This window comes from Ancylobacter sp. VNQ12, assembly GCF_049445835.1.
Classification (GTDB): domain Bacteria; phylum Pseudomonadota; class Alphaproteobacteria; order Rhizobiales; family Xanthobacteraceae; genus Ancylobacter.
The window spans coordinates 56,107-113,777 of record NZ_JBMSDU010000011.1; the positions used below are offsets into that span (position 1 = coordinate 56,107).

Consider the following 57,671-nt stretch of genomic DNA (forward strand, 5'->3'; position numbering starts at 1 on the left):
GGCCAGCGTATCGAGCGTGTCGGCGGAAATCGGCTCGAGATAGAGCAGTCGGCTGGCCGGGCTCGCCGCCAGCGCTTCGATGCCGACCGTGTTGAAGCCCCAGTAGTTACTCGGCGCCGTCCAACCATTTTCAAGGCCGCAGCGCTCCATCACGTCGCCGAACAGGCTGCCGGCGCCGTAGACGCGGACATGGCGGGTATCGAGGAAGTTCACCACGATCTGCGGCCGGCGGTTCAGCCCCGCCTCCGCGAACAGCTGGCGGCACTGCGCCATGGTGGCAGCCGTGCGGGCGATCAGCGCTTCGCCGGCCTCTGCCTCGCCGATGGCGGCGGCGAGAGCGCGGGTAGCGGCAATGCTGCGGTCATAGACGTGGCCGGGCGGCGGCGCGTAGACCGAGAAGGTCCGCGTGGGCGCGAAACCTTCGAGCAGCGCCCGGATGCCCGCGAGATAGGGCGTGGTGACGATGAGATCCGGCTTCAGCGCCGCGAGGAGTTCGAGATTCGGTTCGCGATCGGTGCCGAGATCGACGATGCCGGGCGGCAGCGCCGGCTCGACCACCCACTGCGTCCAGCTGGCGGGGTTGGGAAGCGCGATGGGCGGCAGCCCCATCTCGATCAGCGTCTCGGCGAGGCCGAAATCCATCGAGACGATGCGCGGCGCAGCATCCGCCGGCGCGGCGCCGCGCGCGCTGCGAACCGCGAGCGCGGAAACGCCCAGCCCGCCGAGCACGACGGCCCGGCGGGAAAGCGGCGTCACCGGTCTCACCAGCGGTACTTCAGCCCGGCGATGACGGTGCGCGGCGCGCCGAGATAGCAGTAGCCGGCGTCGCAGGTGGTGTATTCCTCGTCGAGCAGGTTCTGCGCGTTGACCTGGAAACTCCAGCCCTTGAGATTCGGAGCGAGATAGCTGAAGTCGTAGCTCAGCTTGGCGTCGAGCAGCGTGTAGGCGTCGTTCTGGAAGGTGTTGAGCGAGTCGCCCCAGGTGGCGCCGGTGTAGCGTACGCCGGCGCCGATCCCGAGACCGACCAGCTTCGAGCCGGGCTGGAACTGATAGTCCGCCCAGAACGCAAAACTGTTCTCCGGCTGGCCCGAGGGCACGAGGCCGACCGTATCGGCGCTGCCGGCGACATTGACCATGTCGAGATAGGTGTAGGAACCGCGAACCTTCAAGCCGGCACCGAGATTGGCGACCGCCTCCAGTTCGAAGCCGCGGGCGCGCACCTCGCCGGTCTGCACCTGAAACAGCGGGTTGTCGTCGTCGGTGACGAGACCGTTGTTCTGGTCGATCTGGAACACCGAGGCGGTGAAGAAGCCGTCGAAGCCCACGGGCTGGTACTTCACGCCGGCTTCGATCTGCTTGGCCGTCGTCGGGGAGAAGGCGTCGCCGTTGATGTCGACGCCGAGATTGGGCGCGAACGAGGTCGAATAGCTCACATAGGGCGCAATACCGTTGTCGAACACATAGGTGAGCCCGGCGCGGTAGGTGAACTCGCTGTCGTCGATGTTCTCGGCAGTATCGGCCAGCAGGTCGATGTCGTCGGTGTCGACCCAGTCCTGCCGACCGCTGAGCGTCAGGATGAACCGGTCGAACTCCGCCTGCTCCTGGATGTAGAGGCCGACCTGGTTCTGCCGCTGACGATATCTGGCGGCGTTCAGCTCGGGATCCTCGGTGGAGCCGAGCGGCTGCCCCGTGTTCAGGTCATAGTCGGCAGCGGTGCCATAGCCGATGCCGCCACTCAGCGCGAGATAGGAATAGTCGAGCCCGACCAGCAGCTTGTGCTGCACGGCACCGGTCGCGAAATTCGCCTCCACCTGATTGTCGACGACGAAGGAGTCCAGATAGTCGTGCACGAAGCCGGTATAGCGGCTGGCAATGTTGGTGGCCTCGTCGATCGAGGTGACGCCGGTATAGCGCACCGAGGTATTGGCGCTGCCATAACGCAGCTTCTGGCGGACGGTGAAGATGTCGTCGATGTCGTGCTCGGCGAGATAGCCGATCCGGTACTGTTCCTGGTTCAGCGCGTTATAGTCGCCGAAGTTCTTGCTGAATGCCTCACCGCCCGCGCCGGTCCAGCCGAAATAAGGCAGAGACGCGGGCGTCTCGGACTTCTGGTACTCGCCGAGGAAGGTGATGCGGGTATCTTCGTTCGGCTTCCAGGTCAGCGCTGGAGCGATGAACGTCATGTCGTTGGTGCCGCCATTATAGACGTTCGGCGAGTCGGCATCGCGCAGCACACCGGTCAGGCGATAGAGCCAGGTGCCGTCCTTGTCGAGCGGGCCGCCAATATCGAACTGGCCCTGCCACCAGTCGTAATTGCCGCCCTGCACCTCGACCTCGCCGAAGGCTTGCTCGGTCGGGCGCTTGGAAGTGATGTCGACGAGGCCGCCGGGCGAGCCAAGTCCGTACAGCGCCGAACTCGGCCCGCGAAGAACGGTGACGCTCTCGACGCCGTAGGGCTCGACCTTGAAGATCGACATATTGGCACCCGGCAGGCGCAGCCCGTCGCGGTAGATGCCGTTATAGGTGACGTCAAAGCCGCGGATGGAGAAGGCGTCATAACGCGGGTCGTAGCCGCTCTGCCCGGTGCGCACGCCGGGCGTATAGGCCACCGCGTCGGTCAGCGTCTGGACATTGCGGTCGTTCAGTTCCTCGCGGGTGACGACCGAGACGGACTGGGGAACCTCGATCAGCGGCGTATCGGTCTTGGTGCCCGCCGTGCTGCGGGTCGCGACATAGCCGACCGTGCCGTCGCCCTCGCCCTGAACGTCGATGGTTTCGAGCTCGATCCCGACGGTGGTCCCGCCGACCGTGCTGGAGGCGGCCGGGTCGACGATGGTGACGCGGTTCGGCGCGGTGAAGCGGTAGCTCAACCCGGTGCCCCGCAGCAGCGCGTCCAGCCCTTCCGGCGCGCTCATCGTGCCCACGACCATGGAGGAACGGCGCCCGCCGAACTTCGCGGTATCGAAGAACACCCTTATCCCAGCCTTCTGGGCGAAGGCGAGGATGGCGCTGTTGAGGTCCTGGGCCGGAATATCGAAAGCGATCCGCGCCGGCGCGACACTTGCCGCCTGCTGCGCCTGGGCGTCGGCGAGCATCATCAAGGTGCCGAGACCGGCGGCCAGCAGCCCGAGCGCAAGGACGCTACCCGCCGCGCCGCCAAGATAGTGCCGCCGCAGTCGCCGCGCGCCGATGTTCACCTCAGACGTCATGGACCCATCTTCCTTCCCGGCCGATCGCGCGAGATGCGCGCTGCCTGCAGAGAGGAAGACAACTCAGCGGCCGAAGACCGTAAAAATAATTCCGCGGCGCCGCAGAAAATCAGTAAAGCACTGTGATCAATGGATAAACCGAGCGAGCACGCACGCCCAGCTCGCTGGTAATGGTCTCGATGGCATCGCCGAGATCGCTGGTTGGAAAAACCCCGCTCACCCGGCGCTGGGCCAGCGCGCCGTCGAGAATGACGATGCGGCCACGCCGGTAGCGGTTCAGCGTCTCCACGACGTGTTCGAGGGAGGTATCGTCGAACACCAGCAGCCCGCGCCGCCACGCCGTCGCCGCCGTCAGGTCGCGCGTGCGGACCCGCCCGACGCCGAGCCCGGTGCGGTAGCGTACCTCCTGCCCCGGCGAGAGCACCACCGCCGGCCGCCGGCCATCGACGTCCAGCGCGACCTCGACCTGATGCTCGACAGCAAGCACATCCGCCCCTTCGCCGGCCATCTCGATCACGAACTGCGTGCCGAGCGCCGTGGTCGTGCCGCCGGCCGCCTCGGCGATGAAGGGGCGCGTCTCCGTTCCGGCACGCGGCGACACGGCAAAGAATACCTCGCCGGCCAACAGCCTCACGCGGCGCTCGCGATCGCTGAAATCGAGCGCGATGGCACTGGATGGGCCAAGCTCGACCGTGCTGCCATCCGGCAGCTGAACGCTGCGCAGTTCGCCTGGCGCGGTGCGATAGTCGGCAGCGGCGAAGAGCCAGGGGTCGCCGAGCCAGAAGCGCGCGCCGCTGGCGGCCAGCAATGCGAGACCGACCAGCGCACCGATACCCATGGCGCGCCGCGTCGCCGTCCGGCGCGGAGACGCAACCTTGCGCAAGGGGCCGGGATCGTGACGCAGCAGCGCCAGCTCGCGCCATGTGGCACTTGCCTCGTCGAAGGCAGCGCGGTGCTCCGGGTCCTGCGCCAGCCAGCTGCGCAAATTGGCTTTCTCGGCCTCGCCGAGTGGCGAGCCGTCGAGACGCGCCACCCATTCGGCGGCGCGCTGCTCGATGTCCTGCGCGCTCTGCTCGCCCTTGCCCACTGCTCGTTCCATGAATCGCCGCGCCCGCTCTATACGACAACCGAGCGCCGCAAAGCCGTAATCATACCGCTCAGCGGGCTCGCATGCGCCGCGTCATATGGGCGATGGCCATGGCCAGATGTTTCTGCACGGTGCTCTCCGACAGGCCCAGACGCTGTGCGACCTGCGCATGGGTCAGGCCGTCGATGCGGTTGAGGACGAAAATCTCCTGCGTACGGCGCGGAAGCTCCTGCACCATCGCGTAGACGCGCTCCAGTTGCTGGCGGGCATCCACCGCCTCCTCCGGCGAGGGCTGGTCCGCAGCTATGTCGCCGAACGCTTCCGGCGGCATTGGATCCGTGCGTCGGCGCGCTTCCTGCTTGAGGTGGTTGAGCAGCAGGTTGCGGGCGACGGTATAGACATAGGCGCGGATATCGTTGATGCGGCTATCCGGTCGCTCGAGAAGGTTCACGAATGTGTCCTGCACGAGATCGCTCGCTACATGGCGGTCCCGAACCCGGCGATGCAGATAACGCCGGAGCTCGGACCCGTGAGCGGTAAAGACAAGCGACAGGTCTGGCTGCATCAGCGAGACACCCGTGATCAGATCACAAAACCGTGTAGATCGCCTGTTAGCACAGAGGTCACGCCGCAAGTAAGACCGGCGGCGAAAGATTGTAGAGATTACAAGATTCGGCCGTACGCAGCGTTTATTGGAAAGATTCTTAAATAATGGCTCGGCGCAAGGGCCGCCTTTGCTGACGACCAGGGGACAACACTACGTTCGAGGTCCGGACGGGTGCGTCAGGTCGCCAGTTCGTGCAGGCGCACCCCGGGGACGACCTGACGGGCTATCTCGCAGAGGTGCCGGTGGTGGGTCAGATAGATGACCTGCCCGGCCCCGGCCATCCGGCCAAAGAGACGGAGCACCTCCTCCGAGCGCGGCTCGTCGAAGGTTTCCATGATGTCGTCGGCGATGAAGGGAACGGAGGGGCGCGCGGCGGCGAACTCCTCGTAGCCGGCCAGCCTCAGGGCAAGGTAGAGTTGGAACCGCGTTCCCTTGGACATGTCGGCGGCGAGCTTGGAGCCGCCGCTGCGGGAAATTCCGATCAGGCTCTCGCGCTCCTTGTCGGGACGGGTGGCAAGGCCCGAATAGTCATCGCGCGTAATGAGGCGAAACGCCTCCGACGCCCGCTCCATCATCGAACTGCGGTGCTTTTCGCGATAGGCGCGAAGCGCATGCGTCGCCACCACGCCGCCGGTCTTCAGGCGCAGGAAGCGCAGCGCCAGATCCTCGATCTCCAGCAGCACGGTGCGGCGCTCGGCCTCGAGCCGGGCGACGGCGTCGTCCCCGCCAATGGCATTGAGGCGGTCCGAGGCGCGCGAGCGGTCCGCGAAGAGCTGCTTCACCCGCTCGTCGAGGTCATCGAGCCGTCCGGCCAGTTCGGCGCTCTCGCGGGCGAATTCGCCGAGATCGATGTCGTCGAAGCGGACCAGCGCCTCCTCGATCGAGGAGGCCTGAATCTCGCTGGTGATCCGCGAGGCCAGCCGCTTGCATTCGGTCGCGAGCCGGTCGCGCGCCGCGCACCGCTCAAGGGCATGACCGACCTCGACAAGGTCCGGCGCATCGAAGAACGTCAGAAGCGTTGCCTTGCCGGCCTCGTGCACCGTCATCGCGGCGGCGAGCTCTTCGCGTTCAACTGCAAGCGACGCGAGTTCGGCCTGTTTCTCGTGACGGCGCTGCCGGTCCTGCTTCGCCCGCTCGTGCCGCCCCGCAAGCGTCTTGGCTGACGCCAGTACCGCGTCAGGATCGAGCCTCTCGCCCAACACGGCGAGGATGTCGGCGAGCTCGGCGACGAAGGCCTGCTGGTCATTCTCCATCGCATCGGCGCGGTGCCGCAGCTCCGTGCGCTGGCGAAGCTCGGTCGAAAGATCGCCGAGCCTGTCGAGGATCGCGCGGATGGCGCCGGTGCTCGCCGCACGGTCGGCGAACCAGCAGCCGGCGAGCGCGGCTTGCCAGCGCTGCTGCCACGCCTCCATCGCGGCGGAAGCCGCCTCCACGGCGCGCGTCCGCGTCACCATTTCGCGCTCCCGCTCCCGCAGCACCTGGTCAGCGGCCTCGCGCACCCGCTTGCGGTCGGCGGCCTCCGTGAGGGTCGTCTCCGCGAGCTCGATCAATACCGCGAGCGAGAGGCCCTCTGTCGCCATGCCGACCGCCGCCAGCATCTGCGCGAGACCTTCGCTTTCACGCACGGCCTCGGCTCGAACCGCATCGAGCGCGTCACCCAGTGCCTGCAGTTGCTCGTGATCGGCAAGGGCAGCGTCGCGCCTCTTCGTCCATCGCTCGATCTCAGCCAGCCTGCGGGCGAGAGGGGCGCCCTCCTCCGCCATCAAGCCGGCGGGCAGATCGCCGCTTATCTCATCGCGCAGCATGGCGATGTCACCCTCGACCTCCGACAGCAATTCCCGCTGCCGCTCGGCCTGCGCCTGCGACAGGGCCTGTGCCGTGGCGAGGCTGCGCATTTCCGCCAGATCGTTCGCCTTGGCGAGGCGCGCATCGGCGAGCGCATCCGCCGTCCGCATCCTGCTCTCGAAGGCACGCGCGCTGTCGCGATCCATTGCCGCGAGGTGCCTGCCCCATGCCGCGTCGCGCTCGGCCCGAAGGTCGGCGGCGCTTTGGTCATCTATCGCGCCGGTTGCCGCCTGAAGCGCCTCGATCCGCGCCGCATGCTCGCGCTGCTGCGTAAGGAATTCGCGAAGGCGGTCGGCATGGGCCGCGCGTCGCGTGTCGAGAGCCGACAGGAGCGCGCGCCACTCCTCGATCTGCCGGCCGTCCGGCATGGCAAGTGCCCGCAATGCGTTGCCATCGCCCGTCCACGGCGCGAGATCGGCAAGCGCCTGTTCGACCTGCCTCTGCCGCTGCGGCAGCTCGCGTTCGGCCACGCGCTGGCGAGCGGAAAGATCGCTCAGGCGCAGCCGTGCCACCATCTCCCGCAGCGCGGCGAGACGAACCGCGTCGTCGGACGCACGCTCAGCGTCATGCAGCTTACGGTCCTCCTGGGCGCGCTCCAGCGCAAGCCCGGCGGCGGCAAGTTCCTCGCGCGCCGCCTCCAGTGCGGCCGCCACGCCTGATCGCTGCTCGATCAGGTCGCGCAGCGTGCCGACAATGGGCGCCGGAACCAGCAGCGTCTGCGGATCGACCTCGTCCTCGCGGCCGAGCGTGCGCAGGATCACACCGATGCGCCCCTGAAGCGCCGCAAGGCTCGATCGACGTTTGGGCAGGTCGTCCTCGGCGCCGCTGTAGCGCGCCGATGCCGGGATCAACCGATCGATCCGCTCGCCGAGCGCCAGCAGACGCTCGTCGATCGCGATGGCCGCGATCTCGCCGCGCAGCCGCTCCGTGCGCTCGTCGAGGCTGGAAAGACGCGTGTGCAGCCGCGTATCCTCGGCCATCAAGGCCGGCAGTTCGGTAGCCCAGTGCGCCGGCGGATGGGGAAGCGCGGCAAGCACTTCGTACTCGGCGCTCGCCCGCCGATAGTCATTGACGAGAGGAGCCGTGCGCAGCACCCGGCCGAGTTCCTCATGCCGCGCCCTGGCGGAAGCGCGTTCGCGCACCGCCTCGTCATAGGCCTGCCCGGCCTGCGTCAGCGTTGCGACGAGCGTGGCGTGGGCCGAGGCCTGCACGTCGATCCGTGCACGCTCCTCCTTCAGCTCGGCCAGCGTGTGCTTGAGCTCGGCGATCTTCGTCTTGCTCGCGCGCTTGCGGAAAAGACTGTCCGCCTCGTCCTCGACGGCCTCAAGGGTTCGGCTCAGGCCGGCGAGACCGGCACTGGCCGAGAACAGCAATTCGCCGAGATCGCCCTTGCTTTCAAGGATGGCGTCGCCGCCCGCCTCCAGCGTCTGGTCGTCCAGCGAGAACATCATGCGATAGGCGTCGCGGCTCAGCCCCGCGAGCGGCGCGCCGAGAAGCGCCTCGTTGGCGGGTTGCCCGCGACCGTCGCGCAGCGAATTGCTGCGCTGCTTGATGCGCTTCAGCTCATGCAGATCGCCGCCGAATTCCAGCGCGGCGCCGACCTCCATCGCCGTATTGCTGTGCAGGAAACCGTAACGCGTGCGCTCCTCGATCCCGAACAGCAGGTCGAGATAGCCGGACAGCGCCGTCGACTTTCCTGCCTCGTTTAGCCCATAGATGATGTGCAGGTCCGGCGTGCCCGGCCGATGCTCGCCGAAGTCGATGGAATAGTCGGTGAACTTGCCGTAGCGGGTGAGGTCGAGCCGGCGCAGGCGCATCAGTCGGCTCCGCTCACGCCCGGCTTCAGGCGCGCAAGGACGTCTTCGCAGCCTTCATCGAGCAGGCGGTCGAGAAACGCCTCGAACGCCGCCTCGCTGTCACCGCCGAAGCCGCGAGCCTCCGGCGGCAGGTCGCCGCGCACGGTCTCGACCAGCTCGCGCACCGCCTGCCGTATGCCGTGCTGGTCCAGAACCTCGTCCCGCATCAGTTCGCCGAGTTCCAGCACCGGGTCGGCCGAAGCCCGCGGTCCGGCCTCCGAAGGCGAGGTGATGCCGAGTTCGATCTTGTCGATCCAAGTCCGCCCGAGCCCTTCCGCGCGCTGCTCCACCTCGGCAAGCAGGAGATCGCGGTCGCGGCGCAGCCGCCACGACAGTGGCGTGCCGCCGTGCAGCATAAGCCGCCCCACCAGATGCTCCGACACCACGCGGTCGCGCTCCACTCCCATGGCGCGCTCGATCGCCTCGACCGCCGCGTGCCAGGACTCCACGCCGGAAAGATCGACCGGGATCCGCTCGAACTGCGCGAGGCTGGTCGCCCTCTCCTCCACGACGATGCTGCGGTCATCGCGGACCGTGACCAGCGACGCGCTCTTGGAGCCGGCCTCGTTGATGTCGCGCCCCTGCGGTATGCCCGGCATGATCACGGTGCGCGCGCCGGGGTGCTGCGCCCGCGTGTGGATATGGCCCAGCGCCCAATAGTCGAAACCCCAGCCATGCAGGTCCGCTATGTTGCAGGGTGCGTAGGTGTCATGGCCCGGCGCGCCGGCAAGGCTGGTGTGCATGATGCCGATATTGACGGCGTCCGGGGTCGGTTGCCTGAATTTCGGCAGCAGGCTTTCCGGCGCGTGCGGCTTGGCGAAGCTGAGGCCGTGCAGGACGATGTCCAGCGTGCCGCAGCGCATCTCCACCGCCTCGGCCCGTCCGCCGAACACCTTGACCGACGGCGGCAGGATCAGCTCCTGCGTGATCCGTGACATCGCGTCATGATTGCCGCGCACCTTGAAGACATGGATGCCGGCCTGATGCAGGCGCTCCATCTGGCTCGCCAGGAAGCGCGCCGTCTTCATCGAGGTCTGGTCGCCGTCATAGAGATCGCCGGCAATGACCAGCGCGTCGACCTGTTCCTCAAGGCAGAGATCGACAATGGCGACCAGCGCCCGCCGCGTCGCGTCGCCGATCAGTTCGGCGAGCTCGCGATTGCGCAGGGCGAGGGAGCGCAGCGGCGAATCGAGGTGAATGTCGGCGGTATGGACGAAGCGGAAGGGCATGGCGGCACCATAGCGAGCCATGCGCATGCACGGCTAGCCATTCGGTGATCGGCGTAGTTATCCCGCGCGTGCGCCGGCTCACTCCGCCCCGAGATAGCGCCGGGCGAGATGCGCCTTGAAGATTCCCGCATCGAGCGGCCGGCCGGTGGCGTGCGTCAGCAACTCGTCGGTCTCCAAGCGCGAGCCCTGCGCATGGATGTGTGTCCGCAGCCAGCCGACCAGCGGCGCGAAGTCGCCGCGTGCAATGCCCGGCAGCGTGTCGGGCTCGGCCCGACAGGCAGCGTCGAACAGCTGCGCTGCGGTCATCGCCCCCAGCGTATAGGTCGGGAAATAGCCCCAGCCCCCGCTCGGCCAGTGGATGTCCTGCAGGCAGCCGAGCCGGTCGTTGGGCGGGGTGATGCCGAGCAGTTCCTGCATGCCCGCGTTCCAGGCGGCGGGAAGCTCGGCCAGAGGCATCTCATTGGCAATCAGCGCCTTCTCCAGCCGGTAGCGCAGGATGACATGGGCGGGATAGGTGACCTCGTCGGCATCGACCCGGATGAAGCCGCGCTCGACGCGGGTGTAGCGCCGCCACAGCGCGTCAGCCTCCCAGCCGGGACCGTCCGCGCCGAACGCCTCGCGCATCAGCGGCGCGGCATAGGCGAGGAATTCGGGTGAGCGGCAAGCCTGCATCTCCATGATGAGCGACTGGCTCTCATGCACGCTCATGCCGCGCGCCTGCCCGACCGGCTGACCCATATAGGCGGCCGGACGTCCCTGTTCGTAGAGCGCATGGCCGGTCTCGTGGATCACCCCCATCAGCGCCTTGCTGAAATCGGCGTCGTCATAGCGCGTGGTGATGCGCACATCATTGTCGGCGCCGCCGCAGAACGGATGCGCCGAGATATCGAGCCGGCCGCGGGTGAAATCATAGCCGAGCGCGGCCATGACCTTCACCCCGAGCTGGCGCTGCGCCTCGACCGCGAACGGGCCGTCGAGCGGCGCCAAGGCGGGCCGGCGCGCCTGTGCGGCAAGCGCCTGCTCGGTGAAGCCGGGCAGGAAGGCGGCGAGATCGTCGAACAGCGCGTCGATCTTCACGGAGCGCCCGCCCGGCTCGTAATCGTTGAGCAGCGCGTCATAGACGGAAAGGCCGAGCTTCTCACCCTTGGCCGCGCCCGCCTCGCGCTGGAGCTTGAGGACCTCGGTCAGATAGGGCAGCAGCGCCTTGAAATCGGAATCGGCACGGGCCTGCCGCCACGCCATCTCGCTCGCCGAGATTGCCCGGCTCATTGCCTCGACGAGATCGGCCGGCAGCGCGGTCTCCACCGTCCAGACGCGGCGGATCTCACGCAGATTGGCCCGCTCCCACTCGGTAAGCCCCGCCTGCTGATCGGCCTCGGCCAGCCAGTCGCCGATACGTGGATCGACCGCCATCTCATGCGCCAGCACGCGCAGCAGCGCCATGCTCTCCGCACGGCTGCCGGCGGCGCCGGTCGGCATCATCGCGTCGCTGTCCCATTGCAGGATGCCGATGGCGTTCGACATGGCGGCGAGGCGGCCGAAATGGCCGGACAGCGAGGCATAGGCGGTCATGGCGGTCCTTTTGCGAAGCAGTTGCCCGCGGCAACCTACGGGATGGATGCGGACATCGACATCAAATATGTCTACGTCACACATCGACGCCACCTCATCTCCACCGAAAGAGAGCCCGCTCCATGAAGTCACGCGCCGCCGTCGCCTGGGAAGCCAAGAAGCCCCTGACCATCGAAACCATCGAGATCGGCGGACCCAAGCCCGGCGAGGTGCTGGTCGAGATCATGGCCACCGGCGTCTGCCATACCGACGCCTATACGCTGGACGGCCTCGATTCGGAGGGCAAGTTCCCGGCGATCCTCGGCCATGAGGGCGCGGGCATCGTGCGCGAGATCGGCGCGGGCGTGACCTCGCTCAAGGTCGGCGATCATGTGATCCCGCTCTACACGCCGGAATGCCGGAACTGCAAAACCTGCCTGTCGCAACGCTCGAACCTGTGCACCTCGATCCGCGCCACCCAGGGCCAGGGCCTGATGCCGGACCGCACCACGCGCTTCTCCTGCGAGCGGGTGGGCGGCCAGGGCGGCGAGATCTTCCACTATATGGGCTGCTCAACCTTCTCGAACTTCACCGTGCTGCCGGAGATCGCGCTGGCGAAGGTGCGCGAGGACGCCCCCTTCGACAAGATCTGCTACATCGGCTGCGGCGTCACCACCGGCATCGGCGCGGTGGTCTATACCGGCAAGGTCTGGCCGGGCGCCAATGTCGTGGTGTTCGGTCTCGGCGGCATCGGCCTCAACGTGATCCAGGGCGCCCGCATGGTCGGCGCCGACAAGATCATCGGCGTCGACATCAACCCGGCCAAGGTTGAGATGGCGAGGAAGTTCGGCATGACCGACTTCATCAACCCGCTGGAGGTCGGCAACGACAAGGTGGTGCAGGCGATCCAGGACCTCACCGATGGCGGCGCCGACTTCACCTTCGACTGCACCGGCAATGTCAATGTGATGCGCCAGGCGCTGGAAGCCTGCCACCGCGGCTGGGGCACCTCCATCGTCATCGGCGTGGCGCCGGCCGGGGCGGAGATTTCCACCCGGCCCTTCCAGCTGGTCACGGGCCGCAACTGGCGCGGCTCGGCGTTCGGCGGCGCGCGCGGGCGCACCGACGTGCCGAAGATCGTCGACTGGTACATGGAGGGCAAGATCAACATTGACGACCTGATCACCCACACCATGCCGCTCGACGAGATCAACACCGCCTTCGACCTGATGCACGAGGGCAAGTCCATCCGCTCCGTGGTGATCTACTGATGTCGGCGCTCGAAATAATCTCAAAGGCCAAGTCGCATGGCGGCATTCAAGGCGTGTACCGGCATGATTCGAACGTCACCGGCACGCCGATGACCTTCGCCGTCTTCGTGCCGCCGCAGGCTTTGAGCGGCCCGGTGCCGGTGCTGTGGTATCTCTCCGGCCTCACCTGCACCCATGCCAATGTCATGGAGAAGGGCGAGTACCGCGCCGCTGCCGCGAAGCACGGCGTCATCATCGTCGCGCCCGACACCAGCCCGCGCGGCGCGGACGTGGCGGACGAGCCGGACAACTGGCAGTTCGGTTCGGGCGCCGGCTTCTATCTCGATGCGACGCAGGAGCCCTATGCCCGGCATTACCGGATGTACTCCTACCTCATTGAGGAGCTGACCTCGCTGATCGCGGCGGAATTCCCCGCCGATATGAGCCGGCAAGGCATCTTCGGTCATTCCATGGGCGGGCACGGCGCGCTGACCATCGCGCTGAAGCATCCGAACCGTTTTGCCAGCTGCTCGGCCTTCGCGCCGATCGTGCAGCCCTCGACGGCGGACTGGTCGCGGCCGGCGCTGGAGAAATATCTCGGCGCCGACATGCAGGCCTGGCGCGCCTATGACGCGGTGGCGCTGATCGAGGACGGCAAGCGTTTCCCGGAATTCCTGGTCGACCAGGGTTCGGCCGATCCCTTCCTCACCACGGGCCTGCGTCCGCAATTGCTGGCGGATGCCTGCGCAGTGGCCGGCATTCCCCTCACGCTTAACCTGCGCGAGGGCTACGACCACTCCTACTATTTCATCTCGACCTTCATGGCCGACCACATCGCCTGGCACGCGCGCCGCCTCGGTCTCTAGAATCGAGCGACGCCTTCCTTCAGCCGAACCTGACCGAGGTCAGAACCGGCGGCGCCCCACCGGAAACGGTTTGGGGCTGCCGCCGCGAGGCGCATTGTCACGCAACTGTCATCCGGCTCCCGTAATTGCCCGCTCGGCGATCTCGGTCCGGAAAAGCAATGTCCGCAAACGCTTCCCCTGCGGTATCGGTGCGCGGTCTCGCCCTGAACTATGGCGCGGCGCGCATCCTCGATGACGTCGGCTTCGACGTGGCGGCGGGCGAGGTCCTGGCCCTGCTCGGACCGTCCGGATGCGGCAAGACGACCCTGCTCCAGCTGCTGGCTGGCCTGCTCGCGCCCAGCGCCGGACGCATCGAGATTCTCGGCCGCGTCGTCGCGGATGCCGCGACCGGCACGCGGGTGCCGCCGGAGGCGCGCGGACTCGGCATGGTGTTCCAGGACTACGCCCTCTGGCCCCATATGAGCGTGGCGGCGAATGTCGCCTTCCCGCTGGAAATGCTCGGCGTGCCGGCCGCCGAACGGCGCAGTCGCGTCGCCGCGGCGCTGAAGCGCGTCGGGCTCGGCGCCATGGCGGACCGCCGCCCTTCCGACATGTCCGGCGGCCAGCAGCAGCGGGTCGCGCTCGCCCGCGCCGTCGTGGCCGAGCCGCCCCTCGTGCTGTTCGACGAGCCGCTGTCCAATCTCGATCCGGAATTGCGCGAGGCAATGGTCGGCGAGATAGGCTCGCTGGTTGCCGATCTCGGCCTCACCGCGATCTACGTCACCCATGACCGGGGCGAGGCCTTTGCGCTCGCGGACAAGGTGGCGGTGATGCGTGCCGGCCGCATCGCCCAGTTCGCCCCACCCGAGACGCTGGTCGCGGCCCCCGCCAGCGCCGAGGTTGCGGAATTCCTCAATCTCGGCTGCGTGCTGCCGATGCGCCGCAACGGCACCGAATGGCATATCGCCGGCACCACGATGCGCTTCGGCACCATGGGACCCGCCACGCCTGAGGCGCGGCTGCTGCTGCCCGGTCGCAGCCTTCGGCTCGTCGGTTCCGAAGAGAGCGGACCACGCGCCGAAGTGTTGCGCACGCGCTTTCGTGGCGACAGCTACGCACTGACCCTGCGCATCTGTGGCACCGCGCACGAGGTCCAGGTCGCCAGCCCGCGCCGCGCCGAGATCGGCGACATCGTCGGGCTGTTCTGCCCACCGGAAGACATCCGCTGGTTCGCCAGCACTGCCAGCTGACATCCACTGCGATCAACCCTCAGGAGAAGACCCATGCGCGCATTTACCTTTGCCCTTGCCCTGGGCGCGTCGCTGATGACGAGCGCGGCGATGGCCGACATCACCGTCTATTCGGCCGGCCCCGGCGGGCTGATCGACAAGCTGGCCGCCGGCTATACCGCCAAGACCGGCGTCAAGGTCAACGTGTTCCAGGCCACCACCGGCAAGATCATGGCCCGCATCGAATCGGAAGCCGCCAATCCGGTGGTGGACGTGCTGATCTCGGCTTCCTGGGACACCGCGACCGACTTCGCCAAGCGCGGCTGGCTCACCGCTTACACCAGCCCGAACGCGGCGACGGTGCCGGACTTCCTGAAGAACGATACGGCGGTCGCGCAGGGAATCTCCGCGCTCGGCATCGCCTGGAACCCGGCCTCCGGCACGCCGAAGCCGACCGAGTGGGCCGACCTCGCCAAGCCGGCCTACAAGGACCTGGTCACCCTTCCCGATCCGGCGCAGTCCGGTGCCTCCTTCGAGCTGGTCGCCGCATTGCAGGCCAAGGATGGCTGGGGCCTGTTCAAGGACATCGCCGCCAATGGCGCCGTCGTCGCCGGCGCCAATGCCGAAGCGCTGAACCCGGTCATGCAGGGCGCCAAGGCCGCCGTGTTCGGCGCGGTCGACTACATCTCGCTCGCCGCCAAGGCCAAGGGCGAATCGATCGACGTGATCTTCCCCGCCTCCGGCACGGTGATCGCGCCGCGCCCGATGATGATCCTCAACTGGTCGAAGCAGCAGGACGACGCCAAGAAGTTCGTCGACTACGTCCTGTCCGACGAGGGGCAGAAGGCGGTCGCGGCGACCTATCTCATGCCCGCGCGCAGCGACATCAAGGCCAACCGCCCGCTGATCGCCGACCTCAAGATCATGACCGTCGACGCCGCCGCGGTCTATGGCAAGCGCGACGCGACGCTGGCCGAGTTCGCCAAGGTGTTCGGCAAGTGATTGCCGGATTTTCCAGGCTGGACGCCTGACGCATGCAGCGATCGATGAAGACGGGCGATCATGGCCTTCTCGGCTGGGTCGCCGGGATCAGCCTGACCGTCATCGTCGCGGTCCCGTTCGTCTTCATCGTGCTGCAGGCGATCTTTCCCGAGCTGGGGCGCGGCTCGCTGGCCGCGCCCCTCACCCATCTCGGCCGCACGCTGGCCGATCCGAGCCTCCTGCGCCTCACCGGCAACACGCTCACCCTCGGGCTCGGCGTCGTCCTCGGCTGTACGCTGGTCGGGGTGCCGCTCGCGGTGGCGCGGGCCCTGTTCCGCGTGCCCTTCGCGCTGGTGTGGGACGTGCTGTTCCTCGTTCCCTTCATGATCCCGCCCTATATCGCCACGCTCGGCTGGATCATGACCATGCAGCCACGCGGCTATCTCCAGCAGCTCACCGGGGTCAATTTCGCCCCGCTGCTGTTCTCGGTGCCGGGCATGGTGCTGATCATGTCGCTGAACCTGTTCCCCCTCGTCTATTTCGCGCTGTCGCGCACCATCGAGGCGGTGGGCACACGCTATGCCGACGTCGGGCGCGTGTTCGGCGCCAAGCCGGCGCGCGCCTTCTTCCGCATCACCCTGCCGCTGGCGACGCCGGGCCTCGCCGCGAGCCTCCTCCTGGTGTTCGCCCTCGCCATCGAGGAATACGGCACACCCGCGGCGCTCGGCACCCGCTTCGGCTTCCAGGTGCTGGTGACGGGGATCGAGAACCGCATCTCCGACTGGCCGATCGACCTGCCCGGCGCGGCGATCCTGTCGCTGCTGCTGGTCGCTCTGTCGCTCATCGCCTTCCTGGTCCAGCGGCGCCTGCTGTCGACGCGCAATTACGACACGGTCGGCGGCAAGCCGCAGCGCAAGGAGAAGCGCCGCTTGGGCGTGTGGGCGCTGCCGGTCACGCTGGCCTTCGCGCTGGTCGGCTTTCTCGCCACCGGCCTGCCCATCCTGGCGATCCTCGCCACCGCGCTGTCGAAGACCATTTCCGGCGGGCTGAAGCCGGGCAATCTGGGTTTCCAGCATTTCGAGGAAGTGTTCGACAATACCGGGGGCGCCTTGCAGGCGCTGTTCAACTCGCTGTCCCTCGGCGTCGCCACGGCGCTGCTGGCCGGCGCGCTCGGGGCGATCACCGCCTATGCCGTGGTCAAGGGACGCGGACGGGGGCGCTGGGCACTCGACATGCTGGCCATGCTGCCGAGCGCCCTGCCCGGCGTGGTGGTGGCGGTGGGCATGATCCTCGCCTGGAACCAGCCCTGGCTGCCGATCACCCCCTACAACACCGCGCTGATCCTCTTGCTGGCCTATTGCTGCATCCTGCTGCCGCAGCCGGTGCGCTATGCCTCGGCCGCGTTCCAGCAGATCGGCGACAATCTGGAGGCCGCCGCCCGCGTCGCCGGGGCAAGGCCCTTCACGGTATTCAGTCGCATCATGCTGCCGCTGATCCTGCCGAGCCTGATCACCTCGATGCTGCTGGTCTTCGCCGTTGCCTCGCGCGAGCTGGTCGCCTCGCTGCTGGTGGCGCCGGTGGGAATGCTGACCATCGCCGGCTTCATCTGGCGCCAGTTCGAGCAGGGTTCGGTCGGGCTCGGCATGACCATGTCGTTCATCGCCATCGTGCTGACGACCCTGATCCCCATGCTGCTCATCGGCGCGCTGCGCTATGTCGCCGGTGAGCGCTTCACGGGGTTGCATTGAGATGAACCGGGTTCAGGCAATTTCCGGCTGGGGCGACAAGGGTCCCGCCTGCTTCCTCGCCGAGATTGGGGGCCGGCGGCTGATGCTCGATCTCGGCGAGGGCCCGGATGCCGGACGCCGGCCGGACCTGACGGGTATCGGCGCGGTCGACGCCATCCTCATCTCGCACGGACATCCCGACCATGTCGGCGCACTCGATCTGGCGCCGCAGATCGGCGACCCGCCGGTCTTCGCCACAGCGCCGGTGCGTGCGCTGTCAAACGACGAGCGGCTGCGCGGCGCGAGCGACCTGCCCTTCGGTGGGGGCGCTTCTATCCTCGGCCTCGATGTCGAGACCGGATCCGCCGGCCATGCGCCGGGCGCGGTGTGGATGCGCATCGGCGGTGCCGGCGGGCTGCTCTATACCGGCGACTATTCCGCCGAGAGCGCGCTGTTCCCCTCCAGCCGTCCGCTGCCCGCCGCGGCGATGATCGGCGATGCCAGCTATGGCGATGCCGAGGAGCCGCTGAGCGAACAGATCACCGAACTGGTGGAGCGGGCGCGCTGGCGCCCGCTGCTGCTGCCGGCGCCGCCCACCGGCCGCGCGCTGGAAATCGCGCTGGCCCTCCATGGCGCCGGTATCGAGGTCGCCCTGTGCCCGGCGACGCGGGCGGTCGGTGAAACGCTCGCCCAACACCCCGACGCGATGACCGCCGGCTTCCGCGACGCGTTCACCCCATGGCTCGCCGCGATGCCCGCACTGGCCGTCGACAGCCCGGCCCGGGGCGCGATGATCGTTGCGGGAGCACAAGCCGATCGCGGGCTCTCCGCTGCCCTATGCGAACGCTTCGCTGCCTCCGGCGAGGCCGACATCGTGTTTACCGGCCATGTCGCGGAGGGCTCGCAGGCGCAGCAGCTCATGCTGGCGGAGATCGCCACGCTGCGCCGCTGGAATGTGCATCCGACCCGCTCCGGCCTCAAAGCGCTGCTGGAGGCGGTGCAGCCGGAGATTTTCCTGCCGGCCTTCCTGCGCAAGGCGCGCATCCCTGCGCTCATGGAAGCGTTCCCCGGCGTCCGGATGGTGTCGGAGACGGCCGCCTTCCGCTGGTGAGGCGGCTCTACGGACTGGCCGGGCGCCGGCTCACCACGACGTAGAGCACCGCGATGGCCGCGAATACCACGAGGTTGATGATCGAGGACAGCGCGTAGAGTTCCGGCTTCACGCCGTAACGCAGCGCGCCCCCGCATCGCGGGATGCTCTCCCGGCCCGGCGAATACCGGCCTCGGACACCCGCAAAAACCCGATCTCGCAAGCACATCCGGCCGCCGGTCACGACCGGGGGCCTTGCTGCGCCGCACCTAAACGAAGGTTCGTATCTTTCACTTTATGACTGTTGCCGGCCTTTCATGTTTCATATAGCGTCAAGATGAAGATAAAAGCGAAAGCGCGCCCTGCGTAACGAGGCGCGTACTCCGGGAGAGACGTCAGGTGGCAGCTCGCGCGCTGGACGAGACCTATGACCTCGCCATCATCGGCGGCGGCGTGAATGGCTGCGGCATCGCCCGCGACGCGGCCGGGCGCGGGATTTCCGTTGTTCTCTTCGAACAGGGCGACTTCGCCGGGGCGACCTCGTCGGCCTCGACCAAGCTGATCCATGGCGGGCTGCGCTATCTCGAACATTACGAGTTCCGGCTGGTGCGCGAGGCGCTGATGGAGCGCGAGGTGCTGTGGGCCATTGCTCCGCACATCATTCGCCCGCTGCGCTTCGTGCTGCCGCACCATAAGGGCCTGCGCCCGGCCTGGCTGCTGCGGCTCGGCCTGTTCCTCTACGACCATCTCGGCGGGCGCAAGCTGCTCCCCGCCACCCGCACGCTGGATCTCGCCCGCGATGCCGCCGGCGCACCGCTGCGCGCCGGCTACCATCGGGCTTTTGAGTATTCCGACTGCTGGGTCGAGGACAGCCGCCTCGTCGTGCTGAACGCGCTCGATGCCGCCGAGCGCGGCGCCGATATCCGCCCGCGCAGCCGCGTCATCGGCGCGACGCGCGCCGCCGATCACTGGCAGGTCGACATCGAGCAGGACGGCGAACGCACCAGCGTTCGCGCCAAGGTGCTGGTGAATGCCGCCGGCCCCTGGGTGCATGAGGTTCTCGCGCATGTCGTGCGGGTCAATTCGCCGGCTAATGTCCGCCTCGTGCAAGGCAGCCACATCGTCGTGCGCAAGCTCTACGATCACGACCGCGCCTACATTTTCCAGAATGCCGACGGGCGCATCATCTTCGCCATTCCCTATGAGCGCGACTTCACCCTGATCGGCACCACCGACCGCGACTACAAGGGCGCGCCGCACGAGGTGAAGGCGAGCCCGGAGGAAATCTCCTATCTCTGCGCGGCGGCGAGCGAATATTTCAAGGCCCCGGTGACGCCGGAACAAGTGGTGTGGACCTATTCCGGCGTGCGCCCGCTCTATGACGACGGCGCCTCCAAGGCGCAGGAAGCCACCCGCGACTACGTGCTGGAGATGGAAGAGGCGGAAGGCCAGCCGCCGATGCTCTCGGTCTTCGGCGGCAAGATCACCACCTATCGCCGCCTCGCCGAGCACGCGCTGCAAAAACTCGCGCCCTTCCTGCCGGCAGCGGCGAAGCCCTCCTGGACCGGCACCGAGCCGCTGCCCGGCGGCGACTTCGCCGTGCACGACCAGCCGCGCATCGTCGCGCAGGTGAAGCGCGCGCATCCCTGGCTCAACGAGACGCTGGCGCATCGCCTCGTCATCGCCTACGGCACTCGCGCCCTGCGGCTGCTCGACAGCGCGCGCAGCGCCGCCGATCTCGGCCGCGTCTTCGGGGCCGACCTGACAGAGGCCGAGGTTCGTTATCTAATACGCGAGGAGTGGGCGCGCACGGCCGAGGACGTGCTCTGGCGTCGCTCAAAGCTCGGCCTTCGTTTCACGCGCGAGGAAATCGACGCGCTGGATGCCTTCATGCTGATGCACGTACCCTATCGCTTGAACCCCGCGGCCGACAGAAGCGGAGCCGCGCGATGACGCTGGAACTGCGCAGTCTCGGTCGGACCGTCAACGGCATACCCCACATAAGCGACGTTTCGCTGCGGCTGGAGAATGGCAGCCTGAATGTGCTGCTCGGCGCGACGCTCGCCGGCAAGACCAGCCTGATGCGCCTGATGGCAGGGCTCGACGCGCCGACCTCCGGCCAGGTGCTGGTCGATGGACAGGATGTCACCGGCATGCCGGTGAAGAAGCGCTCCGTCGCCATGGTCTACCAGCAGTTCATCAACTACCCCTCACTCAGCGTCTACGAGAACATCGCCTCGCCGCTGCGCATCCAGCGCCTGCCGCGGGCCGAGATCGAGGCGCGGGTGACCGAGGCGGCGCGGCTCATGAAGCTGGAGCCTTATCTGGAGCGCCAGCCGCTGGCGCTGTCCGGCGGCCAGCAGCAGCGCACGGCCATCGCCCGCGCCCTGGTCAAGCGCGCCAGTCTCGTGCTGCTCGACGAGCCGCTGGCCAATCTCGACTACAAGCTGCGTGAGGAACTGCGCGAGGAACTGCCGCGCATCTTCGCCTCGACCGGGGCGGTGTTCGTCTATGCGACGACCGAGCCGACCGAGGCGCTGCTGCTCGGTGGCAACACGGCGACGCTGATGCAAGGCAGGCTCACCCAGTTCGGCCCGACCGCCGGCGTCTACCGGCACCCGGCGGATCTCGACACCGCGCGGGTGTTTTCGGATCCGCCGCTCAACACGCTGCGCGTCACCAAATCGGGCAATGTGGCGCTGCTGGAGAGCGGAGCGGTGGTGCCGGCGACCGGCCTTCTGGCGAACGTGCCGGACGGCGCCTACACGATCGGCGTGCGGGCGCACCACCTCCAGGTCGAGACGGTGGCTTATGCCGAGAAGACCGCGCAGGGATCGGGGCTGATCCGGCTCGGCGCCGTCGTCGCCGTCACCGAAGTCACGGGGTCGGAGAGCTTCCTGCACATGGACATGGGATCCGAGCGGCTGACCGCGCTGGTGCCGGGCGTGCGCCGCCTGGAGCCGGAGGCGCCGGTCGAGGTGCTGATCGATCCGCGCCACATCCTGCTGTTCGACGCCGATGGGCGCAGCATCGGCGAAGGCGCGGCCGTGTCCCGCGCAGCGGTCGGTTGAGGAGGGCGCGATGGCCAGCATCACACTCGACGGTCTCGCTCACGCCTACCGCCCCGATCCGCGTGGGCCGCAGGATTATGCGCTGAAGGAGATCAACCATGTCTGGCGGCAGGGCGGCGCCTATGCGCTGCTGGGGCCGTCCGGCTGCGGCAAGACCACGCTGCTCAACATCATCTCCGGGCTGGTGGTGCCGACGCGTGGGCGCATCCTGTTCGACGGACGCGACGTGACCAACCTGCCGACCGAGGACCGCAACATCGCGCAGGTCTTCCAGTTCCCGGTGGTCTACGACACCATGACGGTGCGCGAGAACCTCGCCTTCCCCTTGAAGAACCGGCGTATGCCGCGCGACGAGATCACCCGGCGCGTCGAGGAGATCGCCAGCCGACTCAATATGACGTCCGTGCTGGACCGCAAGGCCTCGAACCTCACCGCCGACGCCAAGCAGAAAATCTCGCTCGGGCGCGGCCTCGTGCGCTCCGACGTCGCCGCCATCCTGTTCGACGAGCCGCTCACCGTCATCGACCCGCATCTGAAGTGGCAGTTGCGCTCGACGCTGAAGGAACTGCACCGCTCGCTCGATCTCACCATGATCTACGTCACCCACGACCAGACCGAGGCGCTGACCTTCGCCGACACGGTGGTGGTGATGCATGACGGCGCCGTGGTGCAGACCGGCACCCCGGAAGAACTGTTCGAGCGGCCGGCGCACACTTTCGTCGGCCATTTCATCGGCTCGCCCGGCATGAACGTGCTGCCGGCCCGTGTCGAAGGGCGCACCGCCCATATCGGCAACGTGGCCGTCGCGCTCGCCCGCGCCTATCCCGACCTGCCCACCACGGAGCGGATCGAACTCGGCGTGCGGCCGGAATTCGCCACGCTTGCACGCGCGGGCACCGGCCTGCCGGTGACAGTGAAGCGGATCGACGACATCGGCCGCGCCCGCATCGCCCGCATCGAGATCGCCGGACAGCCGGCGGCGGCGATGATCCCGGAAGGGCTCGCCCTCGACGGCGACACGGCCGGCCTGCGGCTCGATCCCCGGCAGATCCACATCTATGCCGGCGGCGTGCTGGTGCCGGGCGAACCTGTGCTTCCCACGGGAGAGGCGTGATGGGCGAATTTCTCTTGCGCGCCATCTGTTCTTCCACCTCTCCCCGAGGGGGAGAGGTCGGATGGCGTAGCCATCCGGGTGAGGGGGGCGGCCGCTTCGTCCTCATTCGCGTGCTTCCCCCTCACCCCACCCTTCTCCCCCTGGGGGAGAGGGAGCAGAAAGAGGGGCCCTTCTGATGGAAAAGCCCATCAACAACCGCGCCTGGTGGCTGGTCGCGCCGGTTTTCGCCATCGTCGCCTTCTCGGCCATCGTGCCGATCATGACGGTGGTGAACTATTCCGTTCAGGACACCTTCGGCAACAACCAGTTCTTCTGGAACGGCCTCGGCTGGTTCCAGGAGCTGCTCGACCCCTCGACGGAGCTCGGCGGCCGGTTCTTCGATGCGCTGTGGCGCAACCTGTTCTTCTCCGCCGTCATCCTCGCCATCGAGGTGCCGCTCGGCATCCTCGTCGCGCTGTCCATGCCGCGCGAGGGCTGGAAGGTGGCGGCGACGCTGGTCGTCATGGCGCTGCCGCTGCTGATCCCATGGAATGTCGTCGGCACCATCTGGCAGGTCTTCGCCCGCGCCGATATCGGCCTTGCCGGCTACGGGCTGAACTGGCTCGGCATCGACTATAATTACACCGGCGATCCCATCGCCGCCTGGATCACCATCGTGGTGATGGATGTCTGGCACTGGACCAGCCTCGTCGCGCTGCTCTGCTATGCCGGCCTGAAGTCGATCCCCGACGCCTATTACCAGGCCGCGCGGATCGACGGGGCCTCGCGCTGGGCGATCTTCACCACCATCCAGCTGCCGAAGATGAAGCGCGTGCTGCTGATCGCGGTGCTGCTGCGCTTCATGGACAGCTTCATGATCTACACCGAGCCTTTCGTGCTGACCGGCGGCGGGCCCGGCAACGCCACCACCTTCCTGTCCATCGACCTCGTGAAACTCGCGCTGGGCCAGTTCGACCTCGGCAAGGCAGCGGCGATGAGCCTGGTTTACAACCTCGTCGTGCTCGCCGTGTGCTGGGTCTTCTACACCGTGATGACCCATGCCGGCAGCGAGCGCGCGGACCGGGGAGAGCCGGCATGAACCAGTCCTCGCGCACCGGCACCTTCGTGATGGTGCTGTACCTGATCTTTCTACTGCTGCCGATCTACTGGCTCGTCAATATGAGCCTGAAGACGAATTTCGAGATCAACACCACGGTCTCGCTGTGGCCGCGTGAGGTCACGTTCGAGCACTACATAAAGATCTTCACCGATGCCAGCTGGTACACCGGCTACATCAACTCGCTGACCTATGTGGTGCTCAACACCATCATCTCGATCAGCCTCGCCTTGCCCGCGGCCTACGCCTTCTCGCGCTACACCTTCGTGGGTGACAAGCACCTGTTCTTCTGGCTGCTGTCGAACCGCATGGCGCCGCCCGCGGTGTTCGCCCTGCCCTTCTTCAATCTTTATTCGGCCATCGGCCTGTTTGACACGCCCTGGGCCGTGGCGCTGGCGCATTGCCTGTTCAACGTGCCGCTCGCCGTGTGGATCCTGGAAGGCTTCATGTCCGGCGTGCCGCGCGAGATCGACGAGACGGCGGCGATCGACGGCTATTCCTTCCCGCGCTTCTTCGTGAAGATCTTCATGCCGCTGATCGCCTCGGGCATCGGCGTGGCGGCGTTCTTCTGCTTCATGTTCTCCTGGGTGGAGCTGCTGCTGGCGCGCACGCTGACCGCCACCAACGCCAAGCCCATCGCCGTCACCATGACCCGCACCGTCTCCGCCGCCGGCATGGACTGGGGACTGCTCGCCGCCGCCGGGGTGCTCACCATCATTCCCGGCGCGCTCGTCATCTGGTTCGTGCGCAACTACATCGCCAAGGGCTTCGCCCTCGGGCGGGTGTGAGGAGGTTCCGATGGAGGATTTCACCACCCGCCTCGCCGAGAACACCGCCTGGATGGCCTGGACCTGGCAGACCGCGCTGTTCTTCGCCGTCATCGCCAGCCTGCTGACCGTGTTCACCGTGCTGGCCCTGTGGCGGCCGGAGCGCGCCCGCGTCGGCGTGCTCGGCATCCCCACCACGCGCGGCGACCGGCTGTTCATCACGCTGCTCGGCAGCGCCTTCATCAATCTCGCCTGGCTTGGCCTGGTGGGACCCGAACTCGGCTGGGCGCTCGCGCTCTGCCTTGTCTACGCACTGGCGGTGTTCCGCCTCGTGTGAATTCGCACGCGGCGGCAGGCCGCGGCTACTGGGAAGAAACGGGAGGAATGACCAATGTTGCCGTCACGACGCCGTACACGCTACTTGCTCGCCGCGAGTGCCGCGGCCCTGTTCGCCTTCTCCGCGCCGGTACGCGCGGACGAGGCCGCCGCCAAGAAATGGATCGACAGCGAATTCCAGCCTTCCACGCTCTCCAAGGACGAGCAGATGAAGGAGCTGGAGTGGTTCATCAAGGCGGCCGAGCCCTTCAAGGGCATGGAGATCAACGTCGTCTCCGAAACCATCACCACGCATGAATATGAGGCGAAGACCCTCGCCAAGGCGTTCTCCGAGATCACCGGGATCAAGCTCACGCACGACCTCATCCAGGAGGGCGATGTCGTCGAGAAGATCCAGACGCAGATGCAGTCGGGCAAGAACATCTACGATGCGTGGGTGAACGATTCCGACCTCATCGGCACCCATTTCCGCTACAAGCAGGCCGTGCCTCTGACCGACTGGATGGCGGGCGAGGGCAAGGACGTCACCTCGCCGACGCTCGACCTCAAGGACTTCATCGGCCTGTCCTTCACCACCGCGCCGGACGGCAAGCTCTACCAGCTGCCCGACCAGCAGTTCGCCAACCTCTACTGGTTCCGCTACGACTGGTTCACCAACCCGGACTACAAGGCCAGGTTCAAGGCCAAGTATGGCTACGATCTCGGCGTGCCGCTGAACTGGTCGGCCTATGAGGACATCGCCGATTTCTTCACCAACGACGTGAAGGAGATCAACGGCACCAAGGTCTATGGCAACATGGACTACGGCAAGAAGGACCCCTCGCTCGGCTGGCGCTTCACCGATGCGTGGCTCTCCATGGCCGGCAACGGCGATCGCGGCCTACCGAACGGCAAGCCGGTCGACGAATGGGGCATCCGCATGGAAGGCTGCCGCCCGGTCGGCTCCTCCGTCGAGCGCGGCGGCGACACCAACGGCCCGGCGGCCGTCTATTCCATCGTCAAGTATATCGAGTGGCTGAAGAAGTACACGCCGCCGCAGGCGCTCGGCATGACCTTCTCCGAGGCCGGCCCGGTCCCGGCGCAGGGCAACATCGCCCAGCAGATGTTCTGGTACACCGCCTTCACCGCCGACATGGTGAAGCCCGGCCTGCCGGTGATGAACGCCGACGGCACGCCCAAGTGGCGCATGGCTCCCTCGCCGAAGGGCGCCTACTGGAAGGACGGCATGAAGCTCGGCTACCAGGACGTGGGTTCCTGGACGCTGCTGAAGTCGACCCCGGTGGATCGCCGCAAGGCGGCCTGGCTCTACGCCCAGTTCGTGACGTCCAAGACCGTCTCGCTGAAGAAGAGCATGGTCGGCCTCACCTTCATCCGCGAGAGCGACATCTGGTCGCCCGCCATGACCGAGCGCGCGCCCAAGCTCGGCGGCCTCGTCGAGTTCTACCGCTCGCCGGCCCGCGTGCAGTGGTCGCCGACCGGCTCGAACGTGCCGGACTACCCCAAGCTCGCCCAGCTGTGGTGGCAGAACATCGGCGACGCCTCCTCCGGCGCCAAGACCCCGCAAGCGGCGATGGACAGCCTCGCGGCGGCGCAGGAATCGGTGATGGAGCGTCTCGAGCGTTCCGGCGTGCAGGGTGACTGCGGGCCGAAGCTGAACGCCAAGCACCCGATGGAGTACTGGGTGGAGCTTGCCAAGAAGGAGGGCAACCTCGCGCCGCAGCCCAAGCTCGCCAATGAGAAGCCGCAGGGCGAGACCATCGACTACGACACGCTGATCAAGTCCTGGCCGGCGACCCCGCCGCAGAAGTAGACCAAACGAGCACCCGCTCCGTAAAACGGCATCCCGGACGCGCGCGAGCGCGATCCGGGATCGCCTGATACATATGGCTGGCGATCCCGGCTATGGTCCTGCCGCCGTTCCGGGATCGCGCTTTGTCCGTGAGGGTTCTGCTTGACCACCTATCTCCTCGCCATCGACCAGGGCACGACCTCGTCCCGCGCCATCCTGTTCCGGCCCGACACGACCATCGCGGCGCAGGCGCAGCAGGAATTTCCCCAGCATTTTCCGGCCTCCGGCTGGGTCGAGCACGAGGCAGAGGATCTGTGGCGCACCACGCTCGCCACCTGCCGCGAGGCGATAGAGAAGGCCGGCGCCAAGGCCGCCGACATCGCCGCCATCGGCATCACCAACCAGCGCGAGACCACCGTCGTCTGGGACCGCTCGACGGGAGCGGCCATCTACCGCGCCATCGTCTGGCAGGACCGGCGCACCGCCGAACGCTGCGCCCAGCTGCGGGCCGAAGGCCATGAGCCACTGGTCACCGAGCGAACCGGCCTCATTCTCGACCCCTATTTCTCCGGCACCAAGATCGCCTGGATCCTCGACCATGTGCCCGGCGCCCGCGCCCGCGCCGAGCGCGGCGAACTCGCCTTCGGCACCGTCGATTCCTGGCTGCTGTGGAAGCTCACCGGCGGAAAGGTCCACGCGACCGACGCCACCAACGCCGCACGCACGCTGCTGTTCAACATCCACACCGGGATGTGGGACGAGGACCTGCTCGCGCTCCTGCGCGTGCCGCGCTCGCTGTTGCCCGAGGTCAAGGATTCCTCCGCCGATTTCGGTACGGCCGAAGCCGGCCTCTTCGGCGGGCCGGTCGCCATCGGCGGCATCGCCGGCGATCAGCAGGCGGCCACCGTCGGCCAGGCCTGCTTCGAGCCGGGCATGATCAAGTCGACCTACGGCACCGGCTGCTTCGCGCTGATCAATACCGGCCCGCAGGCCGTCGCCTCCGGCAATCGCCTGCTCACCACCATCGCCTACCAGCTCGCCGGCAAGCGGACCTATGCGCTGGAAGGGTCGATCTTCGTGGCCGGCGCCGCCGTGCAATGGCTGCGCGACGGCCTGAAGATCATCGAGACCTCCGCCGAGAGCGAAGCGCTCGCCGAGAGTGCCGACCCGGCGCAGCAGGTCTATCTCGTGCCGGCCTTCGTCGGGCTCGGCGCGCCCTATTGGAATCCGGACGTGCGCGGCGCCATGTTCGGCCTGACGCGGGCGACCTCGCGTGCCGAAATCGCCCTCGCGACGCTGGAGAGCGTCTGCTACCAGACGGTCGATCTCATCGACGCGATGCACGCGGACTGGAAACGCGCCGGCGCCGGCAACGCGGCCACGGTACTGCGGGTCGATGGCGGCATGACCGCGTCGAACTTCGCCATGCAGCGGCTCGCCGACCTGCTCGCCGCGCCGGTCGACCGGCCCGTTGTGCGCGAGACCACGGCGCTCGGCGCCGCCTATCTCGCCGGCCTACAGGCCGGCGTCATGCCGGCACCCGAGCACTTCGCGGATCGCTGGCGGCTCGACCACCGCTTCACCCCGTCCATGTCCAGGCCGACCCGCGAGCGCAAGCTGTCCGGCTGGCGCGATGCCATGCGCCGGCTCACCATGCCCTGAACAGTCTCACCGGCCTCCGGACGGCCCGGGCACGTGAGCGACGTCGCAGCGGGCCCGCAGCCGCGCCAAGGTGCGGCGGAACACCTCGGCATCGTCGCGCGCATGCGCGAGCACGATACCGCCCTGGATGCCCGCCAGGATTTCCTCGGCGAGGGCCTCTGCCTCTCGCCCCGACCGGCCGGCGCGCATCAGCGCCGCCGCCAGCGCCGTTTGCCAGCGCTGGAAATAGCCGTCGATGACGACCGCGAAACGCTCGCGCACCTGGCCCAGCGCGAAGGCGCCGACGAGGCAGGCGCGCCGGCCGGAACGGAAATAGGCGTCGACCGCATCGAACATGCCGGCGATGCTGGCGTCCCTGTCTCCCTGCGCTGCACCTTGGCGCAGCGGGGCGAAGATCTGCTGCTCGAACCAGCCGTCGATCTCGGCCAGCACGGCCTGCGCCATTTCCTCCTTACCGCCGGGAAAGAAATGGTAGAGGCTGCCCTTGCCCAGCCCGGTCCGCTCGCTGATGAGGGAAAGGCTGGTGCCCTGATATCCATGCGCACGGAACAGTTCGCCAAGCACCGGAACGATATCGGAACGCTCGGCGACAAGACGTGCCATCAGGGTGCCCGCAGCGGATAGGTCGTGCCGGTGGCGCGGTGGAACGACGCCGCAATGATCACCATGGCGAGAGCTCCGGCCGCGACCGGCATGCCGAGGAAGCTCCATCCGGGATCGGAGGCGAAGACCAGCAGCGGGTCCGCGCCCGCCGGCGGATGGGTCACGCGCAGCAGCGCCATCAGCGAGATGGCGGCCCCGACCCCGATCGCCGCCGCCCACCAGGTCCCCGGCAGCACGAGGTGCAACGCCAGCGCCACTGCAGTGGCCACGACGTGGCCGCCGACGACATTCATCGGCTGCGACAGCGGACTGGTCGGTACGGAGAACAGCAACACCGCACTCGCACCGAAGGGGGCGATGAGCAGCGGCGCTCCTGCATGGAAACTCAGTGCCCCGGTGACGCCGATGGCGACGATGGCGCCGATGCCGGCAAGCACGGCGTGGTGAAGCTTGTGGGGCGGCTGGTGACGGTGGAGATAGTGGCGCATGATTGTACCGATTGGTTTTATCTGTACCTACTGGTACAGTGATTTCGACATGGTTGTCAAAGCCCCGTCCTGCGGCGAACCATGGAATCGGGTGGCCCTCGCGGCGAAAACGGGCGAGAACATCGCCCCTCTCGTCTCCGGCATGGAACGATTTCATGAATCAGCCTCCGCACACTCCCAGCCGCCCGCCCTTTTCCCTCGAAGGGCGCTCGGCGCTGGTTACCGGTGCCGGCCGCGGGCTCGGCTTCGAAATGGCGCAGTCGCTCGCCGCGGCCGGCGCCGACGTGGTGATCAACGGTCGCGACGCGGGACGCCTCGCCGCCGCCGCGGAGGCGATCCGGGCGGCGACGGGGCGCGAGGTGGGTATCAGCGCCTTCGACGTGGCGGATTTTGGGGCCGGACGCGAGGCGATAGCCGGCATCGCCGATCGCTTCGGTCGGCTCGACATTCTCGTCAACAATGTCGGCGCACGCGACCGCCGCCCGCTGAAGGATTTCACCCCGGAGGAAGCCGGCGCCCTCATCGCCACCGACCTGGTCGCCCCCACATTGCTGGCGCGCGAGGCGGCCGAGATAATGGCCCGCCACCGGCACGGGCGCCTCATCATGGTGACATCGATCGCCGGGCATGTCGCCAATCGCCATGACCCGGTCTACACCGCCGCCAAGGCTGGCCTGACCGGGCTGATGCGCGCTCTGGCGGTCGACTATGCCCGCCTGGGCATCACCAGCAACGCCATCGCGCCGGGCATGTTTGCCACGCAGACCAACGAAACACTCGTGCGTGACGCCGAATTCTCCGCCTTTGTCGACATACGCGTGCCGCTCGGCCGGTGGGGTCGACCGCAGGAGATCGGGCCGGCGGCAGTGTTCCTGGCGTCGGACGAAGCCTCCTTCGTCAATGGACACGTTCTGGTTGTCGACGGCGGCCAGACGATCCGAATGTAGACGCTGCGCCGTCAATTGACTGGCCGGCAGCCTCGACGCCGCCCTCTCCTCCCGTTAGAGCCCTTGTCCGTCGGGCAAAATCGCCTGAAACGGAAAGGGCGAGGGAAGGAAGACATGGCAAATCCTGCGGACATGGCCTTCAGCGAAAGACTGCGCGCCGAGAATGCCGAAGACTGGAACGCGGCAAGGAACCATCGCTTCATCGACGAGATCTTTCGCGGCGCGGTTCCCGCCGACGTCATGCGCCGCTACCTGACGCAGGACTACCAGTTCGTCGACGGCTTCGTCGCCCTGATCGGCATGGCCATCGCCACGGCCGACCGCTTCGAGTCGCGCATCCGTTTTGCGCAGTTCGCGGCGATGATCACCAGTGACGAGAACACCTATTTCCTGCGCGCCTTCGACGCCCTCGGCGTGCCCGAAGCCGAGCGCGCCCATCCCGCCATCACCGCGCCGACCGCCGGCTTCCAGACGCTGATGCGCGACGCCGCCGCAACAGGCGACTATGCCAGCTGCCTCGCGGTGCTCGCCGTGGCCGAGTGGCTCTATCTTGACTGGGCGGACCGCCCCTCCGCGCCGCTCCCGGCGAACTTCGTTCACGCCGAATGGATCACGCTGCACAATAATGACGGCTTCCGCGGTTTCGTGACATGGCTGCGCGGAGAACTCGACCGTGTCGGCGCCATCGCCGACGAGTCCTGCCGGATATCGGCAGCGACATTTTTCCGCCGCGCCGTGGCGCTGGAACGCGCCTTCTTCGATCACATTTACAGCTGATTGTCGGCAAGTCGGCGAAAGCGCCGAGGCGGTGGTATTTCAGGAAGGAGATGTCTGCATGCGAACGATTCAACAATCGGCGCGTCAACTACGATTACCTCTTCCTATGCGTAGCATAGGAAGAGCCTGCATCGTTACAAAAAGCAACCCGCGAGAAATATTCTGACACAGCATTGGAACACCGCATACAACCGCTCAACTCCCGCGAGCAGCGCGGCAAACCCAGAACGATGCTCTGCCTGTCAGCTTTAGCTTGCCATCTGCGTCATATTTTCTTGATTACTTATTGACCTCAGCTTGAATGATGTTAAACCGATTCGCACTCGTGATGGAGAAAATAAATGTCTGAACAGGATAGCTCGCCTGTCGACTATCTCGGCCTTACCGCCGACGTCGTTGCCGCGTTCGTCGGCAATAATTCAGTTCCCGCTACAGAGCTTCCCGACCTCATCGCGAAGGTGCATGCGGCTCTGCTTCAGCTCTCCGCCCCGGCTCCGGTGGTGGTAGAAGAGGTTCTGAAGCCTGCCGTCCCGGTCAAGAAATCGGTGACGCCCGAATATATCATCTGCCTTGAGGATGGCTTGAAATTCAAGTCGCTCAAGCGCCACCTTCGCACCAAGTACAACATGACGCCCGAGGAATATCGGGCGAAGTGGGGTCTGCCCAACGACTATCCGATGGTTGCCCCCAGCTATGCTGAGGCGCGCTCGAACCTCGCGAAGAAGATGGGCCTCGGCCAGCAGCGCAAGAAGCCGGTCGTCCCGGCCCCCAAGCCGCGCGGTCGCAAGAAGGTCGCGTGATCTTTCGCCGTTCGGCTTTCTCTCGGCCGAACGGACGCAGCATCTCTGGCTGTCCGCCATTGTTGTTTGCCTGCATGTATTGCCAGCGCCACGGCACGGTTTTCCGGAAAGCGGGGAACCGTGCCGTTGGTATTTATGCTCACGCGAGCCCTGATGATGCTCCAGCGATAGGGCGGGTGGCCCGCATACCGGGCGTGACCGCGTTCGGCCTCCCACGACGGCGCCCCACGCAGGCGGCGACGACCGCGTTCCGCCTCAAGCCGTGGCCGTGCGATCGGTTGCCAGCCAGCGGTCGAGGAATACGTCCAGCCACTGGCGAATCCGCCCGTCATGCTGCAAGCGGTCGAGAAAATGCGCCCGACGCGGGCGCGCGCCCGGCTGGTCCATCCGTTCCTCCCCGATCACCGTCCAGCGACACATCATGTGATGCGTGACCTCCGGATGGAACTGGATGCCGAAGGCATTCGGCCCATAGCGGAACGCCTGATTGGGAAAAGAATCGCCGCGCGCCAGCAACTCGGCACCCGCTGCCAACGAGAAGCCCTCCCGGTGCCAGTGATAGACGTGATCGGGCCAGGGCGGCGGCTCATGGCCGCCATCGGCAAGGAGTTCCACCCCCGCCTGCGTCGCCTGGATCGGGTAGTATCCGATCTCCACCAGCCCTTCGGGATGCGGCGCCACGCCGGCGCCGAGATGGCGCGCCAGCATCTGCGCGCCGAGGCAAATTCCCAGATAGGGTTTGCCTTCGCTCAGGGGCACGCGGATCCAGTCGATCTCCGCGCGCACATATTCGTGACAGTCATTCGCGCTCTGCGGTCCGCCGAAGATGATCGCGCCGGCATGGCCTGCCAGCGTCGCCGGCAGCCGCTCGCCCAGACAGGGACGGCGTATGTCGAGGCGGTGGCCACGCTCGGCCAGCAACCGCCCGATCCTGCCGGGGGATGAATGCTCCTGGTGAAGCACGATCAGCACGGGATGCGGCATAGTCTCCGGCACGCGGTTGGGTGACAGGCGGGCGATTCGCCCGCCACGACCAAGCAAGGATGACGCCAGCCCGCCCCTTCCTTCAAGAGGCGCGGCTCAATCCAGCGGCGAACCGTCAAAGGAATCGCGCACGCGCTTGCGAAGCTGGACGCGATCGCGCGTGCTGACGTTCAGCAGTTCGGCCGCCCGCCACACGAGATTGTCCTCGAACTCGGTCAGGCCGCCATCGGCATAGGCGACCTCGAACATCATCTCGACAATGCGCTGACGGCCCTCATCATCGAGGGCGCGATTGAGGACGCTGGTGAAGGCGTAGAGGTCGACCGCCTCGGCATCGCGGGCGATGGCCGCCTCCAGAAGCCTCTCGGCCTCGCTCTCGCCCAGGCTGAAGCGCGCCGCGAGCAGCCGCCGGAGCTTGCCCATCTCGTCCGCGCCGATCACGCCGTCGATCGTCACCACATGCACGAGAAGCGCGGCGGCCGCGAGACGGTAGTCGTTCTCGGCAAAAGCGCTTTCGCGCGCGCCCCCGGCGATCTCGGCGATGAAGTCGGTCAAGGTACGCAGCATGCCGGTCGGCTCTCCTGCGGGCCTGGCGGATGAGATCGATTGTGACGGCGAGTGAACGGCACTCGGTATTTTTGCGTAGCGTATCTGCCCCATGGGACGCAACGCCCGGCGTGGCATCGGGCGCGTTGCGGGGCTGTCCAGTGCAGCCGTGCAACACTTTACGCACCCAACAAGAAAAACGGCGGGTCGAGAAACCCGCCGGGAAAGGAGATCTGGGATCGGCTCGGCCTTCCCGGCCGCTTATTCGAGATAGTCGGCGAAGCGCGCCACATGATCGGCAAGGCCCAGCGCGTGGTTGCGCACCAGCGCCTCGGCAAGGCTCGTGTCGCGCGCCTCGAGCGCCTGGATGATGGCGAGATGGTCCTGGATCGAGCGGTCGGCCCGATCTTCCTCGCCGATCGTCTTGCGGCGGATCATCCGCATATGGGTGAACAGATTCTCGGCGAGGCCGACGAGAATGCCATTGCCACCCATGGCGATGATGGTCTGGTGGAACTGGATGTTCACCTCGGAATATTCATCCAGCCTGGCGTGCGGTGCGTCGTCGCCCTCGTCGAAGGAGGCGAACATGCTGCGCAGCCGGGAAATCTCGTCGTCACTTGCCTGCTGCGTGATCAGCCGGGCGGCAAGGCTCTCCAGCGCCGCCCAGACCTGGATCATCTCGATCACTTCGCGCTTGGTCTTGCGCACGACATAGATGCCGCGCCGCGGCACCGAATGGACGAAGCCCTCGCGCTCCAGCTGCGCCATGGCCTCGCGGACCGGTGTGCGGCTGACCCCGAGGCTCTGCGCCAGCTGGCGCTCGTCCAGCCGCACTTCCTGCGGATGATCATAGATATTGAGCGAGACGATGACCTCCTTCAGCGCGCTATAGGCGCGATTCTTGAAGGTCGAGGTGTCCTCGAGCGGCGCCACCGACAATTTGGCGGCCCCCCCGTTCACCCTACGGATGGTGGTGCTGTCGACGCTCATCATAGTGCTTCCCTTGAGAAGCACGACCGCGGCGACAGTCCCGCGCATCGGACGAAAAGCCTGTTATGGGCATAGAACATTGGCGTTGCCTCCCGAACCCCCCGATCAATCGGCAGGTGCCTCCTCGCCGGCCACCTTCTCTTGGCGTGGCTCTGGCGACGAGGCTGCCAGCCGCTGGTTGCCCGATCTCCCTCTCCGGGGGCGAGGGATTCGGCGGAAGGGCGCTTGGCCCCGCCCTTCGCCTGGGCGCCGATGGAGGGTGACATCGCGTCATTCCCCCTCGGCCAAAAGCCCGCCGCACGGGTCGCGCGCGGCGGGCGGTATCGGAAGTCCTCCTCACGCAGGCTGGTGGGTCGCCCCGCGCAGCTTGCCGATGAGGTGAGAGATGAGCGGCCACAGGCCGGCGATGAAGCCGAGCGCCATGATGGTGGAGACCAGCCCGTTCGAGAAGAACACCCCCAGCGAGCCGCCCGAACCGAGCAGCGACTGGCGGAAGGCTTCCTCGGCGCTGTCGCCAAGCACGATGGCGAGGACCAGCGGAGCCAGCGGGTAGTTCGTCTTTTTCAGCAGGTAGCCGAGGACGCCGAACACCATCATCATCAGCACGTCGAACACGTTGTTGTTCACGGTGTAGGCACCGATGGCGCAGATCACCAGGATCACCGGGGCGATGATCGAGAAGGGGATGCGCAGGATCGAGGCGAACAGCGGCACCGTGGTCAGCACGAGGATGAGGCCGACGATGTTGCCCAGATACATGGAGGCGATGAGGCCCCACACGAACTCGGCCTGTTCGACGAACAGCATCGGACCGGGTTGCAGACCCCAGATCAGCAGGCCGCCGAGCAGAACCGCGGCGGTCGGCGAACCGGGAACACCCAGCGCCAGCATGGGCAGCATGGCGGCCGTGCCGGCGGCGTGGGCGGCGGTCTCGGGGGCGATGACGCCCTCGATCTCGCCATTGCCGAAGTTCTTGCCGTTCTTCGACACCCGCTTGGCGATACCATAGGCCATGAAGGAGGCGGGCGTCGCGCCGGCCGGCGTGATGCCCATCCAGCAGCCGATGACGCAGGAGCGCAGCGACGTCATCCAGTAGCGCGGCAGCGTCTTCCAGGTCTTCCACACCACCTTGGGGTCGATCTTCGCCGCCTTGCCGCGGAACTCCAGACCTTCCTCCATGGTCAGCAGGATCTCGCCGATGCCGAACAGGCCGATGACCGCGATGAGGAAGTCGAAGCCGTTGAGCAACTCGGTGACGCCGAAGGTCAGGCGCAGCTGGCCGGTGACCATGTCGAGGCCGACCGCCGCGAGGGCGAAGCCGATCATCATGGACACGACGGTCTTGGCCGGCGGCTCCTTGCTCATGCCGACGAAGGAGGCAAAGGCGAGGAAATACACCGCAAACTTCTCGGCCGGACCGAACTGCAGCGCGAACTGGGCGACCAGCGGCGCGATCATGGTGATCATCACGATCGCGAAGAAGGCGCCGACGAAGGAGGAGGTGAAGGCGGCGGTCAGTGCCTCGCCGGCGCGTCCCGTGCGTGCCATGGGATGGCCGTCGAAGGTCGTGGCCACCGACCACGGCTCACCCGGAATATTGAACAGCACCGAAGTGATGGCGCCGCCGAACAGCGCGCCCCAGTAGATGCAGGTCAGGAGGATGATCGCCGAGGTCGGCGACATCGAGAAGGTGAGCGGCAGCAGGATGGCGACGCCGTTGGCGCCACCTAGGCCCGGCAGCACGCCGATGATCACGCCGAGCAGGATGCCGACCACCATCAGGAGGATGTTGAACGGATCGCCGGCGATGTAGAAGCCGTGATAGAGATTGATGAAATTGTCGACCATGGGCGCTTTCCCCTGGGGAGCGGCTGACCGCCGGCTCCGCCTTATCTGGCTGTCATGAGAGTCCGAGCATCGCCTCGACCGGCCCCTTGGGGAGGGGGATCAGGAACCAGCGCTCAAGCGTGATGTAGAAGAAGGCCGGCACGCCGAAGCCCACCGCGAGCGAAAGCGGCAGCCCGTATTTGCCCAGCCAGGTCATGAACACCACGATGAGCACCACGGACGGCAGGTAGATGCCGAGGAAAGGCACCAGAGCGACATAGATGGTCGCGGGGATCAGCACCCGAAGCACCTGCCCGAGCTGGCCCCATTCCGCGAACAGCCCGCTGGCGTCCTCACGCAGGGCCTGCACCAGATTGATCAGGCTGCAGCCGATGATGATCAGTCCGACATAGAAGGGGAAGAAGCCGGCCTGCGGGCCGTCGGAACCCCAACCAACCCCAACCAGATAGCTTCCGTAAATAACGATAAGGCCGAACAGCAGGGTCAGCAGTGCCGTGCCGATCTCGACGCTGCGTTGCTTCGGCCCCGTGCCGCCCCCATGGTGAGCCTGTTCCATCACGATCTCTCCGAAAATTCCGCGCAAAGGCAAACCCGCGCAAGTAACCGTCCAGCGGGCGATGCCCGCCGGCGGTACGCTTCGCGCCAGCTCGCTCTAAAGTTGTTTTGGTCTTGTCTCGTCCGGGCCGCGTGGCGGGAAGCTACATGGCCATCCCCGCCTTCCCGCGCCGGGCGAAATCCGGCTGGCGGATCGCACGGCCGACAATCCGCCGGCCGTGCCAAATCCTGCTGACGCACTGGTCCCGCCGGTTCCCCGGGGCCCGCCCGTTTGCCGGGCCTGCCCGTCGAGGAGCAGTGGATCAGTTGCCGGCGATGAAGCCAGCTTCCTGCATCAGGCCCTTATGGGTCTTCTCGGACTGGTCAAGCCAGGCCTTGAACTCGTCGCCGGACATGAAGGTCTGGTTGAACGCGCCATCCTTCATGAGCTGCTTCCACTCGGGGGTCTCGCGAACCCGCTTGAACAGATCGATGAAGTAGTCGACCTGCTCCTGGCTCACGCCCGGGGGCATGAAGACGCCGCGCAGCATCAGATATTCGACGTCGACACCCGCCGACTTGCAGGTCGGGATCGAGGACCAGGACTGGTCGCCGAGAATCTTGTCGGTATAGGTCAGCTGCTTGGAATCGAACACGCAGAGCGGGCGAACCTTGTCGCCGCGCCACTGCGAGACGGCCTCGATCGGGTTGTTCACGCTCGAATTGATGTGCCCGCCGACGAGCTGCACCGCCACTTCGCCGCCGCCCTTGTAGGGGATGTAGGTGATCTTCTTGCCGACGGCCTTCTCGAAGGCGACGGTGATGATCTGGTCTTCCTGCTTGGAGCCGGTGCCACCCATCTTGAAGGTGTTGTCCGGCGCCGCCTTGATCGCGGCGACATAATCACCCGCGGTCTTGTAGGGCTCCTGCGCGTTCACCCAGAGCACGAATTCGTCGAGCGCCAGCATGGCGACCGGGGTCAGATCCTTCCAGTTGAAGGGAATGCCGGTGGCAAGCGGAGTGGTGAACAGGTTGGACAGCGAGATGACGATCTTGTGCGGATTGCCCTTGCTGCTCTTCACGTCGAGGAAGCCCTCGCCGCCGGCGCCGCCCGACTTGTTGATGACGACGAGCTGGGTCGGCATCAGGTCGTGCTTGGCGATGATGCCCTGGAGCGTGCGGGCCATCTGGTCGGCGCCGCCGCCGGTGCCGGCCGGCACGATGAACTCGACCGGCTTGTTCGGCTGCCAGGCTGCCGAAGCGGGCAGCATGGCCAGGGCCGTCATGCCAAGGGCGGTTGCCGCGCCAAGACCGAACGCGTGGATATGTTTCATTTGGCGTTTCCTTCCCAAAGGGTTTGGCGAATTGCCGATCTTTGTGGTCGGCTTTTTTGGTTGGGCACCGTCTCTGGCCTGACGACCGGACGGGGCCTCGATAACCGGCAGTTTTTGTTGCGTCTCTCCGCCGGATATTCTGTGGAATAAGTTGTACCAAGATTTGAACGATGCCAAGCGCTAATTCTAAAGTTCAATGTTGCAATGCAACGTCAACTTGTATTACGTATTCACAATATTATGTATTTGGCATACCATTCTTGGTATACGTAATAATTAATAATGCGTTCTCATATACCTTATTAATCAAGCCGTTGCCAGATAACGCTTTTTTTCCAATGCCCAAGCCGCCATGCACGTCCGACAGCGGCGTCGCGAGCGCCGCGCAAGCCATGGGTCTATTCCGACTCTACTGACGAAGACGGCGACTGTAATACTTTACACCCCAGCCCAGTGCCCGATTTTCGAGCCGCCGCCTCCACATTTCCGCCATATCGCTGCAACGCAACACGCGAGCGGAGCCGGTTTGCGGCCGGCGCGGGTCATCGGCGCGTCGCCTCCCCTGTCGAGGTTGGGCATCGTTGAGGGCAGGCCATCGCACTGCGGAATCGTTTTTGCTAGGTATGGACGCAGGTGGCGAGCGGGCGCGACCGCAACACGGCCGTGATGGCGGAGCAGTCTGCCGGACCGACCGTCCGTTTCATGGCGACATGAGGAGAATGCGTTCCATGACCAGCCGCTTGATTCCGGTGGCCCCCTTCGTGCTGACCGTATTCGGCGCAACCGGCGACCTTTCCCGGCGCAAGCTGATTCCCGCGCTGTTCCATCGCGATCTCGACGGACAGATCCCCGATGACGCGACGATCATCGGCGTCTCGCGCCGCTCGCTCAGCGACGAGGAGTTCAGGGCCTTCGCCCGCCAGGCACTGATCGACCACATCCCGACCGGCGAACTGGAGGGGTCGCCGGTCGAGCGGTTCCTGTCGCGGCTGTCCTATGTCGCGGCCGATGCCGACACGGATCCCGGCTGGTCCGAGCTGGCGAGCCGCGTCTCCGCCCAGGACGACAAGATTCCGGTCTATTACCTCGCCACCGCGCCGCATCTGTTTGGCCCGATCTGCGACAAGCTCGGCAAATACGGCCTTGCCGAGAAGGGGCGGGTCGTCATCGAGAAGCCGATCGGCAAGGATCTCAAATCGGCGCTCGCGCTCAACGAGCAGGTCGGACGCATCTTCCCGGAGGAGCGCGTCTACCGCATCGACCATTATCTGGGCAAGGAAACCGTCCAGAACCTGATGGCCCTGCGTTTCGCCAACGCGCTGTTCGAGCCGCTGTGGAACAACGCCCATATCGACCATGTGCAGATCACCGTCGCCGAGGCGCTCGGCGTCGAGGAACGCGCCGGCTATTACGACACCGCCGGCGCCATGCGCGACATGGTGCAGAACCACATCCTGCAACTGCTCTGCCTCGTCGCCATGGAGCCGCCCTCCTCGCTCGACGCCGACGCGGTGCGCGACGAAAAGCTCAAGGTTCTGCGGGCGCTGAAGCCGGTCGACGAGCACAATGTCGCCGCCATCACCGTGCGCGGGCAGTATCGCGCCGGCGCCTCGGCAGGCGGCGCGGTGCCGGGCTATCTCGAGGAGCTCGGCTCGACCCGCAGCCAGACCGAGACCTTCGTCGCCGTGAAGGCCGAAGTCGAGAACTGGCGCTGGGCCGGCGTGCCGTTCTATCTGCGCACCGGCAAGCGCCTCGCCTCGCGCGTCTCGGAAATCGTGGTGGCGTTCCGCCCGGTGCCGCATTCGGTGTTCGGCGAGGCCGTCGGACCGCTGGAGCCGAACCGGCTGGTCATCCGCCTGCAGCCGGATGAGGGCGTGAAGCTGTGGCTGATGATCAAGGATCCCGGCCCGGGCGGCATCCGCCTCACCCATGTGCCGCTGGACATGAGCTTCGCCAAGGCCTTCAAGGTCCGCAATCCCGATGCCTACGAGCGCCTGCTGCTCGACGTGGTGCGCGGCAACCAGACACTGTTCATGCGCCGCGACGAGGTCGAGGCCGCCTGGCGCTGGGTCGATCCGATCCTTGAGGCGTGGCGCAACGCCAAGGAACCGCCACGCCCGTATACGGCCGGCACCTGGGGCCCGTCCGCCGCCATCGCCCTGATCGAACGCGACGGCCGCACCTGGCTGGAAGACGGCGCGTAGTCCGCGCCGATCCTTCGCACGGCGGCACATGAACGCGCCTGTGTCTGGCGTTGGACGCAGGCGCGCCTATCCTTCGGGGGCACGTGCCTGTGCGCGTCTCGATAATGAATGGAAGGCACGGCGTGGCAGGCGCCGGCGTTTGGAACGGCGCCCTGCCCTGCGCCGAGGTTTGGAGACAATCGTGGCCCATACGCTGCATGAACTCGCCGACAGCGCCGCTGTCGCGAAGGCTTTGGCGGACTTCGTCGCCGAGGCGCTGATCGCGCGCGTCTCGCGCGACGGTCTGGCGAGCCTTGCCGTGTCCGGCGGACGGACACCCACCCGCTTCTTCGACGAACTCTCCACCCGCGACCTGCCATGGGCGAAGATCGGGGTGACGCTGGTCGACGAGCGCTGGGTGCGCGAGACATCGGACCGCTCCAATGCCCGCCTCGTGCGCCAGCATTTGCTGAAGGGCAAGGCCGCGGCGGCCAGATTCGTCCCGCTCGCCAATGACGCGCCCACGCCCGAGGCCGGGCTTTTCGCCGTGAACGAGGCGCTGGAAGACCTTGCCTGGCCGCTCGCCTGCGCGGTGCTCGGCATGGGCGACGACGGTCACACGGCCTCCTTCTTCCCCGGCGGCGATCATCTCGACGAGGCGCTCGATCCGGACGGTACGCTCGGCCTCATCCCGATGCAGGCGCCGAATGCCGGCGAGCCGCGCATCACCCTGACCCTGCCGGTGCTGCTGGCCGCCGACGCGCTGGCGCTCCATATCGAGGGGGCGGCCAAGCGCCCCGTGCTGGCGAAGGCATTGGGCGAGGGCCCCGCCACCGAGATGCCCATCCGCGCCGTCCTGCGGGCCGAGCGCCCGCTCGACATCTATTGGTGCCCGTAACCGACGCCCGACGACGGTGCCGCCGGGGCGCCGCACGACACGACCCATTTGCACGACACGACCGGCCTCTGCCGGCCGACCACCTGATCGAGGGAGAGCAGCATGGCCGACGCCATCCCATCCAGCGTGAACGCCCGCATCGGTGAGGTCACGGACCGCATCGCCAAGCGCTCCTACGATACGCGCCAGCGCTATCTCGAACGCATCGCCGCTGCCGCGCAGAACCGCCCGGTGCGCCAGTCGCTCGGCTGCGCCAACCAGGCGCACGGCTTCGCCGCCTGCGGCCCCTCCGACAAGTCGATGCTGCGTGAAGGCGGCGGCGCCAACCTCGCCATCGTCACCGCCTATAACGACATGCTCTCGGCCCACCAGCCCTATGAGAACTACCCGGAGCTGATCCGCGCGGCGGCGCGCCGTGCCGGCGGCGTGGCGCAGGTCGCCGGCGGCGTGCCCGCCATGTGCGACGGCATCACCCAGGGCGAGGCGGGGATGGAGCTGTCGCTGTTCTCGCGCGACGTCATCGCGCTCGCCACCGCCGTGGCGCTGTCGCACCAGACCTTCGACGCCGCCGTCTTTCTCGGCATCTGCGACAAGATCGTGCCCGGCCTCGTCATCGGCGCGCTGTCCTTCGGCCATCTGCCCGCAGTGTTCGTGCCGGCCGGGCCGATGACCTCCGGCCTGCCCAATGACGAGAAGGCGAAGATCCGCCAGCTTTTCGCGGAAGGAAAGGTCGGCCGCGACGCGCTGCTGGAAGCCGAGAGCCAGTCCTATCACGGGCCGGGCACCTGTACCTTCTACGGCACCGCCAACACCAACCAGATGATGATGGAGATCATGGGCCTGCACCTGCCCGGCGCCTCCTTCGTCAACCCGAACACACCGCTGCGCGACGCGCTGACCACCGCCGCCGCCGAACGCGCCATGTCGATCACGGCGCTGGGCAACGACTATGTGCCGGTCGGGCGCATGCTGGACGAGCGGGTGTTCGTCAACGGCGTGGTCGGCCTGCACGCCACCGGCGGCTCGACCAATCACACCATGCATGTCGTCGCCATGGCCGCGGCGGCCGGCATCAAGCTGACCTGGGACGACTTCTCCGAGCTGGCCGACGTCACGCCGCTGCTGTGCCGCGTCTATCCAAATGGCAAGGCGGACGTGAACCATTTCCATGCCGCCGGCGGCATGGGCTTCATCATCCGCGAACTGATCGGCACGGGCCTGCTTCATCGCGATGTCGAGACGGTGTGGGGCAGCGGGCTGGATGCCTATACCCAGGAGCCCGCTCTGGCGGAGGACGGCTCGCTCAGCTGGCGCAACGGCACCGACGCCTCCGGCGACGAGGCGGTGCTGCGTGGCGCCAGGGCGCCGTTCCAGGCGACCGGCGGCTTGAAGCTGCTCTCCGGCGATCTCGGCAAGGCGGTCATCAAGACCTCGGCCATCGCAGTCGAGCGTCACATCATCGAGGCGCCCGCCCGCGTGTTCCACAGCCAGGAGGAGCTTCAGGCCGCCTTCAAGGCCGGCAATCTCAAGGGCGACTTCGTTGCCGTGGTGCGCTTCCAGGGTCCGAAGGCCAACGGCATGCCGGAGCTGCACAAGCTTATGCCGCCGCTCGGCGTATTGCAGGATCGCGGCAACAAGGTCGCCCTCGTCACCGATGGTCGGCTGTCGGGCGCCTCAGGCAAGGTGCCCGCCGCCATCCATGTCACCCCGGAAGCCGCCGATGGCGGCGCCATCGCATTGATCCGCGACGGCGACCTCATCCGGCTCGACGCCGTGGCCGGCACGCTGACCGTGCTGGTCGATCCGGAAGTGTGGGCCGAGCGCGCTCCCGCCCCGGCCAATCTCGCGCCCTCGCATGTCGGCGTCGGCCGCGAGCTGTTCGCCTCGTTCCGCGCGGCGGTCGGCACCGCGGATACCGGCGCGACGATCTTCGCGGTGTAAGAGGCAGGGCCGCTCAGTAGAGCGGCCCGATCTTGCCGAGCGGCAGCACGCCGAGCGCGACGCGCCCGTCGCGGAACACGAACGGGAACATGTTGGCCGGGCCGCCATTCAGCGTGCCGGGCATGCCGACGGCCATCATTGCCGGGGCCAGGTTCACCAGGAATTCCGGCATCAGCCCGGCGCCGGCGAGCGACTTCATCAGCGCCGGTGCATTGGCGAGCGAGAGATTGATCACACCGTCCGGCCGGCGTGCCGCATCGAGGCCGATCTCGCCGGTCGCCCCCAGCGCGCCACCGCCGCCGGAGACGGATGCCTCCAGCAACTTCACCCGGCCACCGGCGGCCTGCCAGAGTTGCAGGCGCTCATTGAGCGGCATGGGGCGGAACGCGGGAATACCGCTGACCGTCGCCTCGAACTCGCTGTCGACCCCTGCGCCGGTCACCCCAGTGGCGACGCCGGTCGCCCCCTTGGCCCCGCCCGCAATGTCGAAAGTGCCTGGCGCGGCATCCGGCGTGCGGCGGATATGCAGTTCCGTGTGCCGCGCGGAAAATACCGTCGTACCGCTCTCGGCCAGCGTGTAGTCGTTCGACACCCAGGACAGGCGATCGAGTTCGCCGCCAGAACCCACGCCGCTGACCTGCAAGAGCGACCAGTTCGCCACCAGCTCGCGCCCGGTGGCGACCTCGGTCAGGCGGGCCGGTCCCTCGAACTCGGCGATGATGTGCTGCGGATTCCAGACCTGCGCCACCGCATGGGCACGCGCCGCACTCGCCTTCCACTCGCCGGTGCCGGCGAAAGAAAGCGTCGGAGCGGTGCAGATCAGCTCGAAGCGGAAGGGAAAGCCGCCAAGCTGCCGATCCGCGCAGTTCCAGGCCCGCCCCTTGCCGGCCTCGGCCGCGATCCAGGCGTCGATCTCGGCGGTCGCCCGCGCCGAGGCGTAGTACCAGGCGCCCGTCCAACCGATCGCGGCGAGCACGATCACCGCCGCGGGCAGCGCGATCAGCCAGGGACGCGATCCCCTGCGTGTCGTTTCGCTCGCGTGCGGCGGGGGCTCGATCGGCGCATCGGGCAGGCTCATCGACTAACTCCTTGCAGACAGAATTTCCCGTGCGCGGCAGGCCGCCGACGGAAGACGCCCGGCAGAGGCGGCAAGTACCCTGCGATACCGGTGCGGCGTGCGTGTGGCACGCGGCCGGCGCAAAAGTTTGCCGGCTGGTTCCTCGCCCCCTCTTACGCCATAGTCTCGCCGCGAGCGACGGTTTACTCGCCGCACGCGCCACCTTCGATGCCGAGCCTCGACACATGACTCCCGCCTCCGCCCCTGCCGACGAACTCTGGATCTTCGGCTACGGTTCGCTGATGTGGAATCCCGGTTTCGACTATGAGGAGCGCGTCGCCGGCAAGCTGGTCGGCGCGCATCGCTCGCTCTGCGTCAGGTCCGTGCACTGGCGCGGCACGCCGGAGAGGCCGGGCCTCGTGCTCGGGCTCGACCAGGGCGGCGCCTGCATCGGCGTCACCTTCCGCGTGGCACCGGACAAGGCCGCGGCGACTCTCCGCTATCTGCGCGAACGCGAGCAGGTCACCAACATCTATCGTGAAGCGGTACGCCGGGTCTGGCTGCGCGACGGCAGCCAGCGCACCGTGCCGGCCGTGGTGTTCACGGTCGATCGCGGCCACGCGCAATATGCCGGCAGCCTGACGCGCGAGGACAGGCTGCATCTGATCCGCCAGGGCCACGGCATCGGCGGACCCAATGCCGACTACGTCACCGCCACCACCCGCCACCTCGCCGAGCTCGGCATCAAGGATGCCGAGATGCAGTGGCTGGTCGAGCACCTCTAGGAAAGTGGCCGTCAGTACGGCACGAGCGATCCGCTGTCGGTCTCGGGCAGGATGCGCAGATGGATCTCCTGCGCCCCGACCGCGCGTGCCGCAGCGCGGGCCTTGGCGCCGGCCGGGCCGGTCCATAGCGGCACGCGGCGCCCGCCTTCGGTGCGCACCGCCATCGCCACCGCGTCCGGATAATCCGGCGCGTCGTCGGCGGCATAGACCGAGAAGACCTGCCGACGCCCGTCGGATCCGCGCCACAGCCGGAAGCGGCGTGCGAGGAGCCCGTCCGCCGCGCTGAGCGGACCGGCATCGGTCAGCGAATCGCCCTGTATGAGATCGCGTGTCATCATGGGAACAAACCTAGAACATCCGCGAATGGCGTCAATGCCTTTCACAGGGGGAATCCGCGACCGCGCCGAAGGTTCCCGCCACGCCGGCGCGGCTTCAGGAGGCTCCCGCCTTGCGCGTGCCCTCGGTCTGCGAGGTCAGTGACGGCCAGGGCCGGACGCCGACATAGGCGGCGAGGAACTTCACATACTCGCCGAGCAGCAGCCGTGCCGACGCCAACCGTGCCCGCCAGTTCGGATCGCGGACGCTCTTTGCCACCACCGGATAAGGCACCAGCACGATATCGGGCATGGCCCGGCGCAACTCCACCAGCGCGCGCGGCATGTGCCATGCCGAGGTCACGACGATGAGCGAGCGGAAACCCAGCGCATGCGCCCAGGCGGCCGTTTCGATGGCATTGCCACGGGTATTGAGCGCCGACCGGCCAAGTTCGACGCAGCACTCCAGCGCCTCCCGCGTCGCCGGCACGGTACGGCTGATCTCGCTCAGCGTCGTGTCCGGGTGGACGCCGGTGATGAGCAGTCGCTTGCCCCGCTGGGCAATCAGCAGGTCCGTAGCGTCCGCGATGCGCTCGGGCGCGCCGGTCAGCACCACGATGCCGTCCGCCGGCTCGACAGCCTGGATCGACTGCCTGTCGACCGCGGCCACGAACAGGCAGAAGCCGGCCAGGAACAGCGCCAAAGCGAGAACCGCGACACCCGCAGCCCATGGCAGCAGGCGCCGCCTCGGGCGCGCCGGCGGCGGGGTGGAAGCGGGTTCGGGCGAGAAGAGTGCGGACACGGGACTCGAGCCTAGCTGATGCTGCGTAGCGTGCGATAGACCGTCATGCGCGAGGTGATCGCCGTCACCAGCGCGACCAGCACCGCGACGCCGGCAATGCCGCCATAGCCGCGCGCATCGAGCGCGACGGCACCGACCAGCGTGTCGCCGCTGCCGCCCCATCCGAGCCAGCCCGGCAAGGTGGCCCCGAGGAAGAACAGCGCCATCGCCGCGCCGCCGCCGATCAGTCCGCCCTTGAGGCCGACGGCAAGGAAATGATGCTGGAATTCGGCGGCGATGAAGGAATCGCGCGCGCCGACGAAATGCAGCACCTCGACGATCGAGCGTCCGGCATCGACCGCCGCGCGGGTGGCGAACACCACCGACAGCACCGTGGCGGCCGCCACCAGCCCCAGCACCGCGAGCCCGATGGCGACGACCGCACGCGCCGTCGAGGACAGGCGTTCGGACCATTGGCGATGATCGTCGAGATTGGCGGAGGGAACCTGCGACGCCAACGCCGTGCGCAACGCCTCGAGCGTGCTCGCGCGGGACGTCGGGGCGAGCTTCACCACCACGAGGCGGGGAACCGGCAGATTGGCCACGTCGACGCCGGAGCCGAGCCACGGCTCCAGCAGGGCCGCCGTCTCGCGCTCGTCCATCACGCGCGCCTCCTCGACCCCCGGCACCGTGCGCGCCACCAGCACCGCGCGGTCGAGCGCCGAGCGGACATCGAGCCCGTCGCCCGGCTTGATCTGTATGGTGGTTTCGCGGGCGATGTCGGCGCTCCAGTCGGCGGCGACCGTCCGCACGGCGGCGACGCTGCCGATGGTGATGCCGGCAAGGAAGGTCATGATCGCCACGACGGCGATCAGCGCGTTGCCGGTCACGGTGGCGCTCGGCACGATGGTGCGCCGCGAGGGCGCGAGCACCCGCCCCTCCGCCTCGTGTTCATGATAACCGCTCTCGTGCCGGACATGGCCGCGCGCCCGCGCGATGAGCCGGGTGAGCGGATTGTGTCCCTTCGGTCGGCTCTCAGTCATAGACGGTCAGCCGCCCCTGGTTGAGCACGAGCCGGCGCGCATCGAACTGGTCCATCAACCCGATATCATGCGTGGCGATCAGCACCGAGGTGCCAGTCTTGTGCAGTTCGAGGAACAGCCGCATCAGCCGGCGCGCAAGGCCCGGATCGACATTGCCCGTCGGCTCGTCGGCAAGCAGGATCTCGGGGCGCGAGATGAGGGCGCGGGCGATGGCCGCGCGCTGCTTCTCACCGCCCGAGAGCACGGGCGGCAGCACATGCATGCGCTCGCCCAGCCCGACCCATTGCAGCAGCTCCGTCACCTCGGCCCGGTAGGTCGCCTCCTCGCGCTCCTGCACGCGCAGCGGCAGCGCGACATTCTCATAAGTCGTGAGGTGGTCGAGCAAGCGGAAATCCTGGAACACGATGCCGATGCGCTGGCGCAGCGCCGCCGTTTCATCGGGCGCGAGTTTGGCGGCATCGCGGCCGAAAATGTTGATGAGGCCGCGCGTCGGACGCAGCGACAGGAACAGCAGCCGCAGCAGCGTCGTCTTGCCCGCGCCGGAAGGGCCGGTGAGGAACTGGAAGGAATGCGGCGGAATGCCGAAGGTGACATCGCGCAGCACTTCCGGCCCCATGCCGTAACGCAGCCCCACATTCTCGAAGCGAACCAACTCTCACGTCCCTCGTGCGCCGGCCCGTCCGGCAATGATTCTCATCCCCGCCCTTCCTAGCACAGCCGCATGGACCCGGCTGAACCCACATCGATCAGACGGCGCGTATCAATGCTCGACACGGTGTAGCTGGACGGGCGCCATCCGCGCGTCCATCCTTAAGGGCACGATCGCAGACGAGGATAGTGATGACGCAGCCGACCAACGAGAGCACCGCAGCCACCGAAACCGAAGACGTGTCCGGCACGGCGCCGCAGTCGGCGCCGCATGTCGAGGTGCTGTTCGACGCACCCACCATAGCGGTGCGCAACAAGGAACTGGTCGAGGAGATCGTCGCCGCCAAACCGGAGAAGATGGTCGTCATCGCCGTGCTCAAGGGCAGCTTCGTGTTTGCCGCCGACCTCATCCGCGCCATGCACGAGGCTGGCCTCGCCCCGGAGGTCGAGTTCATCACCCTGTCGAGCTATCGCGATGCGCGGGTGTCCTCCGGTCAGGTCGCCGTGCTGCGCGACATCGACACCGATGTGCGCGGGCGCGACGTGCTGCTGATCGACGACATTCTGGAATCCGGCCGGACGCTGGCCTTCGCCAAGGACCTGCTCGCCGCACGCGGCGCCCGGCGGGTGCTGGTCTGCGTGCTGCTGGAGAAGCCGCACAAGCGGGCGGTGCAGATCGACGCCGATTTCGTCGGCTTCAAATGCCCCGACTATTTCGTCGTCGGCTACGGCATGGACGTGTCGCATGCGTTCCGGCAGCTGCCCTTCATCGGCTACATCCCGGACGCGGAAGGCTGAGCGATCGGCAATCGCACGGGCGAGCGGGAAGCGGATCGCCCGCCCGCTCAGAAGTCGCGCAACAGGCGCTCCAGATAGTCGAGTTCGAGGCGCGGGCGTTCCGGCTCGCCGAAGCGGCGGCGCAGTTCCTCCAGCACGCGGCGGGCGCGCTGCATGTCCATCTCGTCCGGCACCTTCACGGTGACGTCGTCGCCATAGTCGCGCGAGCGCAGCGGCCGGCCGAGCGGGTCGTTGCGCTCGGCGGTCTCGCCGGACGGCCCGCCGGGACCCTCGCCCTGCTGGCCTTCCTGCTGCTGCATCGCCTCGGCCATCTGCTGGGCGCCCTTGCGCAGCGCCTGTAGGGCCTCGCTCTGGGCATCGACCGCGCCGGTGCCGTCGCCCTCGCCGAGCGCCTGCTCGGCCTCGCGCATGGCCTGCTCGGCCTGGCCGAGGCCGCCATCGCCGGGCATGCCGCCCTGACCCTGCTGACCTTGCTGGCCCTGGCCGTTCTGCCCCTGCTGGCCCTGTTGGCCTTGCTGACCCTGCTGTCCTTGTTGTCCCTGCTGTCCTTGTTGTCCCTGCTGGCCACGCATGGCCTGCATCTTGTCCCGCAGCTGCTTGAGCTGTTCGCGCAGCTGTTCCTGATTCTGCTTCAGCTCGTTGAAGGCCTGGTCCTGCTGGCCTTCCTGCTGCTGGCCCTCACGGCCCTCGCGGAAGGTGCGGTCGCGCAGCTGCTGCTGACGGCGGATCATGTCGCCGAGCTGGTCCATCGCCTGCGACATCTGGCTCTGGCCCTGCCGGCGCTGCTGCTGGCGGCCGGCCTGCAGGCCGTTGAGCATGTTCTGCAACTCGCTCAGCATCTGCTTCGCCGCATCGCGCGCGCCGTTGCGGGCCATGTCCTCGATGCGATCGAGCATCTTCTGCAGGTCCTGCGGGCGCACGGTCCGGGTGTTCGGGTCCATCGGCTGGTTGTTGTCGGCCTGCTGGCCGTTGCGCTGGGCCTGCTCCGCCAGCGCCTTCATGAAGTCCTGCATCGCCTCGCGCAGTTCCTGCGCCAGTCGCTTGATCTCCTCATCGCTGGCACCGTTGTCGAGCGCGTTCTGCAACGCCTGCTGGGCGTCGCGCAGCCGCTTCTCGACATCCGACATGTCGCCGTCCTCGATGCGGATGGCGATCTCCCAGAGATAAGCGACGACACCGCGCAGGTCCTCGTCGCTGCGCGCATTGGCCAGCCGCCAATAGGCGCTGCGCAGGCCCATATAATGCGAGGGATCGGGGGTAAATTTCTCCGGCGCGATGGCAAGCGCATCCAGCGCGGCCTCGACCTGCCCGCGCTCATTGACATCAAGCGCCAGCAGCCGGCGCTGCTCGATCAGCGCGCGGGCCAGCGGATTGGAGAATTGCCGCGCCGGCAGGACGAAGCTGCGCGGGCGCGAGGAGCCGGTCTGCCCGGCCTCGTCGCGCGCGACCAGCGTCATCGTCACGCGGGTGCCGGCCCAGGGGCTCTCGGTCAGGTCCTTGGTGGTCTGCCCGGTCGCCGCCCTGCCCCGGCCGCCCGACAAGGGCAGCGGGAAGTTCGGCGCCTCGACCAGCGGACGCGCAGGAGGCTTGGGCGGCGCATTCTTCAAGGCGAAGAGCGGCGCAGGCGGCGGCACGGCAACGAAGGTCGCCTCGGCGCCGAGAACGCCGTAATCGTCCTCGGCCTTGTAGCTCAGTGCCAGCGCCGTCCGGCCGGAGGCCTGCGGTTCCTTGGTCAATTCGATGGTCGGCGGCCCATCGGGCTGGGCGCGGAAATGCCAGGCGACGCTGCGCCCGTCCGGTGCCTCGACGCGGGCCGAGCCATCGGCGCCGATCACATAGCGGCGCTCCTCTCCGGCGGCCTTCTCGCGCGCGGCGGCAGGCGACGGCGCGGAAGAGGGCGGCGCGGGAGCCGGCGCCGCGCCTTCCGCGATCTCGTCCTTCTTCTCCTCGACCACCGCAACCCCGCCATCGAGCGTCAGCTTGGCGTCGGCGAGCCCGGTGATGCGCACCACGAGCTCGCTTCCCGCCGGCACGGAGAGCGCGGCGGCATCGAAGCTGGGTGCGCCCGCCGCTTCCGCCGGCTGGGCGACGGCACCACTCTGCGCCGTCTCCTGCGAGCGCAGGCCCGGCAGCATGACCGGGGGACGCGAGGTGTAGCCGGGCGGCGTGACCCAGGCGTCGACCCGATAGGGCGCGGGCGGCACAAGGGTATGCCAGTCGAAGGCCGCACCGATGCGGCGCAGATGATCGCCCGGCACCATGAAGAAGGTGGCGATGACGCCGAGCAGCACGAGCGCGCGCAAGGCCTTGCGGTCGATGGCGGCGAGGCGCGGCGAGGGCAGCCCGGCCTTGAGCTGGCCGATCTGCGAGGCAGCACGCGCGACATGGGCGCGCCACAGCGCGGCGCCCACCGGATCATCGGGGCGGCTGGCGATCTGGTCGGCCAGCGCGGTGACGGGCCGGTGCGGCAGGCGGCTCTGGGCGTCGAGGCGTGAAAGCGTCTCGCCCGGCGACGGCGTACGGATGCGCAGCGCCGGCAGCAGCGCGACGACGAGCAATCCCAGGAACAGGACGAGGCCGACGATCCGGCCATAGGGCGGCAGCGCGAGCCAGAGGCCGAGCCAGGAGACGATGAGGAAGATCCCGACAGCCGCGCCGACCGCCGCAATCGCCGGCCAGGCGCGCTCCCACATCAGCGCCGCCCAGGCCCGCTGCTGCGCCGCGTACATGCGGCGTTCGGCCTGGTTGAGACCACGGACCTTGGTGTCGGCACCCGGGCGCGTTTCGCCCGTTCCGCTGTCCTGATTGCCGTCCGGTGTCGCCGTCACGCGTTCAAGCCTCCGACGGATCGCCTCTACACCAGCCCCGATCTTTCGCCCCAACGTCACCTTAACATGGCGAACCTTCAGCGCCACCCCTGCCGCACAAATGGGCGCGCCCAAGCAATCAGCACATTGTGATGACCGGGAAGCCGGAAATATGGCGGAGGTCAGAGGCCCGCGCGTCAGCCGAGCCAGCCGGGAACCCGGTCAAGCGCGATCAGCGCATCGGCATCGACGCGCGGACGCACAACGGCGAATTCGCGGCCCTTCACCAGCACTTCCGGGATCAGCGGGCGGGTGTTGTAGGTCGAGGCCTGCACCGCACCATAGGCGCCCGCCGTCATCACCGCGACGAGATCGCCCGCGCGCAGCGTCGGCAGGTGCCGCCCGAGCGCCAGGAAATCGCCGGATTCACACACCGGACCGACGACATCCGCGACGATCTGCCCCTGCGCGGAGGTCGGCTGCCGCACGGGCAAAATTTCGTGATGGGCGTCGTAGAGCGTGGGGCGGATGAGGTCGTTCATCGCCGCATCGACGATGACGAAGCTCTTGCCCTCGCCTTCCTTCACATAGAGCACGCGGGCGACAAGGATGCCGGCATTGGCCACCAGCATGCGGCCGATCTCGAACACCAGACCGAGGCCGAGATTATGCGTGTGCCGCTTCACCAGCGCCGCATAGGCGGAGGGAAGCGGCGGCTCGGGCTCGCCGGCGACATAGGGCACGCCAAGCCCGCCGCCGAGATCGAGATGCGTCAGCTTGTGGCCGTCCGCCATCAGGTCGCGCGCGAGATCCACCAGCAGCGCCGTCGCGTTGTCGAACGGCCCGAGATCGGTGATCTGGCTGCCGATATGCATGTCGATGCCGGTGATGCGGATGCCCGGCAGCGAGGCGGCATGAGCGTAGACTTCCCGCGCGCGCGACACCGGGATGCCGAACTTGTTCTCCGACTTGCCGGTGGAGATCTTGTGGTGGGTCTTGGCGTCGACATCGGGATTGACGCGGATCGAGACCGGCGCGGCGACCCCGTGGCTCACCGCCACCTCCGACAGCGTCAAGAGTTCCGGCTCGCTCTCGACATTGAAGCAGCCGATGCCGGCGTCGAGCGCGGCCGCCATTTCCTCGCGCGTCTTGCCGACGCCGGAGAACACGATCTTGTGCGGCTCAACCCCCGCCGCCAGAGCCCGCTTCAGCTCCCCGCCGGAAACGATGTCCGCCCCAGCGCCCAGCCTGGCGAAGGTGCGGATGACCGCCTGGTTGGAATTGGCCTTCAGCGCGTAGCACAGCGTCGTGTTCATGCCCTCGAAGGCTTCGGTGAACACGCGATGGTGCCGTTCCAGCGTCGCGGTCGAATAGGCATAGAAGGGCGTGCCGACCTCACGGGCGATGTCGGCGACGCTGACGTCCTCCGCATGGAGGATGCCGTCGCGATAAGCGAAGTGATGCATGACGTGAGCCTTTTGGCGCGGGCCTTCCGGCGAAGGCCGTGCGGCGGCAGTCCGGGCGCGAAGCGCCGCTCAGAGCAGGCCGTCGAGGATGAAGGGCGTCTTCGGCCGGATCGGGCCGGTGTCCTTCGGTTTCTTGCCGTCCGGACCGGGCTGCCCCATTGGCGAATTCGGCGGCGGCTCCAGCGGACCTTTGACGCCGCAGCCCGCAAGCGCCAACGCACTGCCGAGCACGAGGGCGACGGCGAGATTTCGGGAGGTGCGGACGGGATTTCGGCGGGACAAGGAGATTTCCTCGGCTTCGTCTGTCGATGCGTGAGCGCAACCTATAACGGGGCGCGGCGAAACGCGATAGGCCGGCCAATACGTTACGCGTCGAACGTGACCACCACGGGCACGTGGTCGGACGGGCGTTCCCAGCTGCGCGCCTCGCGCAGCACGGTCATGGCGCGCGCGGTCGGCGCCAAGGCCGGGGTCGCCCAGACATGGTCGAGCCGGCGCCCGCGATTGGACGCCTCCCAGTCGGCGGCGCGGTAACTCCACCAGGTGTAGAGCTTTTCCTGTGGCGGAACGAAGTTGCGCATCACGTCGACCCAGTTGCCCGCTGCCTGCAGAAGGCCGAGCTTCGAAACCTCGATCGGGGTGTGGCTCACGACATCGAGCAACTGCTTGTGGCTCCACACATCGGCCTCGAGCGGGGCGATGTTGAGGTCGCCGACCAGCACCGAGCGCGCCGCCGGGTCCTGCGGATGAAGATGCTCCCAGGCGGTGGCCTCATCGAGAAAGGCCAGCTTGTGCCGGAACTTCTCGTTCAGCGCGGGATCGGGAATGTCGCCGCCGGCCGGGATATAGAAATTATGGATGGTCAGCGGCGCTTCGAGACCGGCCTCGCGCCCGAGCACAACCGAGATGTGGCGCGCATCGCCCATGTCGCAGAAGCCCTGCCGGCTCACCGCCTCGAAGGGCCGCTTCGAGAGGATGGCGACGCCATGATAGCCCTTCTGGCCATGGATCGCGGCATGCGGATAGCCGAACTTCGCCGCATCCTTCAGCGGAAAGCGGTCGTCCGGCGTCTTGGTCTCCTGCAGGCAGATGACGTCGGGCTGGAGCTCGGCCGCGAGCTTTCCGACGAGCTCGATGCGCAGGCGCACCGAGTTGATGTTCCAGGTGGCGATGGTCAGCGGCAAGGGCGGGAAACCTGTGAAGGGGGTATCAGGGAGACGCGACCCTAGAGCATGTCGGCGCCGAATCCAGCCCTTCTCACTTGTCGCGGTTGATGACGAACAGCATCGGGTCGGGACGCTCGCCGGTGTTCAGGTTGGAGAGCGCGACCGTGGTGTCGTAGCCCTGCGGGTCCGTCACGGTCCACTGCTTGAGCTGCATGGTCTTGGCGTCGAACATGATCATCAGCCGGTAGGTGCCGACCATGGGCTGTTTCTCCTCGATCACCACCGTGGCGAAGATGTCGTCCTGGTAGACCCCGGTCACGTTGGCGTTGCGGGCCAGGTCCATATCCTCCGACAGCAGGAAGCGAAGCGGCGTCGCCGAAAGCGGGGTGATGTCCTGCGTCTTCAGCCGCTTGTCGCGCACGGCAACCGAGCGGCCATCGGCGACCAGTTCGATCGGGCTGGGCGGGGCGTATTCGAACAGCACGCGGCCGGGCTTGAGCAGGTAGAAATCGCCCTCGCGCCGGGTGCCGTCGGGATCGACCTGCACGAAATTGCCGGTCATCGCCTTGAAGCTGTTGAAGTAGTCGTTGATGCGCTGGACCGTGGCGGCGGCGGCGCGCTGGCCGGACGAGGCGGCCATCTGGATCTTCGGGTCGGCGGCAGGGGTCTGCACCGCAGCCGGAGCCTGCGCCGCGGCGGCGGGCTTCTTCGGCGGCGAGAACGGCGGGGGCGGCACCTGCGCGAACGAACTCGCCACGCTGGTGGCGAGCAAAAGCGAAGCGGCGCAGGTGGCGATCAGATGGCGCATGGGGCCTCTCGTGGCGCGGCGTCGGGCGGCTGTCGGCGCCGCCCTAGGCGAATCTCGGCTTCGATCATGGCAGCTAACGCCGCGCTGTGGCGATCCTGTGTCGCCCCCGCGCGCAACTGCGTTAACGCGACGTCAGCTCAGTAGCTGTCGCCGCCATCGGTCTCGGTCAGGATCTCGCGCTTGCCGGCATGGTTGGCCGGGCCGACGAGGCCCTCCTTCTCCATGCGCTCCACCAGCGAGGCGGCACGGTTATAGCCGATCTGCAGGCGGCGCTGGATGTAGGAGGTGGAGCACTTCTTGTCGCGCATCACCACCGCGACCGCCTGCGAATAGAGATCGCCGCCCTCTTCACCGCCGCCGAGCGCCCCCTTGTCGAACACCGCTCCGTCCTCACCCTCGAGATCGGCCGTGACCTCCTCGAGATAGGCGGGGGCGCCCTGCGATTTCAGGTGCTCGACGACGCGCTCGACCTCCTGGTCGGAGACGAAGGGGCCGTGCACGCGGGAGATGCGCCCACCGCCGGCCATGTAGAGCATGTCGCCCTGGCCCAGCAGTTGTTCGGCACCCATCTCGCCGAGAATGGTGCGGCTGTCGATCTTCGAGGTCACCTGGAAGGAGATGCGGGTGGGGAAGTTCGCCTTGATGGTGCCGGTGATGACGTCGACGCTCGGGCGCTGGGTGGCCATGATCAGGTGGATGCCGGCGGCGCGGGCCATCTGCGCGAGGCGCTGGATGGCGCCCTCGATGTCCTTGCCCGCCACCATCATCAGGTCCGCCATCTCGTCGACGACGATGACGATGTAGGGGATCGGCGAGAGGTCCATCTCCTCGCGCTCATAGATCGCCTCGCCGGTCTCCTTGTCGAAGCCGGTCTGCACCGTGCGCACGATCTGCTCGCCCTTGGCGATGGCCTCGGCGACGCGGGCATTGAAGCCGTCAATATTGCGCACGCCGACCTTCGACATCTTCTTGTAGCGCTCCTCCATCTCCCGCACCGCCCATTTGAGGGCGACGACCGCCTTCTTCGGGTCGGTGACGACGGGGGTGAGGAGGTGCGGGATGCCGTCATAGACGGAGAGTTCCAGCATCTTCGGGTCGATCATGATCAGCCGGCACTGCTCCGGCTTGTGCCGGTAGAGCAGCGACAGGATCATGGTGTTGATGGCGACCGACTTGCCCGAGCCGGTGGTACCCGCGACCAAGAGGTGCGGCATGCGGGCGAGGTCGACGATGACGGGCTCGCCGCCGATGGTCTTGCCGAGCGCAATGGCGAGCTTGTGGGCCGCCTCGCCGAAATCCTTGGCGACGAGGATTTCGCGCAGCAGCACCTTGTCGCGCTTGGGGTTGGGCAGCTCGATGCCGATGGCGTTCTTGCCCGGGATCACCGCGACGCGCGCCGAGATGGCGCTCATCGAGCGGGCGATGTCGTCGGCAAGGCCGATGACGCGGCTCGACTTGATGCCGGGTGCCGGCTCCAGCTCGTAGAGCGTCACCACCGGACCGGGCCGGGCATTGACGATGGCGCCGCGGACGCCGAAATCGTCCAGCACACCTTCGAGATCGCGCGCATTCTGGTCGAGCGCATCCTTGGGCAGCGCCGGCCCGGTGCGTGGCGGCGGCGGCGACAGCAGGTCGAGGCTGGGCAGCATGTAGCGGCGGCGCTGTTCCTCCAGCGCGGCGCGCCCGCCCCGGATCGAGCGCAGCGGCGGCCGGCGGTTCTCGCGCACCGGCGGCGGCGCGGGCGCCTCCTCGGGCTCGTCGAAGGGAGCGTCGTCGCTGGCAAAGCCGGCGGCATCGAAGTCCTCGTCGTCGTCGCGGCCGCCGAAATTCGGCTCCATCCGACCGGAGCGGTCCAGCAGGTCGTCATCCTCGTCGTCGCGCAGCATGCCGCGCAGCCGGGCCACCAGGCGCGGGCGCGGGCGCAGGGAGCGGGCGCGAAGTGGCGCGCCCGACGCGAACCGCGCCCGCAGCGAGAAGAAGGCGTGCGTGAGCATGCCCATGATGAACGCGACGCGGCCGGGTTCATCATCCTCGATATCGACACCCGCGACGTCGGACATCTCGGAAGCGGGGCTCCTCAATCCCATGCCGAGCGCGATCGGCAGGGTCAGCACGGCGCCGAACAGGCACAGCGCGCCAACCACCGCGTAATCGAACGAACCGAGCCAGGTCGAGCGCAACGCATCCGGCACCGCCAGCACGCCCTCGCCGAGCACGCCGCCGAGGCCGACGGGCAGGGGCCAGGCGCCGAAATTGGGCAGGCAGGCGGCAAGCCCCGCCGTGAAGACGACGCCGGCGACGCCGGCGATCAGCCGGGCCCGCACGCGCCTCGGCCGGCGATGGGTCAGCGTCAGCCAGCCCCAGACGCCGATCGGCAGCACCACGGCAAGCGCAGCGATGCCGAACAGCTGCATCAGCAGATCGGCGATGGCGGCACCCGGCAGCCCGAGCAGGTTGGACGGCGCCGCGGCGCTCGAGCGCGAGAGGCTGGGATCATTGGCCGACCAGCTCGCCAGCGCCACCAGCATCAGGCCCGTGAGCACCAGCACGGCGAGGCCGATGCCCTCCTCTGCCCGTCGCCCGAGCGCGCCCTTCAGTTCCTCCGGCAGAAGACCGCCAGTCCGCCGGCGCTTGGCCGGCGTCCGTCCCGAGGAGGCAGCGGCCCGCATCTCGCTACCGGCCGGCAGCGCTCCGGCGGCACGCGCCGCGCGCGGCGGGGTGCGCACCGGATCGGCCGCCAGGCGCGGCGCCCGCATCGTGGTCTGTGTCTGCCGGCCCATA

48 protein-coding genes (1 of these 48 running past the window's edge) are annotated in these 57,671 nt (G+C 67.4%); 22 read left to right on the plus strand and 26 right to left on the minus strand.

Features of this window, described 5'->3' with window-relative positions; genetic code table 11:
- The 7 genes from ACO2RV_RS15375 to ACO2RV_RS15405 all read right to left on the minus strand — a co-directional run.
- Positions 1-756 carry the 5' portion of an ABC transporter substrate-binding protein gene (locus ACO2RV_RS15375; protein WP_423294493.1) on the minus strand. It extends 150 nt beyond the left edge of the window, so only the first 756 of its 906 coding nucleotides appear in the window; its start codon is at positions 754-756; its stop codon lies off the left edge, out of view.
- Between the two features lie 5 nt (positions 757-761).
- Positions 762-3,209 (minus strand): TonB-dependent siderophore receptor, encoded by a 2,448-nt coding sequence (locus tag ACO2RV_RS15380; RefSeq protein ID WP_423294495.1) that lies wholly within the window; start codon positions 3,207-3,209, stop codon positions 762-764.
- Between the two features lie 109 nt (positions 3,210-3,318).
- Positions 3,319-4,308, minus strand: a complete 990-nt coding sequence (locus ACO2RV_RS15385) for a FecR family protein (protein WP_423294497.1) — start codon at positions 4,306-4,308, stop codon at positions 3,319-3,321.
- A gap of 58 nt (positions 4,309-4,366) precedes the next feature.
- A complete protein-coding gene (locus ACO2RV_RS15390; protein ID WP_423294499.1) occupies positions 4,367-4,861 on the minus strand; it encodes an RNA polymerase sigma factor in 495 nt (164 codons plus the stop codon).
- Positions 4,862-5,079: 218 nt separating this feature from the next.
- Positions 5,080-8,565, minus strand: coding sequence for an AAA family ATPase (locus ACO2RV_RS15395; protein WP_423294501.1), 3,486 nt, complete (start codon positions 8,563-8,565; stop codon positions 5,080-5,082).
- Positions 8,565-9,833 (minus strand): metallophosphoesterase family protein, encoded by a 1,269-nt coding sequence (locus tag ACO2RV_RS15400; protein WP_423294680.1) that lies wholly within the window; start codon positions 9,831-9,833, stop codon positions 8,565-8,567. The genes ACO2RV_RS15395 and ACO2RV_RS15400 overlap by 1 nt, the downstream gene beginning before the upstream one ends.
- Positions 9,834-9,911: 78 nt before the next feature.
- Positions 9,912-11,405 carry a carboxypeptidase M32 gene (locus tag ACO2RV_RS15405; RefSeq protein ID WP_423294503.1) on the minus strand — a complete coding sequence of 498 codons (1,494 nt, stop codon included), beginning with the start codon at positions 11,403-11,405 and terminating at the stop codon, positions 9,912-9,914.
- Positions 11,406-11,527: 122 nt separating this feature from the next.
- On the opposite strand from ACO2RV_RS15405, the gene ACO2RV_RS15410 reads away from it, so the two are divergent.
- The 14 genes from ACO2RV_RS15410 to glpK all read left to right on the plus strand — a co-directional run bounded on the left by ACO2RV_RS15410 (position 11,528) and on the right by glpK (position 28,341).
- Positions 11,528-12,655 (plus strand): S-(hydroxymethyl)glutathione dehydrogenase/class III alcohol dehydrogenase, encoded by a 1,128-nt coding sequence (locus tag ACO2RV_RS15410; RefSeq protein ID WP_423294505.1) that lies wholly within the window; start codon positions 11,528-11,530, stop codon positions 12,653-12,655.
- A complete protein-coding gene (gene fghA / locus ACO2RV_RS15415; protein WP_423294507.1) occupies positions 12,655-13,500 on the plus strand; it encodes an S-formylglutathione hydrolase in 846 nt (281 codons plus the stop codon). The genes ACO2RV_RS15410 and fghA overlap by 1 nt, the downstream gene beginning before the upstream one ends.
- A gap of 158 nt (positions 13,501-13,658) precedes the next feature.
- On the plus strand, positions 13,659-14,729 hold the full coding sequence (locus tag ACO2RV_RS15420; RefSeq protein ID WP_423294509.1) for an ABC transporter ATP-binding protein: 1,071 nt from the start codon (positions 13,659-13,661) through the stop codon (positions 14,727-14,729).
- A gap of 33 nt (positions 14,730-14,762) precedes the next feature.
- Complete coding sequence (locus tag ACO2RV_RS15425) at positions 14,763-15,710, plus strand: extracellular solute-binding protein (RefSeq protein ID WP_423294511.1); 948 nt, start codon at positions 14,763-14,765, stop codon at positions 15,708-15,710.
- A 44-nt stretch (positions 15,711-15,754) separates the two neighbouring features.
- On the plus strand, positions 15,755-17,437 hold the full coding sequence (locus ACO2RV_RS15430) for an ABC transporter permease (RefSeq protein ID WP_423294513.1): 1,683 nt from the start codon (positions 15,755-15,757) through the stop codon (positions 17,435-17,437).
- A gap of 1 nt (position 17,438) precedes the next feature.
- Positions 17,439-18,527: an MBL fold metallo-hydrolase gene (locus ACO2RV_RS15435; RefSeq protein WP_423294515.1), complete on the plus strand. Its 1,089-nt coding sequence runs from the start codon at positions 17,439-17,441 to the stop codon at positions 18,525-18,527.
- A 378-nt stretch (positions 18,528-18,905) separates the two neighbouring features.
- Positions 18,906-20,459 (plus strand): glycerol-3-phosphate dehydrogenase, encoded by a 1,554-nt coding sequence (gene glpD / locus ACO2RV_RS15440; RefSeq protein ID WP_423294517.1) that lies wholly within the window; start codon positions 18,906-18,908, stop codon positions 20,457-20,459.
- Positions 20,456-21,577, plus strand: coding sequence for an ABC transporter ATP-binding protein (locus tag ACO2RV_RS15445; protein WP_423294519.1), 1,122 nt, complete (start codon positions 20,456-20,458; stop codon positions 21,575-21,577). Before glpD ends, ACO2RV_RS15445 begins: the two co-directional genes overlap by 4 nt.
- Before the next feature lie 10 nt (positions 21,578-21,587).
- Positions 21,588-22,691 carry an ABC transporter ATP-binding protein gene (locus ACO2RV_RS15450; RefSeq protein ID WP_423294521.1) on the plus strand — a complete coding sequence of 368 codons (1,104 nt, stop codon included), beginning with the start codon at positions 21,588-21,590 and terminating at the stop codon, positions 22,689-22,691.
- Positions 22,692-22,866: 175 nt separating this feature from the next.
- Positions 22,867-23,769: a carbohydrate ABC transporter permease gene (locus ACO2RV_RS15455; protein WP_423294523.1), complete on the plus strand. Its 903-nt coding sequence runs from the start codon at positions 22,867-22,869 to the stop codon at positions 23,767-23,769.
- Positions 23,766-24,575, plus strand: a complete 810-nt coding sequence (locus ACO2RV_RS15460) for a carbohydrate ABC transporter permease (protein WP_423294525.1) — start codon at positions 23,766-23,768, stop codon at positions 24,573-24,575. Before ACO2RV_RS15455 ends, ACO2RV_RS15460 begins: the two co-directional genes overlap by 4 nt.
- A gap of 10 nt (positions 24,576-24,585) precedes the next feature.
- Positions 24,586-24,891: a DUF2160 domain-containing protein gene (locus ACO2RV_RS15465; protein ID WP_423294527.1), complete on the plus strand. Its 306-nt coding sequence runs from the start codon at positions 24,586-24,588 to the stop codon at positions 24,889-24,891.
- Between the two features lie 54 nt (positions 24,892-24,945).
- Positions 24,946-26,700, plus strand: coding sequence for an ABC transporter substrate-binding protein (locus ACO2RV_RS15470; protein ID WP_423294529.1), 1,755 nt, complete (start codon positions 24,946-24,948; stop codon positions 26,698-26,700).
- A 141-nt stretch (positions 26,701-26,841) separates the two neighbouring features.
- Entirely contained in the window at positions 26,842-28,341 is a 1,500-nt protein-coding gene (gene glpK / locus ACO2RV_RS15475) for a glycerol kinase GlpK (protein ID WP_423294531.1), read from the plus strand.
- Positions 28,342-28,347: 6 nt separating this feature from the next.
- Here the strand turns inward: glpK and ACO2RV_RS15480 are convergent, their stop codons facing one another.
- Both ACO2RV_RS15480 and ACO2RV_RS15485 read right to left on the minus strand, forming a co-directional pair.
- Positions 28,348-28,944 carry a TetR/AcrR family transcriptional regulator gene (locus ACO2RV_RS15480; RefSeq protein WP_423294533.1) on the minus strand — a complete coding sequence of 199 codons (597 nt, stop codon included), beginning with the start codon at positions 28,942-28,944 and terminating at the stop codon, positions 28,348-28,350.
- The gene (locus ACO2RV_RS15485; RefSeq protein ID WP_423294535.1) at positions 28,944-29,432 is read right to left on the minus strand and encodes an HPP family protein; all 489 of its coding nucleotides are present in this window, start codon (positions 29,430-29,432) and stop codon (positions 28,944-28,946) included. The genes ACO2RV_RS15480 and ACO2RV_RS15485 overlap by 1 nt, the downstream gene beginning before the upstream one ends.
- Positions 29,433-29,587: 155 nt before the next feature.
- On the opposite strand from ACO2RV_RS15485, the gene ACO2RV_RS15490 reads away from it, so the two are divergent.
- The 3 genes from ACO2RV_RS15490 (at position 29,588) to ACO2RV_RS15500 (ending at position 31,956) form a co-directional block, all read left to right on the plus strand.
- Positions 29,588-30,379, plus strand: coding sequence for an SDR family oxidoreductase (locus ACO2RV_RS15490; protein WP_423294537.1), 792 nt, complete (start codon positions 29,588-29,590; stop codon positions 30,377-30,379).
- A gap of 114 nt (positions 30,380-30,493) precedes the next feature.
- Entirely contained in the window at positions 30,494-31,156 is a 663-nt protein-coding gene (locus ACO2RV_RS15495; RefSeq protein ID WP_423294539.1) for a TenA family protein, read from the plus strand.
- Between the two features lie 341 nt (positions 31,157-31,497).
- A complete protein-coding gene (locus tag ACO2RV_RS15500) occupies positions 31,498-31,956 on the plus strand; it encodes a MucR family transcriptional regulator (RefSeq protein ID WP_423294541.1) in 459 nt (152 codons plus the stop codon).
- A 255-nt stretch (positions 31,957-32,211) separates the two neighbouring features.
- On the opposite strand, the gene ACO2RV_RS15505 is transcribed toward ACO2RV_RS15500, so the two are convergent.
- The 6 genes from ACO2RV_RS15505 to ACO2RV_RS15530 form a co-directional block, all read right to left on the minus strand.
- Positions 32,212-32,940 (minus strand): glutamine amidotransferase, encoded by a 729-nt coding sequence (locus ACO2RV_RS15505; protein ID WP_423294543.1) that lies wholly within the window; start codon positions 32,938-32,940, stop codon positions 32,212-32,214.
- A gap of 96 nt (positions 32,941-33,036) precedes the next feature.
- The gene (locus tag ACO2RV_RS15510; protein ID WP_423294545.1) at positions 33,037-33,507 is read right to left on the minus strand and encodes a TerB family tellurite resistance protein; all 471 of its coding nucleotides are present in this window, start codon (positions 33,505-33,507) and stop codon (positions 33,037-33,039) included.
- A 240-nt stretch (positions 33,508-33,747) separates the two neighbouring features.
- Positions 33,748-34,482: a GntR family transcriptional regulator gene (locus tag ACO2RV_RS15515; RefSeq protein ID WP_423294547.1), complete on the minus strand. Its 735-nt coding sequence runs from the start codon at positions 34,480-34,482 to the stop codon at positions 33,748-33,750.
- A 333-nt stretch (positions 34,483-34,815) separates the two neighbouring features.
- Positions 34,816-36,327, minus strand: a complete 1,512-nt coding sequence (locus ACO2RV_RS15520) for a tripartite tricarboxylate transporter permease (protein WP_423294549.1) — start codon at positions 36,325-36,327, stop codon at positions 34,816-34,818.
- A gap of 52 nt (positions 36,328-36,379) precedes the next feature.
- Complete coding sequence (locus ACO2RV_RS15525) at positions 36,380-36,883, minus strand: tripartite tricarboxylate transporter TctB family protein (protein WP_423294551.1); 504 nt, start codon at positions 36,881-36,883, stop codon at positions 36,380-36,382.
- A gap of 301 nt (positions 36,884-37,184) precedes the next feature.
- Positions 37,185-38,195, minus strand: coding sequence for a Bug family tripartite tricarboxylate transporter substrate binding protein (locus tag ACO2RV_RS15530; protein ID WP_423294553.1), 1,011 nt, complete (start codon positions 38,193-38,195; stop codon positions 37,185-37,187).
- Positions 38,196-38,923: 728 nt separating this feature from the next.
- Here ACO2RV_RS15530 and zwf point away from each other — a divergent pair.
- The 3 genes from zwf (at position 38,924) to edd (ending at position 43,217) form a co-directional block, all read left to right on the plus strand.
- Positions 38,924-40,399, plus strand: a complete 1,476-nt coding sequence (gene zwf / locus ACO2RV_RS15535) for a glucose-6-phosphate dehydrogenase (RefSeq protein WP_423294555.1) — start codon at positions 38,924-38,926, stop codon at positions 40,397-40,399.
- A gap of 181 nt (positions 40,400-40,580) precedes the next feature.
- Positions 40,581-41,276: a 6-phosphogluconolactonase gene (gene pgl, locus ACO2RV_RS15540; RefSeq protein ID WP_423294557.1), complete on the plus strand. Its 696-nt coding sequence runs from the start codon at positions 40,581-40,583 to the stop codon at positions 41,274-41,276.
- A 102-nt stretch (positions 41,277-41,378) separates the two neighbouring features.
- Positions 41,379-43,217 (plus strand): phosphogluconate dehydratase, encoded by a 1,839-nt coding sequence (gene edd / locus ACO2RV_RS15545; RefSeq protein WP_423294559.1) that lies wholly within the window; start codon positions 41,379-41,381, stop codon positions 43,215-43,217.
- A gap of 13 nt (positions 43,218-43,230) precedes the next feature.
- Here the strand turns inward: edd and ACO2RV_RS15550 are convergent, their stop codons facing one another.
- Positions 43,231-44,295 (minus strand): DUF2125 domain-containing protein, encoded by a 1,065-nt coding sequence (locus ACO2RV_RS15550; protein WP_423294561.1) that lies wholly within the window; start codon positions 44,293-44,295, stop codon positions 43,231-43,233.
- Positions 44,296-44,519: 224 nt separating this feature from the next.
- Between ACO2RV_RS15550 and ACO2RV_RS15555 the strand changes: the two genes are divergently transcribed.
- Positions 44,520-45,059 carry a gamma-glutamylcyclotransferase gene (locus ACO2RV_RS15555; RefSeq protein WP_423294563.1) on the plus strand — a complete coding sequence of 180 codons (540 nt, stop codon included), beginning with the start codon at positions 44,520-44,522 and terminating at the stop codon, positions 45,057-45,059.
- Between the two features lie 11 nt (positions 45,060-45,070).
- Here ACO2RV_RS15555 and ACO2RV_RS15560 read toward each other — a convergent pair whose 3' ends face one another.
- The 4 genes from ACO2RV_RS15560 to ftsE form a co-directional block, all read right to left on the minus strand.
- On the minus strand, positions 45,071-45,397 hold the full coding sequence (locus ACO2RV_RS15560) for a hypothetical protein (RefSeq protein WP_423294565.1): 327 nt from the start codon (positions 45,395-45,397) through the stop codon (positions 45,071-45,073).
- Positions 45,398-45,491: 94 nt separating this feature from the next.
- Positions 45,492-46,175: a YdcF family protein gene (locus ACO2RV_RS15565; RefSeq protein ID WP_423294567.1), complete on the minus strand. Its 684-nt coding sequence runs from the start codon at positions 46,173-46,175 to the stop codon at positions 45,492-45,494.
- Positions 46,176-46,186: 11 nt separating this feature from the next.
- A complete protein-coding gene (locus tag ACO2RV_RS15570; protein WP_423294569.1) occupies positions 46,187-47,197 on the minus strand; it encodes a cell division protein FtsX in 1,011 nt (336 codons plus the stop codon).
- Positions 47,190-47,849: a cell division ATP-binding protein FtsE gene (gene ftsE, locus ACO2RV_RS15575; protein ID WP_423294572.1), complete on the minus strand. Its 660-nt coding sequence runs from the start codon at positions 47,847-47,849 to the stop codon at positions 47,190-47,192. Before ftsE ends, ACO2RV_RS15570 begins: the two co-directional genes overlap by 8 nt.
- Positions 47,850-48,037: 188 nt before the next feature.
- On the opposite strand from ftsE, the gene hpt reads away from it, so the two are divergent.
- The gene (gene hpt / locus ACO2RV_RS15580) at positions 48,038-48,643 is read left to right on the plus strand and encodes a hypoxanthine phosphoribosyltransferase (protein ID WP_423294574.1); all 606 of its coding nucleotides are present in this window, start codon (positions 48,038-48,040) and stop codon (positions 48,641-48,643) included.
- Positions 48,644-48,690: 47 nt separating this feature from the next.
- Here hpt and ACO2RV_RS15585 read toward each other — a convergent pair whose 3' ends face one another.
- From ACO2RV_RS15585 to ACO2RV_RS15610, 6 genes are all read right to left on the minus strand, one after another.
- Complete coding sequence (locus ACO2RV_RS15585; protein ID WP_423294576.1) at positions 48,691-51,471, minus strand: TIGR02302 family protein; 2,781 nt, start codon at positions 51,469-51,471, stop codon at positions 48,691-48,693.
- Between the two features lie 176 nt (positions 51,472-51,647).
- The gene (gene lysA, locus ACO2RV_RS15590) at positions 51,648-52,916 is read right to left on the minus strand and encodes a diaminopimelate decarboxylase (protein WP_423294578.1); all 1,269 of its coding nucleotides are present in this window, start codon (positions 52,914-52,916) and stop codon (positions 51,648-51,650) included.
- A gap of 69 nt (positions 52,917-52,985) precedes the next feature.
- A complete protein-coding gene (gene lptM, locus ACO2RV_RS15595; protein WP_423294580.1) occupies positions 52,986-53,198 on the minus strand; it encodes an LPS translocon maturation chaperone LptM in 213 nt (70 codons plus the stop codon).
- Between the two features lie 83 nt (positions 53,199-53,281).
- On the minus strand, positions 53,282-54,100 hold the full coding sequence (locus tag ACO2RV_RS15600) for an exodeoxyribonuclease III (RefSeq protein ID WP_423294582.1): 819 nt from the start codon (positions 54,098-54,100) through the stop codon (positions 53,282-53,284).
- Positions 54,101-54,173: 73 nt separating this feature from the next.
- Positions 54,174-54,890 carry a LolA family protein gene (locus tag ACO2RV_RS15605; protein WP_423294584.1) on the minus strand — a complete coding sequence of 239 codons (717 nt, stop codon included), beginning with the start codon at positions 54,888-54,890 and terminating at the stop codon, positions 54,174-54,176.
- Positions 54,891-55,027: 137 nt separating this feature from the next.
- Positions 55,028-57,559 (minus strand): DNA translocase FtsK, encoded by a 2,532-nt coding sequence (locus ACO2RV_RS15610; protein ID WP_423294682.1) that lies wholly within the window; start codon positions 57,557-57,559, stop codon positions 55,028-55,030.
- Positions 57,560-57,671 lie beyond the last annotated feature (112 nt).

Bases quoted from the DNA above. Each gene is read 5' to 3' on its own strand.
- ACO2RV_RS15380 (WP_423294495.1), bottom strand. From the start codon at position 3,209: ATGACGTCTGAGGTGAACATCGGCGCGCGGCGACTGCGGCGGCACTAT.
- ACO2RV_RS15385 (WP_423294497.1), bottom strand. From the start codon at position 4,308: ATGGAACGAGCAGTGGGCAAGGGCGAGCAGAGCGCGCAGGACATCGAG.
- ACO2RV_RS15390 (WP_423294499.1), bottom strand. From the start codon at position 4,861: ATGCAGCCAGACCTGTCGCTTGTCTTTACCGCTCACGGGTCCGAGCTC.
- ACO2RV_RS15395 (WP_423294501.1), bottom strand. From the start codon at position 8,565: ATGCGCCTGCGCCGGCTCGACCTCACCCGCTACGGCAAGTTCACCGAC.
- ACO2RV_RS15400 (WP_423294680.1), bottom strand. From the start codon at position 9,833: ATGCCCTTCCGCTTCGTCCATACCGCCGACATTCACCTCGATTCGCCG.
- ACO2RV_RS15405 (WP_423294503.1), bottom strand. From the start codon at position 11,405: ATGACCGCCTATGCCTCGCTGTCCGGCCATTTCGGCCGCCTCGCCGCC.
- ACO2RV_RS15410 (WP_423294505.1), top strand. From the start codon at position 11,528: ATGAAGTCACGCGCCGCCGTCGCCTGGGAAGCCAAGAAGCCCCTGACC.
- fghA (WP_423294507.1), top strand. From the start codon at position 12,655: ATGTCGGCGCTCGAAATAATCTCAAAGGCCAAGTCGCATGGCGGCATT.
- ACO2RV_RS15420 (WP_423294509.1), top strand. From the start codon at position 13,659: ATGTCCGCAAACGCTTCCCCTGCGGTATCGGTGCGCGGTCTCGCCCTG.
- ACO2RV_RS15425 (WP_423294511.1), top strand. From the start codon at position 14,763: ATGCGCGCATTTACCTTTGCCCTTGCCCTGGGCGCGTCGCTGATGACG.
- ACO2RV_RS15430 (WP_423294513.1), top strand. From the start codon at position 15,755: ATGAAGACGGGCGATCATGGCCTTCTCGGCTGGGTCGCCGGGATCAGC.
- ACO2RV_RS15435 (WP_423294515.1), top strand. From the start codon at position 17,439: ATGAACCGGGTTCAGGCAATTTCCGGCTGGGGCGACAAGGGTCCCGCC.
- ACO2RV_RS15445 (WP_423294519.1), top strand. From the start codon at position 20,456: ATGACGCTGGAACTGCGCAGTCTCGGTCGGACCGTCAACGGCATACCC.
- ACO2RV_RS15450 (WP_423294521.1), top strand. From the start codon at position 21,588: ATGGCCAGCATCACACTCGACGGTCTCGCTCACGCCTACCGCCCCGAT.
- ACO2RV_RS15455 (WP_423294523.1), top strand. From the start codon at position 22,867: ATGGAAAAGCCCATCAACAACCGCGCCTGGTGGCTGGTCGCGCCGGTT.
- ACO2RV_RS15460 (WP_423294525.1), top strand. From the start codon at position 23,766: ATGAACCAGTCCTCGCGCACCGGCACCTTCGTGATGGTGCTGTACCTG.
- ACO2RV_RS15465 (WP_423294527.1), top strand. From the start codon at position 24,586: ATGGAGGATTTCACCACCCGCCTCGCCGAGAACACCGCCTGGATGGCC.
- ACO2RV_RS15470 (WP_423294529.1), top strand. From the start codon at position 24,946: ATGTTGCCGTCACGACGCCGTACACGCTACTTGCTCGCCGCGAGTGCC.
- ACO2RV_RS15480 (WP_423294533.1), bottom strand. From the start codon at position 28,944: ATGGCACGTCTTGTCGCCGAGCGTTCCGATATCGTTCCGGTGCTTGGC.
- ACO2RV_RS15485 (WP_423294535.1), bottom strand. From the start codon at position 29,432: ATGCGCCACTATCTCCACCGTCACCAGCCGCCCCACAAGCTTCACCAC.
- ACO2RV_RS15490 (WP_423294537.1), top strand. From the start codon at position 29,588: ATGAATCAGCCTCCGCACACTCCCAGCCGCCCGCCCTTTTCCCTCGAA.
- ACO2RV_RS15495 (WP_423294539.1), top strand. From the start codon at position 30,494: ATGGCAAATCCTGCGGACATGGCCTTCAGCGAAAGACTGCGCGCCGAG.
- ACO2RV_RS15500 (WP_423294541.1), top strand. From the start codon at position 31,498: ATGTCTGAACAGGATAGCTCGCCTGTCGACTATCTCGGCCTTACCGCC.
- ACO2RV_RS15505 (WP_423294543.1), bottom strand. From the start codon at position 32,940: ATGCCGCATCCCGTGCTGATCGTGCTTCACCAGGAGCATTCATCCCCC.
- ACO2RV_RS15510 (WP_423294545.1), bottom strand. From the start codon at position 33,507: ATGCTGCGTACCTTGACCGACTTCATCGCCGAGATCGCCGGGGGCGCG.
- ACO2RV_RS15515 (WP_423294547.1), bottom strand. From the start codon at position 34,482: ATGATGAGCGTCGACAGCACCACCATCCGTAGGGTGAACGGGGGGGCC.
- ACO2RV_RS15520 (WP_423294549.1), bottom strand. From the start codon at position 36,327: ATGGTCGACAATTTCATCAATCTCTATCACGGCTTCTACATCGCCGGC.
- ACO2RV_RS15525 (WP_423294551.1), bottom strand. From the start codon at position 36,883: ATGGAACAGGCTCACCATGGGGGCGGCACGGGGCCGAAGCAACGCAGC.
- ACO2RV_RS15530 (WP_423294553.1), bottom strand. From the start codon at position 38,195: ATGAAACATATCCACGCGTTCGGTCTTGGCGCGGCAACCGCCCTTGGC.
- zwf (WP_423294555.1), top strand. From the start codon at position 38,924: ATGACCAGCCGCTTGATTCCGGTGGCCCCCTTCGTGCTGACCGTATTC.
- edd (WP_423294559.1), top strand. From the start codon at position 41,379: ATGGCCGACGCCATCCCATCCAGCGTGAACGCCCGCATCGGTGAGGTC.
- ACO2RV_RS15550 (WP_423294561.1), bottom strand. From the start codon at position 44,295: ATGAGCCTGCCCGATGCGCCGATCGAGCCCCCGCCGCACGCGAGCGAA.
- ACO2RV_RS15555 (WP_423294563.1), top strand. From the start codon at position 44,520: ATGACTCCCGCCTCCGCCCCTGCCGACGAACTCTGGATCTTCGGCTAC.
- ACO2RV_RS15560 (WP_423294565.1), bottom strand. From the start codon at position 45,397: ATGATGACACGCGATCTCATACAGGGCGATTCGCTGACCGATGCCGGT.
- ACO2RV_RS15570 (WP_423294569.1), bottom strand. From the start codon at position 47,197: ATGACTGAGAGCCGACCGAAGGGACACAATCCGCTCACCCGGCTCATC.
- hpt (WP_423294574.1), top strand. From the start codon at position 48,038: ATGACGCAGCCGACCAACGAGAGCACCGCAGCCACCGAAACCGAAGAC.
- lysA (WP_423294578.1), bottom strand. From the start codon at position 52,916: ATGCATCACTTCGCTTATCGCGACGGCATCCTCCATGCGGAGGACGTC.
- ACO2RV_RS15605 (WP_423294584.1), bottom strand. From the start codon at position 54,890: ATGCGCCATCTGATCGCCACCTGCGCCGCTTCGCTTTTGCTCGCCACC.
- ACO2RV_RS15610 (WP_423294682.1), bottom strand. From the start codon at position 57,559: ATGCGGGCCGCTGCCTCCTCGGGACGGACGCCGGCCAAGCGCCGGCGG.